This window comes from Dechloromonas denitrificans, assembly GCF_001551835.1.
Lineage (GTDB): Bacteria > Pseudomonadota > Gammaproteobacteria > Burkholderiales > Rhodocyclaceae > Azonexus > Azonexus denitrificans.
The window spans coordinates 64980-107679 of record NZ_LODL01000040.1; the positions used below are offsets into that span (position 1 = coordinate 64980).

The 42700-nt window shown below is 63.1% G+C and carries 39 protein-coding genes; 15 read left to right on the top strand and 24 right to left on the bottom strand.

The window, feature by feature from the left end; all coding sequences use genetic code 11:
* Positions 1 to 99: 99 nt before the first annotated feature.
* Positions 100 to 1737 (bottom strand): acyl-CoA synthetase, encoded by a 1638-nt coding sequence (locus AT959_RS19110; protein WP_066886957.1) that lies wholly within the window; start codon positions 1735 to 1737, stop codon positions 100 to 102.
* A 159-nt stretch (positions 1738 to 1896) separates the two neighbouring features.
* Here AT959_RS19110 and AT959_RS19115 point away from each other — a divergent pair, with 159 nt between their 5' ends.
* Both AT959_RS19115 and AT959_RS19120 read left to right on the top strand, forming a co-directional pair.
* Complete coding sequence (locus AT959_RS19115; RefSeq protein ID WP_066886959.1) at positions 1897 to 3921, top strand: PAS-domain containing protein; 2025 nt, start codon at positions 1897 to 1899, stop codon at positions 3919 to 3921.
* Entirely contained in the window at positions 3918 to 4649 is a 732-nt protein-coding gene (locus AT959_RS19120; protein WP_066886961.1) for a response regulator transcription factor, read from the top strand. The genes AT959_RS19115 and AT959_RS19120 overlap by 4 nt, the downstream gene beginning before the upstream one ends.
* Positions 4650 to 4678: 29 nt before the next feature.
* Here the strand turns inward: AT959_RS19120 and AT959_RS21305 are convergent, their stop codons facing one another.
* The 5 genes from AT959_RS21305 to AT959_RS19145 form a co-directional block, all read right to left on the bottom strand.
* Complete coding sequence (locus AT959_RS21305) at positions 4679 to 5119, bottom strand: hypothetical protein (RefSeq protein WP_157651365.1); 441 nt, start codon at positions 5117 to 5119, stop codon at positions 4679 to 4681.
* Positions 5120 to 5303: 184 nt separating this feature from the next.
* Positions 5304 to 6778 (bottom strand): IS1182 family transposase gene (locus AT959_RS19130; protein ID WP_240481704.1). Its coding sequence is split into 2 segments (ribosomal slippage): positions 5304 to 5630 and positions 5633 to 6778, totalling 1473 coding nucleotides; the frame shifts between segments, so codons are not numbered across the junction.
* 128 nt (positions 6779 to 6906) lie between these two features.
* Positions 6907 to 8748: a translational GTPase TypA gene (typA, locus tag AT959_RS19135; protein ID WP_066887506.1), complete on the bottom strand. Its 1842-nt coding sequence runs from the start codon at positions 8746 to 8748 to the stop codon at positions 6907 to 6909.
* Positions 8749 to 8825: 77 nt separating this feature from the next.
* Entirely contained in the window at positions 8826 to 9215 is a 390-nt protein-coding gene (locus AT959_RS19140) for a group II truncated hemoglobin (RefSeq protein ID WP_066886972.1), read from the bottom strand.
* A 24-nt stretch (positions 9216 to 9239) separates the two neighbouring features.
* Positions 9240 to 11408: a YgiQ family radical SAM protein gene (locus AT959_RS19145; protein WP_240481901.1), complete on the bottom strand. Its 2169-nt coding sequence runs from the start codon at positions 11406 to 11408 to the stop codon at positions 9240 to 9242.
* Positions 11409 to 11568: 160 nt separating this feature from the next.
* On the opposite strand from AT959_RS19145, the gene AT959_RS19150 reads away from it, so the two are divergent.
* From AT959_RS19150 to AT959_RS19160, 3 genes are read left to right on the top strand one after another with little or no spacing between them, the layout of a single operon-like run.
* Complete coding sequence (locus AT959_RS19150; RefSeq protein WP_088179018.1) at positions 11569 to 11916, top strand: STAS domain-containing protein; 348 nt, start codon at positions 11569 to 11571, stop codon at positions 11914 to 11916.
* A complete protein-coding gene (locus tag AT959_RS19155; RefSeq protein ID WP_066886979.1) occupies positions 11913 to 12875 on the top strand; it encodes an MBL fold metallo-hydrolase in 963 nt (320 codons plus the stop codon). Before AT959_RS19150 ends, AT959_RS19155 begins: the two co-directional genes overlap by 4 nt.
* Positions 12872 to 15010 carry a CHASE2 domain-containing protein gene (locus tag AT959_RS19160; protein WP_066886982.1) on the top strand — a complete coding sequence of 713 codons (2139 nt, stop codon included), beginning with the start codon at positions 12872 to 12874 and terminating at the stop codon, positions 15008 to 15010. Before AT959_RS19155 ends, AT959_RS19160 begins: the two co-directional genes overlap by 4 nt.
* Here the strand turns inward: AT959_RS19160 and AT959_RS19165 are convergent.
* Both AT959_RS19165 and AT959_RS19170 read right to left on the bottom strand, forming a co-directional pair.
* Positions 15007 to 15597 carry an OmpA family protein gene (locus tag AT959_RS19165; RefSeq protein ID WP_083518509.1) on the bottom strand — a complete coding sequence of 197 codons (591 nt, stop codon included), beginning with the start codon at positions 15595 to 15597 and terminating at the stop codon, positions 15007 to 15009. The two genes, AT959_RS19160 and AT959_RS19165, sit on opposite strands and share 4 nt — an antisense overlap.
* Entirely contained in the window at positions 15587 to 16045 is a 459-nt protein-coding gene (locus tag AT959_RS19170; RefSeq protein WP_240481894.1) for a FecR family protein, read from the bottom strand. Before AT959_RS19170 ends, AT959_RS19165 begins: the two co-directional genes overlap by 11 nt.
* 18 nt (positions 16046 to 16063) lie before the next feature.
* Between AT959_RS19170 and AT959_RS19175 the strand changes: the two genes are divergently transcribed.
* Positions 16064 to 16462: an ATP-binding protein gene (locus AT959_RS19175; protein ID WP_066886987.1), complete on the top strand. Its 399-nt coding sequence runs from the start codon at positions 16064 to 16066 to the stop codon at positions 16460 to 16462.
* Here AT959_RS19175 and AT959_RS19180 read toward each other — a convergent pair.
* Genes AT959_RS19180 through AT959_RS19200 form a run of 5 tightly spaced genes read right to left on the bottom strand, consistent with a single transcriptional unit; the run spans position 16459 to position 24413 of the window.
* The gene (locus AT959_RS19180) at positions 16459 to 18945 is read right to left on the bottom strand and encodes an ABC transporter permease (RefSeq protein WP_066886989.1); all 2487 of its coding nucleotides are present in this window, start codon (positions 18943 to 18945) and stop codon (positions 16459 to 16461) included. The genes AT959_RS19175 and AT959_RS19180 overlap by 4 nt on opposite strands.
* Complete coding sequence (locus tag AT959_RS19185; RefSeq protein WP_066886992.1) at positions 18942 to 21029, bottom strand: putative bifunctional diguanylate cyclase/phosphodiesterase; 2088 nt, start codon at positions 21027 to 21029, stop codon at positions 18942 to 18944. The genes AT959_RS19180 and AT959_RS19185 overlap by 4 nt, the downstream gene beginning before the upstream one ends.
* Before the next feature lie 28 nt (positions 21030 to 21057).
* Positions 21058 to 22419 (bottom strand): DNA repair protein RadA, encoded by a 1362-nt coding sequence (radA, locus tag AT959_RS19190; RefSeq protein WP_066886995.1) that lies wholly within the window; start codon positions 22417 to 22419, stop codon positions 21058 to 21060.
* A complete protein-coding gene (gene alr, locus AT959_RS19195) occupies positions 22420 to 23514 on the bottom strand; it encodes an alanine racemase (RefSeq protein WP_066886999.1) in 1095 nt (364 codons plus the stop codon).
* Entirely contained in the window at positions 23511 to 24413 is a 903-nt protein-coding gene (locus tag AT959_RS19200; RefSeq protein WP_066887009.1) for a LysR family transcriptional regulator, read from the bottom strand. The genes alr and AT959_RS19200 overlap by 4 nt, the downstream gene beginning before the upstream one ends.
* Before the next feature lie 329 nt (positions 24414 to 24742).
* Between AT959_RS19200 and AT959_RS19205 the strand changes: the two genes are divergently transcribed.
* Both AT959_RS19205 and lplT read left to right on the top strand, forming a co-directional pair.
* Complete coding sequence (locus AT959_RS19205) at positions 24743 to 25258, top strand: PEP-CTERM sorting domain-containing protein (protein WP_066887012.1); 516 nt, start codon at positions 24743 to 24745, stop codon at positions 25256 to 25258.
* A 218-nt stretch (positions 25259 to 25476) separates the two neighbouring features.
* On the top strand, positions 25477 to 26742 hold the full coding sequence (gene lplT / locus AT959_RS19210) for a lysophospholipid transporter LplT (protein WP_066887015.1): 1266 nt from the start codon (positions 25477 to 25479) through the stop codon (positions 26740 to 26742).
* A gap of 36 nt (positions 26743 to 26778) precedes the next feature.
* On the opposite strand, the gene AT959_RS19215 is transcribed toward lplT, so the two are convergent.
* The 4 genes from AT959_RS19215 to AT959_RS21310 all read right to left on the bottom strand — a co-directional run bounded on the left by AT959_RS19215 (position 26779) and on the right by AT959_RS21310 (position 28996).
* Positions 26779 to 27585, bottom strand: a complete 807-nt coding sequence (locus tag AT959_RS19215; protein WP_066887018.1) for a uracil-DNA glycosylase — start codon at positions 27583 to 27585, stop codon at positions 26779 to 26781.
* A complete protein-coding gene (rimI, locus tag AT959_RS19220) occupies positions 27582 to 28043 on the bottom strand; it encodes a ribosomal protein S18-alanine N-acetyltransferase (protein ID WP_240481895.1) in 462 nt (153 codons plus the stop codon). Before rimI ends, AT959_RS19215 begins: the two co-directional genes overlap by 4 nt.
* The gene (tsaB, locus tag AT959_RS19225; protein ID WP_066887021.1) at positions 28040 to 28729 is read right to left on the bottom strand and encodes a tRNA (adenosine(37)-N6)-threonylcarbamoyltransferase complex dimerization subunit type 1 TsaB; all 690 of its coding nucleotides are present in this window, start codon (positions 28727 to 28729) and stop codon (positions 28040 to 28042) included. The genes rimI and tsaB overlap by 4 nt, the downstream gene beginning before the upstream one ends.
* A gap of 90 nt (positions 28730 to 28819) precedes the next feature.
* Positions 28820 to 28996, bottom strand: coding sequence for a hypothetical protein (locus tag AT959_RS21310; protein ID WP_157651366.1), 177 nt, complete (start codon positions 28994 to 28996; stop codon positions 28820 to 28822).
* Positions 28997 to 29270: 274 nt separating this feature from the next.
* Here AT959_RS21310 and ompR point away from each other — a divergent pair, with 274 nt between their 5' ends.
* Together ompR and AT959_RS19240 are read left to right on the top strand one after the other, a co-directional pair.
* Positions 29271 to 29999, top strand: coding sequence for an osmolarity response regulator transcription factor OmpR (gene ompR, locus AT959_RS19235; RefSeq protein WP_066887026.1), 729 nt, complete (start codon positions 29271 to 29273; stop codon positions 29997 to 29999).
* Positions 29996 to 31300, top strand: a complete 1305-nt coding sequence (locus AT959_RS19240; protein ID WP_240481896.1) for an ATP-binding protein — start codon at positions 29996 to 29998, stop codon at positions 31298 to 31300. Before ompR ends, AT959_RS19240 begins: the two co-directional genes overlap by 4 nt.
* Here AT959_RS19240 and AT959_RS19245 read toward each other — a convergent pair.
* The 7 genes from AT959_RS19245 to ispD form a co-directional block, all read right to left on the bottom strand.
* Positions 31290 to 32132, bottom strand: coding sequence for an HDOD domain-containing protein (locus AT959_RS19245; RefSeq protein WP_066887028.1), 843 nt, complete (start codon positions 32130 to 32132; stop codon positions 31290 to 31292). The genes AT959_RS19240 and AT959_RS19245 overlap by 11 nt on opposite strands.
* Positions 32129 to 32449 (bottom strand): hypothetical protein, encoded by a 321-nt coding sequence (locus tag AT959_RS19250; protein WP_066887031.1) that lies wholly within the window; start codon positions 32447 to 32449, stop codon positions 32129 to 32131. The genes AT959_RS19245 and AT959_RS19250 overlap by 4 nt, the downstream gene beginning before the upstream one ends.
* Positions 32446 to 35331 carry an EAL domain-containing protein gene (locus AT959_RS19255; protein ID WP_157651367.1) on the bottom strand — a complete coding sequence of 962 codons (2886 nt, stop codon included), beginning with the start codon at positions 35329 to 35331 and terminating at the stop codon, positions 32446 to 32448. Before AT959_RS19255 ends, AT959_RS19250 begins: the two co-directional genes overlap by 4 nt.
* Positions 35332 to 35398: 67 nt before the next feature.
* A complete protein-coding gene (locus tag AT959_RS19260; RefSeq protein WP_066887036.1) occupies positions 35399 to 36625 on the bottom strand; it encodes an HD-GYP domain-containing protein in 1227 nt (408 codons plus the stop codon).
* The gene (gene thpR, locus AT959_RS19265) at positions 36622 to 37197 is read right to left on the bottom strand and encodes an RNA 2',3'-cyclic phosphodiesterase (protein ID WP_066887039.1); all 576 of its coding nucleotides are present in this window, start codon (positions 37195 to 37197) and stop codon (positions 36622 to 36624) included. Before thpR ends, AT959_RS19260 begins: the two co-directional genes overlap by 4 nt.
* Complete coding sequence (gene ispF, locus AT959_RS19270; RefSeq protein ID WP_066887042.1) at positions 37187 to 37669, bottom strand: 2-C-methyl-D-erythritol 2,4-cyclodiphosphate synthase; 483 nt, start codon at positions 37667 to 37669, stop codon at positions 37187 to 37189. The genes thpR and ispF overlap by 11 nt, the downstream gene beginning before the upstream one ends.
* Positions 37666 to 38352: a 2-C-methyl-D-erythritol 4-phosphate cytidylyltransferase gene (ispD, locus tag AT959_RS19275; RefSeq protein WP_066887044.1), complete on the bottom strand. Its 687-nt coding sequence runs from the start codon at positions 38350 to 38352 to the stop codon at positions 37666 to 37668. The genes ispF and ispD overlap by 4 nt, the downstream gene beginning before the upstream one ends.
* Before the next feature lie 41 nt (positions 38353 to 38393).
* Between ispD and AT959_RS19280 the strand changes: the two genes are divergently transcribed.
* From AT959_RS19280 to AT959_RS21315, 5 genes are read left to right on the top strand one after another with little or no spacing between them, the layout of a single operon-like run.
* Positions 38394 to 39650 carry an MgtC/SapB family protein gene (locus AT959_RS19280; protein WP_066887045.1) on the top strand — a complete coding sequence of 419 codons (1257 nt, stop codon included), beginning with the start codon at positions 38394 to 38396 and terminating at the stop codon, positions 39648 to 39650.
* Positions 39651 to 39660: 10 nt separating this feature from the next.
* Positions 39661 to 40467 (top strand): AmmeMemoRadiSam system protein B, encoded by an 807-nt coding sequence (gene amrB, locus AT959_RS19285; RefSeq protein WP_066887047.1) that lies wholly within the window; start codon positions 39661 to 39663, stop codon positions 40465 to 40467.
* Entirely contained in the window at positions 40460 to 41008 is a 549-nt protein-coding gene (amrA, locus tag AT959_RS19290) for an AmmeMemoRadiSam system protein A (protein ID WP_066887049.1), read from the top strand. The genes amrB and amrA overlap by 8 nt, the downstream gene beginning before the upstream one ends.
* On the top strand, positions 41005 to 42099 hold the full coding sequence (amrS, locus tag AT959_RS19295) for an AmmeMemoRadiSam system radical SAM enzyme (protein ID WP_066887051.1): 1095 nt from the start codon (positions 41005 to 41007) through the stop codon (positions 42097 to 42099). The genes amrA and amrS overlap by 4 nt, the downstream gene beginning before the upstream one ends.
* The gene (locus AT959_RS21315; protein WP_066887054.1) at positions 42096 to 42689 is read left to right on the top strand and encodes a dienelactone hydrolase family protein; all 594 of its coding nucleotides are present in this window, start codon (positions 42096 to 42098) and stop codon (positions 42687 to 42689) included. The genes amrS and AT959_RS21315 overlap by 4 nt, the downstream gene beginning before the upstream one ends.
* The last annotated feature ends 11 nt before the right edge of the window (positions 42690 to 42700 follow it).

Sequence of the window (42700 nt, forward strand, 5' to 3'; positions counted from 1 at the left end):
TGGGAATTCCTTTTCCGGTGGCACGTCATTCCGGGCTTGCCCCGGAATCCAGTCGCATTGCCTCTGGATTCCCGCCTACGCGGGAATGACGGAGAGGGATTACTCGATGGCGAGCGCGGAGTTGGCGTGCTGGCGCAGGACGTATTTCTGGATCTTGCCGGTCGACGTCTTCGGCAATTCGCCGAACACCACCTGCTTCGGTACCTTGAAGCGGGCCAGGTGGGCGCGGCAATGCTCGATGATCTCGGCCTCCGTGGTCGGCACGCCGTCCTTCAGCTCGATGAAGGCGGCCGGCACTTCGCCCCACTTGTCGTCGGGCTTGGCGACCACCGCGGCGGCGATCACCGACGGATGGCGATAGAGCACATCCTCGACTTCGAGCGAGGAGATGTTCTCGCCGCCGGAAATGATGATGTCCTTGGAACGATCCTTGATCTTGACGTAGCCGTCGCTATGCACCACCGCCAGGTCGCCGGTGTGGAACCAGCCGCCGGCGAAGGCTTCCTCGGTCGCCTTCGGGTTCTTCAGGTAACCCTTCATCACCAGGTTGCCGCGGAACATGATCTCGCCCATCGTTTCGCCATCCCAGGGCACCGGTTCGAGACTGACCGGATCGCGCACTTCGATCGCTTCCTGCATGTGATAACGCACACCCTGGCGGCCGTTACGGGCAGCCCGCAGGTCGATCGGCAGCTTGTCCCATTCCGGATGCTTGGCGCAGACCGCGGCCGGGCCGTAGGTTTCGGTCAGGCCGTAGACATGGGTGATGTTGAAGCCCATCTGCTCGGCACCTTCGATGATCGCGGCCGGGGGCGCCGCGCCGGCGATCAGGCCGTTGACCTGATGCTCGATGCCTTCCTTCAGCGCGGTCGGGGCGTTGATCATCATGCCGTACACAATCGGCGCGCCGCACATGTGGCTGACCTTGTGTTCCTTGATCAGGCCGAAGATCAGGGCCGGATCGACCTTGCGCAGGCAGACGCTGGTCCCGGCATTGGCCGCCAGCGTCCACGGGAAGCACCAGCCGTTGCAATGGAACATCGGCAGCGTCCACAGATAGACCGAATGCGGTGGCATGCCCCAGGAAATGATGTTGGAGGCCGCATTCAGGTAGGCGCCGCGATGGTGATAGACGACGCCCTTCGGATTGCCGGTGGTGCCCGAGGTGTAGTTCAGGGCGATGGCATCCCACTCATTGTCCGGCAGTTGCCAGGCGAAATCGGGCTCGCCTTCGTTCAGCAAGGCCTCGTAATCCTTTTCGCCGAGCGCTTCGCCGCCGGTGAATTCCGGATCGAGGGTATCGATGACGATCGGCTGCGGCCCGTCGAGCAGCGCCAGCGCGCCTTTGACGATGGCGGAGAATTCCGGATCGGTGATCAGTACCTTGGCTTCGCCATGGGCCAGCATGAAGGCGATGGCTTCGGCGTCGAGGCGGGTGTTCAGGGTATTGAGCACGGCGCCGATCATCGGCACGCCGAAATGGCACTCGAACATCGGCGCCGAGTTGGGCAGCATCACGGCGACCGTGTCGCCCTTGCCGATACCGCGATTTTTCAGGGCGGAAGCCAGCTGACGACAACGGTCGTAGCTTTCCTTCCAGGTGTATTGACGGGCCCCCTGGATGACGGAAATACGCTTCGGATAGATAAACGCCGAGCGCTCGATAAAGCTCAGCGGGGAAAGCGGAACATAATTGGCCGGGTTCTGTTCGAGCCCGACGGTATACGGGTTGGCCACAAATATCTCCTCACGATTCTTGCGAAAACGCTGTTCTCTTTTTTGGGGCTTTTTTTATAGCTGGCGAGGATGGCAAAACACTCTTGCTGAACTATTGGCAGAATGTAACGAATGGTTACACCCACCGAGTCAGCCAACCGAGTGCTCTAGAATCGCCCCATGGAAACTGCCCCGCCCGCCCCCGACATTGCCCAGCGCTACGAGATGCTGCAGGCCGGGCTCGACCTGCTCGACCAGGGCATCACCGTCTTCGACGGCAATCTGCGCCTGGTTGCCTGGAACCAGCCCTTTCTCCGGCTGCTCGATTTCCCGGATGATCTGGCCGAGGTCGGCACGCCGTTCGAGACTTTCATCCGCCACAATGCGCTGCGCGGCGAATACGGCCCGGGCGACCCGGAAAGCCAGATTGCCGAGCGCGTCGCCGCCGCCGCCAATTTCGCCGCCCATGTCACCGAGCGTCAGCGGCCGAACGGCCGGGTCCTGCTGCTGCGAGGCGAACCCTTGCCGCACAAGGGCTTCGTCACGCTGTACAGCGACATTACCGAACAGCGCTACATCGAGAACCTGACCGAGCATCAGAACATCCAGCTCGAAGAACGCGTCCGCCGGCGGACGGCACAGCTGGAAAACGCCAACGCCAACCTGACCCGGGCCAATACCGAAAACACCCGCATCACCGCCGCGCTGCGCCGCAGCGAGGAACGGCTGCGCCTGATCAACGACACCATTCCCATCCTGATCGGCTACGTCGACAAGCACGAGGTCTATCAGTACGCCAACAAGGGCTACTCGGACTGGTACGGCGATCCGGAAAATGGCGTCATTGGCCGGGCGGTACGCGACGTCGTCGGCGATCACGTCTACGGCCAGGTCCGCGACCCGGTGCGCAAGGCGCTAGGCGGCCAGCAGATGACCTACGAATACCAGATGGAGCGTCAGGGGCAGACCGTCTTCGCGCGCAGCACGCTGGTCCCGGAAACGACGCCGGAAGGCGAGACGCTCGGCTTCTTCGTCTTCTCGCACGAAATCACCGAACAGAAGCGGATGCAGGCGGCGCTGGTCCAGGCCCAGAAAATGGAGGCCATCGGGCAGTTGACCGGCGGACTCGCCCACGACTTCAACAACCTGCTCACCGTCGTCATCGGCAACCTGGCCGCCTTGCAGGATCACCGGCCGAACGATGCCGAGGTCAATGAATTCGTCGAGCCGGCGCTGCAATCGGCCCGCCGCGGCGTACAGCTGATCAAGCGGCTGCTCACTTTCTCGCGGCAGCAGCCACTGGAGCCGCAGGCGGTCGATATCGGCCGGCTGATCAGCGGCCTGTCGAAACTGGTTCGCCGCTCGCTGCCGGAGTCGATCGCCGTGTCCACCGACCTGGCCGGCGCCTCGCTGCATGCGCTGGTCGACCCGGGGCAACTGGAAAGCGCCCTGCTCAACTTCGCGCTGAACTCGCGCGATGCGATGCCGGAGGGCGGCCGCCTGCATGTCGCGGCGCGCGCCGTCGAATTGACCAGCGATGCCGGCGCCTTCGACGTGCCGGCCGGCAGCTACGCGATGATCGAAGTCGCCGACAACGGCTGCGGCATGGACGCGGCAACCCTGTCCCGCGTCTTCGAGCCCTTCTTCACCACCAAGCGCTTCGGCCTGGGCAGCGGCCTCGGGCTGTCGATGGCCTACGGTTTCGTCAAGCAGTCGGGCGGCGGCATTTCGATCCAGAGCCAGCCCGGCCAGGGCACCACCGTGCTGATGGTGCTGCCGCTGACCACGCCGGAACTGGACGTCGATCTGCCAGAGGACGACATCCAACTCGCGCACGGCGGCGAACTGGTCCTGCTCGTCGAGGACGAACCGAACGTCCGCCGCGTCGTCCGCCAGTTGCTGATCGATCTCGGCTACCCGGTGATCGAGGCGGAAAATGGCGCCCAGGCGCTGGAAATGATCGAACATATCCCGGACATCGCCATCGTCGTCAGCGACGTCATCATGCCCGGCGGCATCAACGGCCGGCAACTGGCAGATGCCGTGCTGTCCGGCCACCCGCAGATGCGCATCGTGCTGATGAGCGGTTATACCGACGAAGGCGATGAAGCGGGCGTGGTCAGCGACCTGCCCATCCTGGCCAAGCCCTTCGTCCGCCAGGACCTGGTGCGGGCCTTGCAACGAGCCAACAAAGAGAAACCATGAGCGAAGCGGATGCCCACAAACTGATCATCATCGTCGAGGACGACCCCGATGTCGCCCGCATCATCGAACAGGTGCTCAGCGACTTTTCCTTCCGCACCGTCTGGTGCCGCAGCGCCGGCGACCTGCTGCGCCGCCTGCGCTCGCTGACCCCCGACCTGTGCATCATCGACCTCGGCCTGCCCGACATGGACGGCCTCGAAGTCATGCAGCGGGTGCGCAGCCAGTCGGGCTGCGGCATCGTCATCCTGACCGGGCGCGCCCATGTCAGCGACCGCGTCATGGGTCTCGAACTAGGGGCCGATGATTACGTGCTGAAGCCTTTCGAGCCGCGCGAGCTGGTCGCCCGCGTCCGCAGCATCCTGCGCCGCCGGGAAACGGCGAGCAACAGCGGCGCCCGCCAGGTCGCCGAATTCTCCGGCTGGCGCTTCAATCTCGGCAACAATGCGCTGCATGCACCGAACGGCGAGGAACACCTGCTCAGCACCTCGGAAGCCGACTTGCTCAAGGTATTCGTCAACAACCCGAACCGTATCCTGCAGCGCGAGCAACTGATGGGCACCCGCGACCTGGCGCCAACCGACCGCAGCATCGACGTCCGCATCTCCCGACTACGCCGCAAGCTGGAACCGGATCCGCAAAGCCCGGCCTTCATCAAGACCGTCTATGGCGCCGGCTATCTCTTTCTGGCGACGGTCAACTGGCCGACGGAGAATCAGGCGGGGGGTTGAGTCGTAAGCCCCCTTCGTGCCCGATGCAGTCAGTCAGGCTTTGCTTTACCGACGATGGATTCAATACTTTGTGGGGTTAAAGAAAGCGTAAGAACTTCGTCCCCCATTAATACGCTGCATCCGGGGCATTTATCCCAATACTCCATAACTTCGGAATGAGGAACCCCTCGTCCTTCTTTGATTTCCCAGCTATAGCCACATTTTGGACATCGAGCCAATGCTGCGATATATCGGCTCTCAAAAAAACGTAGAAATACGAAAGCGGCGCCAGGGCCAACAATCATTCCTAAGAAAACCTTGTCTCCCGGGTTAGGGGGCGAGTTTGGCGCAACAAAATTCCAGATGATTGCGCCACCAACTCCAAGCAAATATCCAATCAAAACAATCACGTTTCGCTTTGAACGGTTGCTGCGTGCCAGGGCCTTTGCCTCACGAATTTTAGATGCAACATCTGGCGCGATGTACGGCATGGAGAAACCCAAACATGTTCAAGCAATAGAGATAATTAATCATACAGCATAACAGTTGGCTACTATTGGCCGACAGCTGGCGCATAAAAAGGGGGCTGAAAATCAGCCCCCTCAGACTGCTGACGAACCCCCGATTTTTCGGGGGTTTTGTTTTTCTGTTTGGAAATCAGGCTGATTTCCGGATTCAAGACGAAACGAGGCGGATTGTGAAGTTTGCCTGGAGAAACCCGACCTGCCAGCGATAGCGGGCGGATTGGGCGGAAAACTGGGTTCGGGCAAGGATTTTGAGCAGTAAGGCGGCGGCCTTCCTGGCCAGCAACAGGGCCATCTTCTTCATGTTCTGACAGGCAGCCGAGAGCAGGCACTGCGCCTGCACCTTGGCCAGCCCCCGGAAACGGGCGTAACGGTGGCCGTGCAACTCCTTGGCATCGGCAAAGCTGCGCTCCACGGTTTCCTTGCGTCGGGCGTACAGCCGTTTGCCCAGGTCGGTCAGGCGATTGGCGTTGATCGCGCTTCCTTGCACGCTTCCCAGAGATGCCGGGTGACGAGCTTCTGGTGACTCCTGCTCTGCGTACATTGCGCTCGTTGGGCACAATCGGCGCAATGTTTGGGATTTGAGGCATATTCCCGATAGCCCAGCCGGTTGGTCGTCCGGTACGGCAGGACTTCACCGGTCGGGCAGCGGTAGCAATCCTGTACCGCATCGTAGAGATAGTCCCGCTTGTAGAAATAGCCATCGCGGTGGCTCGGTCGCTTGTAGCCCATCACCCCGAACAGTTCCCGGTCAAGGATGCCCTTGCAGACTTGGGGAGTGAAATACCCGGCATCCAGACCGACGGCACCCACAGCCAACTCAAAGCGTTCCTTGGCCCGATCCAGGCGGGCAAGGTACGGTTGGCTGTCGTGGACATTGCCCGGCGTGACATGGGTATCGACGATCAGGGCATGCACGCCATCGACGGTGCGGTGATCCAGATAGAAGAAGCCGGTCGGCTTGTTGTCGCGGGCCATGAAGCCTGCGTCGGGATCGACCGTACTGACCTTAATTTCCTTGGTCGGCGGGGCCGAGTCATCGTCATCGCGCTTGAGCGGCTTCTTGCCGGCAGCGACCCGATCAGCCTCGATCGCCGCATCGAGTTCGGCCAGGTAGGCCGCCGGGGTTTGTTCAAGCTGATGGATTTCAAAGTGCCGTTTGTTGGCGTTGGCCTTCAGGTGGGTGCTGTCGGTGTAGAGCACACGCCCACCAATCAGCTTGTGCTCGATGGCTTGCTCGACAATACCGTCGAAGATGCGTTGCTCGATGTCCGTGCCGACAAACCGGCGACGACGGTTCTGCGACAGCGTTGAGGCATCCGGGACCTTGTCCGTCAGGCGAAAGCCGAGAAACCAGCGGTAGGCAACATTGACTTCGATTTCCTTGACCAGTCGCCGCTCGGAGCGAATCCCGAACAGATAGCCGATGAATAGCATTTTGAACAACACCACCGGATCAACGGCCGGTCGGCCATTGTTCTCGCAGTAAAGGTGCTGGGTCGCTTCGCGGATGAAATCAAACCGGATGTGCTGGTCGAGCAGTCGGAGCAAGTGGTCTTTCGGGACCAGTTGCTCCAACGTCACCATCTCCAGTTCCGTCTGGGCAGGGGAGGCAGGCTTGAGCATGCCAACATTATAAAAAAACAAAGCCCCCAAACGATTGGAGGCTTTGTCAGCAATCTGAAGGCGCCCCATTGGGTCGCCTTTTTGCACTGCGCCACCAGCAGCTTGGCCGGCAGCAGAATCAGCGCTGCTTACAGACCGCGCACGGCGCGCTTGCGCTCGATTTCGGTCAGGTAACGCTTGCGCAGACGAATCGACTTCGGCGTCAGTTCGACCAGTTCATCTTCCTCGATGAACTCGACGGCGGCTTCCAGGCTCAACTGAACGGCGGGCACCAGGCGGACGGCTTCGTCGGTACCGGAGGCACGGACGTTGGTCAGCTGCTTGCCCTTGATCGGGTTAACCACCAGGTCGTTTTCACGGCTGTGGATACCGATGATCATGCCTTCGTACAGCTTGTCGCCCGGCACCACGAACATGCGGCCGCGATCCTGCAGCTTCCACAGCGCGTAGGCGACTGCTTCGCCGTTGTCCTGGGAGATCAGCACGCCATTGCGGCGCTCAGCAACATTGCCATCCTTGACCGGGGCGTATTCGTCGAAGACGTGGCTCATCAGGCCGTTGCCGCGGGTCAGGTTCATGAACTCGCCCTGGAAGCCGATCAGGCCACGGGCCGGGATGCGGTATTCGATACGGACGCGACCGCGACCATCCGGCACCATGTCCGTCAGGTCGCCCTTGCGCATACCCAGGCTTTCCATGACGCCACCCTGGGTGTCTTCTTCGACGTCAACCGTCAGCAGTTCATACGGTTCGCATTCGACGCCGTTGATCGTCTTCTTGACGACGCGCGGGCGACCGACGGCCAGCTCATAGCCTTCGCGACGCATGTTTTCGAGCAGGATGCCGAGGTGCAATTCGCCACGACCGGAAACATCGAACACATCGCCGTTACCGGTGTCATGCACGCGCAGCGCCATATTGGTCAGCAGTTCTTTATGCAGACGATCGCGGATCTGGCGGCTGGTGACGAACTTGCCTTCGGTGCCGGCCAGCGGGCTGGTGTTGACCATGAACTGCATGGACAGCGTCGGCTCATCGATCTTCAGCAGCGGCAGGGATTCCGGTTGTTCCGGATCGGTCACGGTACAGCCGAGCACCAGGTCTTCGATACCGGTGATCTGGACGATATCGCCAGCGTGGCCTTCTTCCAGCTCAACCTTGTTCAGGCCCTTGTAACCGAACACCTGGCCAATCTTGGCCTTGATCGGGGTGCGTTCGTGTTCGATGGCTTCTTCTTCGGTACCGAACATGACCAGCACGTTCTGGCCGGTCTTGACCTTGCCGCGATTGATCTTGCCAACGCCGATCCGGCCGACGTAGGAGGAGTAATCGAGGGCGGTGATCTGCAGTTGCAGCGGTGCTTCGATATCGGTATCCGGGGCCGGCACATGGCGCAGGATGGTATCGAACAGCGGCTTCATGTTTTCGCGCGGCTGATCGAGTTCCATGGCCGCCCAACCGTTGAGGCCGGAAGCGTAAACGATGGGGAAGTCGAGCTGCTCGTCAGTGGCGCCCAGCTTGTCGAACAGGTCGAAAGTCAGATTGACCGCCTGATCAGGATCGGCACCGTCGCGGTCAACCTTGTTGACCAGAACGATCGGGCGCAGGCCAAGCGCCAGAGCCTTCTTGGTGACGAAACGGGTCTGCGGCATCGGGCCTTCAGCGGCATCGACCAGCAGCACCACGCCATCAACCATGCCCAGCACGCGCTCGACTTCACCGCCGAAGTCGGCGTGGCCCGGGGTGTCAACGATGTTGATGTGAACGCCTTCGTACTCGACCGCGGTGTTCTTGGAAAGAATCGTGATGCCACGCTCTTTTTCCAGGTCGTTGGAGTCCATGACGCACTCGACCAACTGTTGGTGAGCAGCGAAAGTACCGGACTGGCGGAGCAGCTGGTCGACCAGGGTGGTTTTACCGTGGTCAACGTGGGCGATGATGGCGATGTTGCGAATCGGACGAGCGGACATGGGATTGGGAATGGCCTGAAAAATCAAAGGCGTGATTCTACCACCCCATGCTGCGACGCAACATCCCCGATCCGCTTTTATCCTTCTTTATTACGCATGAAGTCGGCGGTATTGAAGAAATTATTCAGCAGTACCTTGCGAATATCTTCCTCGATACCAACGTCGCCCATCGCCAGCACCATGCAGGCGACCCACTGATCGCGCTCCTGGGTGCCGATGGTAAAGGGCATGTGGCGCGCCCGCAGACGCGGATGACCGAACTTTTCAACGAACAGGTCCGGCCCGCCGAACCAGCCGGACAGGAACATGTAGAGCTTGTCGCGCGAGCCTTGCAGGCTCTCCGGGTGCATGGCACGCAATTCGCTGAACTGCGGCGTGGTGTCCATCAGTGCGTAAAAGCGGTCGCAGAGCTTGCCGACGACAGCGTCGCCGCCGATTTTTTCGTAAATGGTGCTGGTGTTTTCCATGACTATTTCAGCAGAAAATAAAGTTTATGCCTTACGGGCCGGCCCACGCGCCCGTTGCGGCGTTGTTGGCTTGCCAAAAGCAGGACGCCCGGCCGCAGCACCGGGCTGGCGCAGCGGCTTTTGCTCGCCGCGCGGCTTGCCCGCTGCCTTTTGGTTTTGCCCCGTTCTAGCCGGTTGACCGCAGGACTTGCCCGGAACGCCGGCCGGCTGCCAGGCCGGAATCAGTTGCTTCTTGCCATTGCCGATCAGGTCGGCCCGGCCCATTTCCTTCAGGGCTTCGCGCAGCAGCGGCCAATTGACCGGGTCGTGGTAGCGCAGGAAAGCCTTTTGCAGCTTGCGCTGACGGCCGTTGCGGACGGCGCTGACCACTTCGCCACCGTTGCGCTGCAGCTTTTTCAGCGGATTGCGCTCGGTATGGTACATCGTCGTCGCCAGCGCCATCGGCGTCGGCACGAAAGCCTGCACCTGATCGAGACGGAAGTTGTTCTTCTTCAGCCACAGGGCCAGATTTAGCATGTCCTCATCGGTACTGCCCGGGTGGGCGGCGATGAAATACGGGATCAGGTACTGCTCCTTGCCGGCCTCGCGCGAGAAACGGTCGAACAACTGCTTGAAGCGGTCGTAAGAACCGATGCCGGGTTTCATCATCTTCGACAGCGTGCCCTCTTCGGTGTGCTCGGGCGCGATCTTCAGGTAACCGCCGACGTGGTGGGTGACCAGTTCCTTGATGTATTCGGGCGAACGGACGGCGAGGTCGTAACGCAGGCCGGAGCCGATCTGAACCTTCTTGACTCCCTTGATCGAACGCGCCCGGCGATACAGCGAAATCAGCTGCGAGTGGTCGGTATTCATGTTCTCGCAGATGTCCGGATAGACGCAGGACAGCCGGCGACAGGCCGATTCAATCTTCTCGTCCTTGCACTTCAGGTGGAACATGTTGGCGGTCGGCCCGCCCAAGTCGGAGACGACGCCGGTGAAGCCCGGCGTCTTGTCGCGCATTTCCTCGATTTCGCGGATCACCGAATCCTCGGAACGGCTCTGGATGATGCGCCCTTCGTGCTCGGTGATCGAACAGAAGGTGCAACCACCGAAACAGCCGCGCATGATATTGACCGAGAAGCGGATCATCTCCCAGGCCGGGATCTTGGCCTCGCCGTAGCTCGGATGCGCCCGGCGGGCGTAAGGCAGTTCGTAGACCTGGTCGAGCTCTTCGGTGCTGAGCGGGAACGGCGGCGGGTTGAGCCAGACATCGCGTTCGCCGTGCGCCTGGACCAGCGCCCGCGCATTGCCGGGGTTGGATTCGAGGTGCAAGGTACGCGAGGCATGGGCGTAGAGTACCGGATCGTCCTTGACCTGCTCGTAGGACGGCAGACGGACGACGGTATGGGCGCGGCGTTCCTTGCGGGCGGCCAGGCGCTCGGCGCGCGAAACGATACGCACCGGATGCTCGCCCGGCGGCGGTGCTGCGGTCGACGCGGAATTCTGGCCATTATTCGGCCCGCTTTCCATCGCATAGGGGTCGGCATGCTTGGGCAGCGGCCCCGGGGTATCGACCTCGGTCGAGTCCATCACATCCCAATCGTCCGATGGCAGCCAGCCGCGGGAGGCCATGAAAGCGGTGCCGCGCAGATCGCGGATTTCCGAAATTTTTTCACCCCTGGCCAGACGGTGCGCCACTTCGACGACGGCGCGCTCGGCATTGCCGAAGATCAGCAGATCGGCCTTGGAGTCGGGCAACACCGAACGGCGCACCTTGTCCGACCAGTAGTCGTAATGGGCGATGCGGCGCAGGCTGGCCTCGATCGAGCCGACGATGATCGGCGTTCCCGGGAAGGCTTCGCGGCAGCGCTGGGCATAGACGGTGACCGCACGATCCGGCCGCTTGTTGGGCTCGGCGTTGGGCGTGTAGGCGTCGTCGGAGCGGATCTTGCGGTCCGCCGTGTAGCGATTGATCATCGAATCCATGTTGCCGGCGGTGACGCCGAAAAACAGGTTGGGCTTGCCGAGCTTCTTGAAGTCGGCCGCGGAATTCCAGTCCGGCTGGACCAGGATGCCGACGCGGAAGCCCTGCGCCTCGAGCAGGCGGCCAATCAGCGCCATGCCGAAACTGGGGTGATCGATATAGGCGTCACCGGTGACCAGAATGATGTCGCAGGAATCCCAGCCCAAGGCATCCATTTCCGCACGGGACATGGGCAGGAAGGGGGCGGGACCGAAGCGGTGGGCCCAGAACTTACGGTGACCGAAGAGCGGCCGAACGACTTGCATATTTGAATCCATACAATATTTTACCTGAGCCCTTTGGGTGGCATGGCATACTCTTTATTTTCTGTGGCTGTGTTTTCAGGCGATGATGCATCTTCCTACCCGCGAACAGTCCGGCGTTCTGATCGTTTCCGTCAGCGGCCGCATAGACCACATTGCGAGCGAAGAGTTCACTAAAGCACTCGACCCGTTGCTTGCCAGCTGCGTTCCGGGCAAGCCGCCCCTCCTGCTCGACTTCTCCGGCGTCGACTACATCAGCAGTGCCGGCCTGCGCGTGCTGATGATCGCTTCGCGGCGCGCCAAGGGCCAGCGCGGCGTTTTTGCCATCGCCGCCTTGCAGCCACTGGTCCAGGAAGTTTTTGCGATCAGCCGCTTCAATCTGATCATGCCCTGCTACGTCAGCCTGGATGCTGCCTGCAAGGTGCTCGGCGCATGAAGAAGGTCTGCTTCTGGGGGACCCGCGGCTCGCTGCCGGTTTCCCTGACCGCCCGCGATGTCCGCGAAAAGATCATCTCGGCGCTGAGCGCCGCCAACGGCAAGTCCTTCAAGACGCCCGCCGCCCTCAACGAATTCGTCGCCACGCTGCCGTTCAGCACCGCCGGCACCTTTGGCGGCAACTCGTCATGTGTCGAAATCATCAACGGCGGCACCGAGCATTTCATCTGCGACATGGGCAGCGGCGCCCGACCGCTCGGCCAGGCCAAGATCGCCACCTACGGCGTGCCCAACCCGCAGACTTACCACATCTTCATTTCGCACCTGCACTGGGATCACCTGATGGGCTTTCCGTACTTCGCGCCCATGTACATCCCCGGCAACCGCATCGTCATTCACGGCTGCCACGCCCGGCTCGAAGAAGCAATCCGCCTGCAGATGCGCTCGCCCTGCTTTCCGGTCGATTATTCCCAGGCCGGCGCCCGCATCGAATTCGACCTGATGACGCCGGACCAGGCGCATTACATTGCCGGCATCAATGTCACCCCCAAGCTGCAACTGCACGCCGGCGACTCCTACGGCTACCGCTTCGAAAGCATCGAGCAGACAGTGGTTTATTCGACCGACTGCGAGCACCAACTGGACGATCTCGTCGAACGCGAAGCCTGCGTCAAATTCTTCGCCGGGGCCGACCTGGTCATTTTCGACGCCATGTATTCGCTGGCCGAAGCCGTCTCGGTCAAGGCCGACTGGGGCCATTCCAGCAACGTCGTCGGCGTCGAACTGTGCCAGGCCGCCGGCGCCCGTCGGCTGGCGCTGTTTCACCACGAGCCGGCGCATGACGACATCCAGTTGAATCGTTTGCTGGCCGAAACCCGGCGCCTCGAACAGATCACCCGGGGCGATCAACCGGCGCTGGAAATCATTTCCGCCTACGACGGCCTGACCGTCACCCTGTGAAACGCCTGCCCGGCACCGCCCTGCTTCGGGCCGGCCGTGGCCTGGCCTTGCCGATCCTGCTGCTGCTTGGCGCGGCGCTGGCCCTGGAGAATATCGAGGCCACCCCGCTGGCCAGCCTGCGCAACGCCCAGTTCGACCGCTATCAGCGGCAGATGCCCCGAGCCCGCGACAACGAACCGGTCATCGTCGTCGGCATCGACAGCCAGAGCCTGGCCGCACACGGTCAATGGCCGTGGTCGCGCGAACTGCTCGCCGAACTGACGCATAAAATTCTCGCCGGGCAACCGCTGGCACTGGGCATCGACATCGTCTTTGCCGAACCTGATCGCTACAGCCCAGGCGTCCTCGGCGAAAAGCTGGCCGGACTGCCGCGCAACATTCTGGCCAAACTCCCCGAACCAGACAGTGTGTTCGCCGAAGCGCTGGGTGACGGCCCAACCGTGTTGGCCGTGGTCGGCCTGGCCAACGCCCTGCCCGGCTCGCGCCCGCCGCACAAACCCTTGCCACTGCTGGCCGGCGGCGACCTGGCCCGGCAACCGATCGCCCGCTTTCCCTCAGCTGTGGTCAGCCGCCCCGTGCTGGAAAAGGCAGCCAACGGCGAAGGCTTCATCAATGCCAGCCCGGATGCCTTGCGCTCCAGCAGCGAGCGCGGAGTGCTGCGCCGCGTTCCGACCCTGGCCTTCATCGACCACCAACCATTCCTGCCGCTTTCGCTGGAAATGCTCCGCCTGGCGCTGGGCAGCGCAGGGCAAACCGTGCCCGAATTCGGCCAACACGGCATGACCGGCCTCCGCATCGGCGACTATCGGTTACCAACGCAAGGCAACGGCGACTTGCTGATTCATTACGGCAAGGCCAGTTCGCATTACTACCTGTCGGCGGCCGATGTGCTGGCCGGGGTGCACGCACCCGAAATCTTCCAGTCGCGCTTCGTCATTCTCGGCTTCAACAGCACCGGCCTGCAAGACAGCATCGTCACGCCGCTCGGCGAGATCGTCCCCGGCGTCGATATCCACGTCCAGGTCATCGAAAGCATGCTGACCGGTGCCGCGCTGCAACGACCGTACTGGCTGCCCTGGCTCGAACTCGCCACCCTGCTGCTCGGCGGCCTGCTGCTGATCGTCGCCGTACCGGCCTTGCGGCCGCGCCTGGCGGTACTCAGCTACAGCGGCCTGGCCGCCCTGCTGATCGGCGGCGGCTACCTTGCCTTCTATTCCGGACAGTGGCTGTTCGATGGCCCGTCGCTCAGCCTGCTGCTCAGCCCGGTCTTTGTTTCGCTGCTCGGCAGCACCCTGATCGAGGCCGACGCCAAACGCCGGCAGGCCGAACACGAACTCCAGGACAGCCGCGAAGCCGCCGCCCGCACCGCCGGCGAACTGGACGTGGCGCGCCGCATCCAGATGGGTCTGCTGCCCGACCCGCAGGCCCTCTTTGCCGAGGAAAAACGCTTTGCTGTCGCCGCCCTGCTCGAGCCGGCTCTCGCCGTCGGCGGCGACTATTACGATTGCTTCATGCTCGACGAGCGGCGGCTTTGCCTGGTGATCGGTGATGTCTCCGGCAAGGGCATTCCGGCCAGCCTGTTCATGGCCATCTCCAAAACGCTGACCGGCACCCTGACCCGACTCGAAAGCAATCTCGGCCAGGCCATCCGCGATGTCGAGCGGGAACTCAACCGGGAGAATCCGGAATATCTTTTCGTCACCGCCTTCGTCGCCATTCTCGATACCGATAGCGGACAACTGGATTTCGTCTGCGCCGGGCACGATGCACCGTTGCTGATGCGGCGCGGGACGATTGCAAAAGTCGACACGCTGACGCATGCCGGCCCGCCGCTCTGCGCGACCGACAGCTACCCCTACCAGGCCGATCAGATGCAACTGGAGGCTGGCGACCTGCTGTGCCTGTTTACCGATGGCGTCACCGAAGCCAGCGACGGCCAGTCGATGTTTGGCGGCGAACGCCTGGCCGCAGCGCTGCTCCGCCACCGGGAAAAGGCCCCGCCCGACCTGCTTGCCGCCTTGCGCGATGAAGTACGCGCTTTCGAGGCAGGCCATCCGGCGGCGGATGACCTGACCCTGCTCCTGCTCAATTACTGCGGTCAACCGGCTCCAACAGCCAAAAATGGCGCGCTTTAACGCAGGTTGATTTCAACCCGCCGGTTCGCCGGTTCATCGACCTCGTCAGCCGTCGGGACCAGCAGTTCGCGCTCGCCGCGGCCAACCGCCTCCATCTTCTCGCCCGCGACACCGGCCTCGACCAACAAGTCGCGCACCGACTCGGCCCGCTTCAGCGACAAGGCATCGTTGCCCAGGGCATTACCGACCGTGTCGGTGTGGCCAATGACCATGACTTCGACGGCCGCCCGTTGGCCGACTTCGGCACGCAGCTTGGCAAATTCGGCCTGCGATTCGGCGGTCAGTTGATTGCTGCCGGCCTCGAAATACAGGACATAACTTTTCGGCCGCATCGGCTGGGCCGCCAGCGCGGCACCGAAGCGCTCCTCGACATGTTCCGGACTGGCCTGATAGGTCTCGTTGGCACCGACCCGGCGGGCCGTCGCCGCATAGGGGCGGTCGAGACGGATCTCGCCGCCGGCATCGCGGACGACCACGGCGCCTGGACGACCGTCAGCCGATGGCAGCAGCACCACGCGCTCGCTGGCACAACCGGCCGCCAGCAGCACGGCCAGCGCCAACACGGGCAGTCGGAAATCAGTCCTCACGGCCGTCTCCCACTTCGATGACGAACTCCGTGCCGCGCACGCCGAGCACCGAAGTCGGCGTATGGAAATCGACGGATTCCGGCGTCTTCTTGGCGATCTTGCCGCTGGCCACCGACAGCGTGCCCTTGCGAATGCCGACCGACATCTGGCCGTCCGTCGTCGTGCTGTCGAAGGCAAACTTGTCGATGGTGATCAGCGAATTCGGCCCGGCCGACAACAGCGTGCTGTCCCGCAAGGTGACGCCGACCGCGCCGTCGCTGCCGGTGCGCAGCTTGTCGGCTACGAGCACCGGCGTACCGACCACCGCGATCAGCTTCTGCCCGTCGCGCTCCAGCGTCACCGACCCCTTGCTGGTCTTGATCATGCCTGCCGATTCCGCCGCCTGCGCCGTGCCGCAGATGCCCAGTACAAGCAGCATACAGGCGGCAAGCCGATGTGTTTTAATCATGCTGGATCCCAAAAAGATATGTCTGCCCATTTTACGGAATTTTCTGTCAGCGCGCGTTACGCCGAACTGCCTGGCCTGATGCGCGAAATCGCCCGCCAGACGGCCGAATTCGGCTGTCCGGCCGGTGCCTGCGAACGCCTGCAACTGGTCGTCGAAGAGCTGTTCACCAATAGCATTGCGCACGGTTACGGCGGCGAATGTGAAGCGCCCGTCCGGATCGGACTGAGTCGTGCCGGCGACCGCCTGACCCTGCGCTACATCGACCAGGCCGCCCCGTTCGACCCGGGCAAAATTGCCCCTGCAACAGCGTCGACCGCAGCAGTCGGCGGTCTCGGCCTCGGCCTGATCCAGGGCATGAGCAAAAGCATCCGCTACCAGCGCCTCGGCCCGCACAACGTGACCGAGCTGGACTTTTAGGCCCCGGCCCGCAGCGCCAGCAAGGGCGGCGTCTGCAGCAGGCGGCGCATGGCCAGCCAGCCGACCGCCACGCTCAGCACCGCGCCCCCCGCGGCCGAGTACAGCAGCAAGAGCGGATCGAAGGGCAGGCTCAACTCGAAGACCCGGCGGGCAATGACCTGGCCGAGCGCACTGGCACCCATGGCGGCGATCAGGCCGGCCGTCGCCCCGGTCACCGCCAGCTCGGTCAACATGGCCTGCCGCAACTGCCGGCGATGCGCCCCGAGGGCGCGCATGATCGCCAGTTCGTAACGCCGCTCGTCGAAAGCGCTGACCAGCGCCGAATAGAGCACGATGGCGCCGGCCGCCAGCGTGAACAAAAAGATGAACTGCACAGCACCGGCCACCTGGCCGACGACGCCCTGGAACTGGCGGAGCACGGCGCCGACATCGATGATGGTCAGGTTGGGAAACTGCATGATCAGTTGGCGCCCGAAGGCCTGTTGCGCCTCAGGCAGATGGAAGCTGGTGATGTAACTGGCCGGCGCGTCATCGATGACGCCGGGCGGGGTCAGCACGAAGAAATTGACGCGCATCGAATCCCAATCCAGCTTGCGCAAGCTACTGACGACAACCCGTTCTTCCTGGCCGGCGACCATGAAGACCAGTTCGTTGCCGAGCCCGATGCCCAGGGTTTGGGCCAGCCCTTCCTCGACCGAGGCCAGCCCCTGTCCGGCGTCGTTCGGCCCGAACCAGCGGCCGGCGACCAGCCGGTTGCCGGGCGGCGGATCGCTGCGCCAGGACAGGTTGAACTCGCGCTCGATCAGGCGCTGCGCCCGCTCGTCATCCGGGTAGCTGGCCGCACTGACCGGCCGCCCGCCGATCTCGATCAGCCGGGCGCGCACCATCGGCGACAGCTCGGCCTTGATGCCGGCCTGCGCCAGGCGCTCGCCCAGGCTGGGCAATTGATCGGGCTGGATGTTGATGACAAAACGATTCGGGGCATCGGTCGGCACTGCTTTTTGCCAGGTTTCGAGCAGTTGACCGCGGATCACGGTCAGCAACAGCATCGCCATCAGGCCGACGGCCAGTGCGACGATCTGCAGGGCGCTGGCCGAGCGATGCCGGGCCAGACTGGCCAGCCCCTGGCGCCAGCCGAAGCCGCCGCCACTGCGCAGGCCGGCAATCGCCCCAACCGCCAGCCGAGCGAGCGACCAGAAGACCAGCAGCGCCCCGGCAAAGCCGAGCACGGCCAGGCCACCGAGCCGGCGGTCGCCGGCGACCAGCACCATCAGGCCGGCCAGCAAAAGCAGGCCCAGCGCGTAACCGCCGAGCAGGAAAGGCGTCGGCGGCCCGAGCTCGCGGCGCAAGACGCGCAGGGTCGGCACCTTGCTCAGTTGCAACAGCGGCGGAAAGGCAAAACCGAACAACAGCACCGCTGCCACCGCGGCGCCCTGCCCGAGCGGCAGCCAGCCCGGCAGGGGCAGATCGATCGCCAGCAAGCTGCCGAGCCAGCGCAGCAGCACGAAATGGGTGGCAAAACCCAGCGCCGCACCCAGCCCTATGGCGAGCAGCGCCAGCCAGATGAACAAGGCGGCATGCAAGCGGATCAGGCCGAACTGGGTGATGCCGAAGCAGCGCATCACGGCACAGGCATCGAGGTGGCGCTGCATGTAGCGCCGGGCGGCCAGGGCGACGGAAACGGCGGACAGCACCACAGTCAGCAAGCTGGCCAAGCCAAGGAAACGCTGTGCCCGGTCGAGCGCGCTGCGAATCTCGGGCCGGGCATTTTGCGCATCTTCGAGGCGTTGACCGCGGGACAGACGCGCCTCCAGCCACTTCCGGAAGCCGGCCACCGCTTTCGGCTCACCGGTCAGCAAGCGGCGGTAGGTGACGCGCGAGCCGAACTGCACCAGCCCGCTCGACGCAATGTCATCGACGTGCATCAACAACCGCGGCGCCAGCGCAAACAGATTGAAGCTGCGATCCGGCTCCTGGGTCAGGATGGCGGCAACCTGCAACTGGCGCTGCCCCAAAGTCACCTGATCGCCCGGCGCCGCCTGCAGGGCGGTAGCCAGCCGTTCATCGAGCCAGACGCTGCCGGGCTGTGGCCCTTGCCCGACCGGCTGGCCCGGCTCGCCAATTTGCTGCGCCGCCGACAGGCGACCGCGCAGCGGGTAGCTGCTGCTCACCGCCTTGATGTCGGCCAGCTGGGCCTGGCCGTTGGCCAGCACCATGCTCGGGAATGTCAGCGTTTCGGCCAGCACCAGCCCACGCCGGCGCGCCTCGTCAATCACGACGCTCGGCCACGGCTGGTCGGCAATCAGCACCAGGTCGCCGCCCATCAGTTGTTGTGCTTCGCCGTCCAGCGCCAGGCGGACGCGGTCGGCAAAGAAACCGACTGCCGTTACCGCCGCCACCGCTACCACCAATGCGGCAAAGAGCAGACGCAACTCGCCGGAGCGAAGTTCGCGGCCGAGCATGCGCCGGGCCAACCCGATCATGCGACGACCGACCAGCGTGCCCGGAACTCGGCCGGTGCCACCGCCCGGCCATGCAGATAGCCCTGCAATTGGTGACAGCCCAGTGCAGCGAGGAAATCGGCCTGCTCGGCGGTTTCGACGCCCTCGGCCACCACTTCGAAGTCGAGGCTCCGGGCCAGCGCCATCACCGAGCGGATGATCGCTTCGTCGCCCGGATTGCTGCCGATGCCGACGACGAAGGACTGATCAATTTTCAGTTGCTGCACCGGCAGCATTTTCAGGTAGCTGAGCGACGAGTAGCCGGTGCCGAAATCGTCGAGCGCCAGCGTGATGCCAAGGCGGCGCAAACGCTCCAGCAACTCGAAGGCATCGCTCACCGCCATCACGACCGACTCGGTGATCTCCAGCTTGAGGCGGGCCGGGTCCATGCCGGTATCGACCAGGACCTGATCGAGGGTATCGATGAACTCCGGTCTTTCCAATTGCTTGACCGAGAGATTGACCGAGACCTGCGGCAGATCGAAGCCGCTGCCCTGCCACTGCATGACCTGCCGGCAGGTTTCGCGCAACACCCAGTTACCGAGGCTGACGATAATGCCGGAATCCTCGGCCAGCGGGATGAAACGCGATGGCGGAACGCTGCCCAGCTCCGGACTGTTCCAGCGAACCAGCGCCTCGGCGCCGACCAATACGCCGGTCTGCGTATCGACCTGCGGTTGCAGATGGACGGACATTTCGCCGTTTTCCAGCGCCCGGCGCAGCAGGTTTTCCATCCGGATGCGCGCCTGGGCATCGCGCGTCATTTCCGGGGTATAAAAGTGGAACTGGCCGCGCCCGATGGCCTTGGCGCGATACATCGCGGTATCGGCATTGCGCATCAGGTCGACCACGCTTTGCCCGTCGCCCGGGAAAAGGCTGATGCCGACCGAGGTCGACAGGAACAGTTCATGGCTGCCCAACTGGAAAGGCTGCTCGAAGACATCGACGATTTCCTCGGCCAGCGTCGCCACATCGCGCTCGTCGTGCACACCTTCCATCAGGCAGATGAACTCGTCGCCGCCGAGGCGGGCCAGCATGTCGATCAACTTGACGTTGTCACCGATGCGGGCGGCGACGGCAACGAGCAGTTCATCGCCAACGCTGTGCCCGAGCGAGTCGTTGACCTGCTTGAACTGGTCGAGATCGACGAAGAGTACGGCCAGACGCTGGTCATTCCTTTCAGCATCAAGCAGGCTTTGGTCGAGGCGCTCGATGAAGCAGCGGCGATTGGCCAGCCCGGTCAGCGGATCGTGGTAGGCCAGATAATTGAGCTTGCTTTCGGCTTGGCGACGCTCGGCGATCTCAGCTTCGAGCTGCTTGTTGGTCCGCTTCAGCTCGATCGTCCGCGCTTCGACCTGGATTTCCAGGGTGTCGCGCGCCGCCTTGATGCGCCCTTCCTGGTCGGTCAGGATTTTCTGGGCCCGGCGCACGACCAGGAACTGCATCAGGTAAAGCCCGCCAAAAATACAGGCAACGCCGCCCGTCACCCACCACAGGGTGCGGCTCAGCAACTGCATGAAGGGAGTCACATCCTGATAGAGCTCGAGTACGCCTTCGATCGCCGCATTTGTACCGCGCACCGGGATATAGCTGGCCAGCGTATCGGCTTCGGCCAATCCCCTATCCGTGCCGTAGGGCGAGTCGCGCAAAATTAGTTCGCTGCTCACGTTGCCATGCATGGCCGTGCGAAAACCGTTGTTATCGAAACGGTTCTCGCCTATCTGCTCCGGATCGGTCGAGAAGATGACCGTACCGAGGCGGTTATACAGCTTCACCTTGACCACTGCCGTATTCCGCATCAGGGCGGTAACGCTGGCCTGCATCTGCCGCTCCTCCCCGGATTGCCGCAGAAAGGCAGCATCCTTGCCGATCGAGGCCAGCATCAGCGCCTCCAGCGGGGTCGTCAGCGAATTCCTGAAGACCTGGGCCATCGCCACGTTGCGGTCCTCGGCCAGTTCGGTCATCTGCTGGATTGCCAACTGGCGGTAAAGCGGCCCGAGAATGCCGGCAGCCAGCACGATAAGGATGAAACTGACCGTCGAGAAGTAACGCGAGAGATTGAACATATATGCCGAAAGGGATGCTTCCGACAGCTTATTCCAACTCGCGTATGCGGGCTACCGCCTCCTCGACCCGTTTGACGCCAATCACCTCCATGCCGTCAATGCCTTGCTTCGGTCGATTGGCCTCGGGAATCAGTGCCCGGGTGAAGCCGAGCTTGGCCGCCTCCTTCAAACGCTCCTGGCCACGCGGCGCCGGGCGAATCTCGCCAGCCAGGCCGACTTCGCCAAAGACGACGAGTTTCGACGGCAAGGGCTTGTTTTTCAATGAAGAAGAAATCGACAACAAGACTGCCAGGTCGGCCGCCGGCTCAATAATCTTGACCCCCCCTACCGCATTGACGAAGACGTCCTGATCGAAGCAAACGATGCCGGCATGCCGGTGCAGCACGGCCAGCAGCATGGCCAGGCGCTGCGCATCCAGACCGACGGTTAGCCGCCGCGGATTGCCATGGGCGCTGTCGACCAGCGCCTGGATCTCGACCAGCAGCGGCCGCGTTCCTTCCTGCGTCACCATCACGCAGGAACCGGCGACGTCCTGCCCATGCTGCGACAGGAACAGGGCCGACGGGTTGTTGACGCCTTTCAGCCCCTTGTCAGTCATCGCAAAGACGCCGAGCTCGTTGACCGCACCAAAACGATTCTTGAAGGCGCGCACCAGCCGGAAACTGGAATGGGTATCGCCCTCGAAGTACAACACCGTATCGACGATGTGTTCGAGCACACGCGGCCCGGCCAGCGCTCCTTCCTTGGTGACGTGACCGACCAGGATGATGGTGATGCCCAGCTGTTTGGCCAGCCGCGTCAGTTGTGCAGAGCACTCGCGAACCTGTGCCACCGAACCGGGAGCACTGGAAAGCTCGTCGGACCACATGGTCTGGATCGAATCGACCACCGCCACTTCAGGGCGTTCTGCCTGCAGGGTGGCCAAAATACGCTCCAGATTGATCTCGGCCATCAGTTGCAGGCGTCGCGTATCGAGGCTGAGGCGACGGGCACGCAAGGCCACCTGTTCGCCCGACTCCTCGCCGCTGATATAGAGCACCTTGTGGCCGACCGACAGGTGTGACAGCGCCTGCAGCAGCAAGGTGCTCTTGCCGATGCCAGGATCGCCGCCAATCAGTACCACCCCGCCCGGCACCAGGCCGCCACCGAGCGCCCGATCGAATTCGCCGATGCTGGTCGCGATGCGCTCCGTCTCGCGCGCCTCGATTTCCGACAAATTCTGCAATTTGGCACTCGGCGCCAGCGACTCGAAACGATGATTGCTCGATGCCTTCTCGGCCACCGTTTCGACCAGCGTATTCCACTGGTTGCAGCCGGGGCACTGCCCCTGCCACTTCGGGCTGGTCGCACCGCATTCGGTGCAACTGTAGATCGATTTGATTTTTGCCATTTAAACCTCGTCGACCGCAAGCGGCACGCGGGGAGCCAGGGCACAGAACAGTTCATAAGCGATGGTCCCGGCGGCGCTCGCCACCTCGTCGGCCGGCACAGGACCGGCAATTCCCGCGCCCCACAAGGTGACCGGCGCGCCGATGCCAGCTTCGGGAATATCGGTCAGATCGCAGGCCAGCATGTCCATCGAAACCCGGCCGATGGTCCGCGTCCGCTTGCCCATCACGGCAATCGGCGTACCGCTCGGTGCATGGCGCGGGTAACCGTCGGCGTAACCGCAGGCAACGACACCAATCCGCATCGGCCGCTCGGCAGTGAAGGTGCCGCCGTAACCGACTCGCTCACCGGCCGCCAATTCCTGCACGCCGATGATCGCGCTCTCCAGTGTCATCGCCGGCTGCAGGCCGAGATCGGCCGCACTCTGGTCGGCAAACGGGCTGGCCCCGTAGAGCACGATGCCCGGCCGCACCCACTCGGTATGCGTCGCCGGGTAACGAATGATTGCCGCCGAATTGGCCAGGCAGCGCGGCCCGGACCAGTTGCCGGCCAGTTTGGAAAAGCGCGCCATTTGCCAGTCGATGCCGCGCTCGCCATCGGCTTCGGCAAAATGGGTCATCAGGCTGACCTCAAGCGTCGGCACTTGGCGCAGCATTTCGAGAGCCCGCGGCAGGTTGGCCGCAGTGAAGCCAAGGCGGTTCATGCCGGTATTCAATTTCAGGTAGATCGCCAACGGCGCTTCGAATTTGCCGGCCTGGAGCAGCAATTCCAACTGTTCCTGACAGTGAATCACCGTCGTCAGCCGATGCTCGACCACGGCCCGCACATCGCGCGCACTGAAGATGCCCTCCAGCAGCAGAATGGGCTGAGTAATCCCCGATTCACGCAAGGCCACCGCATTTTCACATTCCAGCATGGCGAAGCCGTCGGCCTCGTCGCGCAAGGCAGCCAGCGCCCGCCATTGACCGTGACCATAGGCATTGGCCTTGATCACCGCCCACGCCTTCGAGTTCGGCGCCAGTTTTTTGACCAGTCGATAGTTATGCCGGATGGCGGCGCCGGAAATACGGGCGCGGATCGGTCGTGAGGTTTTCATAAAGCCAGTTCTCGGAGCTTCTTCTTGGCAAAATCGATAAAGGTTGTCGTCAGGCGCGACTGGAAGCGATCCTGCGGATGCACCAGATAGAGGCTACGCGTCAGCGGCGGGTTCAGCGGCACCGAGGCCAAGGCGCCCAGTCGGGTTTCCTTGGCGACCACGGCCCGCGACACGATGGCGAAGCCGAGGCCGGTCGACACCACCCCTTTCAATGCCTCCGGGCTGCCCAGTTCCATCTGTGTTTTCAGGTTTTCAAGCGGCACCTGATTGGCGGCGAAATAGGCATCGCTGATTTCCCGGGTTCCCGAGCCCGGTTCGCGGGAGATGTATTCGTAATCGGCCAGCACCTTGGGAGTCACCGACTTCAGCGTGGCCAGCGGGTAGTCAGGGGCGCAGATGACCAGCAACTCGTCCTCGCAGCAGATCTGGCTGTTCAGGCCGGATAGCTTGGCCGGCGCCTCGATCAGGCCAACATCCAGCGTATGTTCGGCGACCCTGCTTTCAATGCTCTCGGAATTGGCGACAATCAGCCTGGCCCGGACCTGCGGATAGAGTGCGTTGAACTCGCCCAGCACGCGCGGCAGCATGAATTCGGCAATCGTCGTGCTGGCCCCGACCAGCAAGGGGCCGCGCATTTCGCCGGTCATTTCGGAAAGGCGGGTTTCCATTTCGTCCGACAAGGCCAGGATCCGCTCGGCGTAACCGAGGACCAGCTCCCCGGCCGGGGTCAGCGAGATGCTGCCGTGGCGCCGCTCGAACAAGCGGGTGCTGTATTGCTCTTCCAGCTGTTTGATCTGAAAGGTGACGGCCGGCTGCGTCATGAACAAGGCGTCGGCCGCCCGGGTGAAACTGAGGTGCTTGGCAACGGCATGAAAGACTTGCAAGCGCCGGTCAGCCATGATTTCTCTCCCTTGAGGTGTGTGGGCGATATTCAATCATAGTCGCCCCCCATTTTTGGGCATGAATCTGACACAAATCTAACAAACGGGTAGCTCGCAATCAATTTGAAGCTCAAGTACTAGATCAAGGCCAGCAACAATGGATCTGCAAATTTTCCACATAATTTTTCAAAAATGACAATCAACTTAACCCTTGGTTATACCGGTTTGCGATTACTGATTCTACCCGATCATCAGTAGTGTCGATTTTCTTTACAGTCAAATTATAAAACACTCTGAAATCAAAAAATTCACAATTAAAACAATGCTATTTTTGCATGGTGTAATTTATGCTTAAGATGGCCAAGCCAACCAAAAGCAAGGGGAAGTATATGAAGCTAATAACCTCAACCATCGCGGCTCTGATTTTGTCCACCGCCTCACTCACAGCGAATGCCACGACCGTCTCCTTCACTGTCAACACCGAGAGTGGCCAGTGGGGAACTGGGATATTTTCGGGCAGCGACGCCAATTCAGACGGAATCCTTAGCCTTAACGAACTTATCGCTTTTGATGGCTCGAACAATATTGAAGCAGAGACCGTGACCTTAGCCGGGCTATCTGGTTTCGGTACTTTCAATATTGCCGGCAACAAATGGAATAGTGACGGCCCGGGCTGGGGAGAGCTCGATTTCGCCTGGTTTAGCTGGAATGGCGACCAAAACTCAGTGAATAATAGCTGGTCCAAGGTATCAACCATTATTACCATCGATCAAAACAATAGCGTCCCCGAGCCAGGCACCTTGGCTCTTGCCGGACTGGGTTTGGCAATGGCCGCTTCGATGCGACGCCGCAAAGCAGTCTAATCAGACCCGCCCTCCCAAAGCGCTCTTCGGAGCGCTTTTTTGTTTACACCAAGTCGGAATAAAGGCTGTCACCTTCGCTTAACGATTGCGCCTTAGTGTGGCTTTCTCTCCAACGCCAAGCAGCCAACATGCACAACTCGAAAGGCGCCGCAAGCCTTGCGTCCCGCGCAAAGCGTGGTATAAACCTCGACCAAAGTTATATAAGAGACAAGACACTCGTGCCGTTTGGCTTCTACATCATCATGGCCGCGCAGTTTTTTTCCGCGCTGGCTGACAACGCCCTGCTGATTGCCGCCATCGCCGCGCTGCGTGAAATGCATGCGCCATCCGAGTATGAGCCGCTGCTGAAGACTTTTTTCACCGTCTCTTATGTGCTGCTGGCGGCCTTTGTCGGCGCCTTTGCCGACTCGATGCCGAAATGGCGGGTGATGTTCATCAGCAACACAATCAAGATCGCCGGCTGCTCCTTGATGTTCTTCGGCGCCCATCCACTGGTCGCCTATGCCGTGGTCGGCCTCGGTGCTGCCGCCTACTCGCCGGCCAAGTACGGCATCCTCACCGAATACCTGCCGCATCGCCTGCTGGTCGTCGCCAACGGCTGGATCGAAGGCCTGACGGTCGGCGCCATCATCCTCGGCGTCGTCATCGGCGGCACGCTGATCCGCCCGGAGGTTGCCCAAACCCTGCTCGCCTTCGACTTCCCGCTGATCACCACCGGCATCGACACGGTCGGCGAAATGGCACTGACCGTGGTTGCCGTGCTTTACGTCCTGGCCGCGATCTTCAATCTGTACGTGCCGGATACCGGGGTCGATCACAAGCCGCTGAAGAAAAACCCGATTTACCTGATCCACGAATTCAATCACTGCCTGGCGCTGCTCTGGCGCGACAAGCTGGGCCAGATTTCACTGGCCGTGACAACCCTGTTCTGGGGGGCTGGGGCAACGCTGCAATTCATCGTCATCAAGTGGTCCGAAGTGGCACTCAACCTCGACCTCTCCAAGTCATCGATGCTGCAGGGGGTTGTTGCCGTCGGCGTCGCGGTCGGCGCAATACTCGCCGCCAAGTTCATCACCTTGCGCAAGTCGGTGCGGGTCATTCCGCTCGGTATCGCAATGGGCCTGATCGTGCTGGTGATGAACTTTGTGCACCAGATGTGGATGGCCATTCCACTGTTGATCGTCATCGGCGCCCTGTCCGGCTTCTTCGTCGTGCCGATGAACGCCCTGCTCCAGCATCGCGGCCACATCCTAATGGGCGCCGGTCACTCGATCGCTGTCCAGAACTTCAACGAAAACCTGTCGATCCTGATCATGACTGGGCTCTACTACATGATGATCAAGATGGACCTGTCGATCTACTGGGTTGTCACGCTGTTCGGTCTGTTCGTCAGCGGCCTGATGTACATGATCCGTCAGCGCCACATCGCCAACCAGGCGGCACAGGACGACGTCCAGCACCTCGACGACAGCGCCCATCACTGACCCCCGGCTCGCCGCCAGGCGAACCGGGCGCAGCGTTCAGAAAGGCAGTTCGGGCACCGCCTGATCGCGCAGCAGACGCCGCGCAAACAGCAGATCTTCCCAGGCCTTCGCCTTTTCCGGCAGATTGCGCAGCAGATAGGCCGGATGATAGGTCACCACCACCGGTATTCCCGCATATTCGAAACGTTTGCCACGCATCGTTCCGAGCGCCTTATCGTCGTGCAGCAGCGAATGCACTGCGGCCTTACCGAGCAACACGATGATCTTCGGCTTGAGCAGCGCGATCTGGCGTTCGAGATAAGGTCGGCAGGCGGCCATCTCGGCCGCTTCCGGCGTACGGTTGCCGGGTGGCCGGCATTTCACCGCATTGCCGATGTAGACCTTGTTACCACGCGCAATATTGAGCGCGGCCAGCATGTTGTCGAGCAGCTTGCCGGCCTGGCCGACAAACGGCTCACCCTGCACATCCTCGTCGGCGCCCGGGCCTTCACCAATGAACAGCCAGTCGGGATTGAGATCGCCGACACCGAGCACGGCCTGCTTTCGTTGCTGACAGAGCGGGCAGGCCCGGCACTCGGCAACCGCCCGGGTCAATTCCGGCCAATTCATGGCGTCGACCGCAGCATTCGCCGCTTGGAGCGCAACAGCAGGCGGCGATGCCGGCGGTTGCGAGGCAGGTTTATCAAGCGGTGGCGGCGAAGGTCTTGCCTCGACAGATGGTGCCGCTTCGATGGGCATCTCTACCGGCGATTCCGCCGGCTCAACGGCTTGCGCCGTCTCGCGCAGCTTCCAGATTGGCGAAATGCCCATTTCGACGAGCATTTGTTCGCGGCTCAGACTCATGCCAGTTCCTTGTCAAAAACCAGCCCATCCTCGCGCCCGATGGCGGCCGGATAGTAGCCCTTGCGCAGGCCGATCTGGCGAAAGCCGAAATGGTGGTACAGATCGACCGCCCGCTCATTCGACGGCCGAACTTCGAGGAAGAGCTTGTTCGCGCCGCCGAGTCGCGCGCATTCCATGGCGTGCCGCAACAGCCGGGCGCCGTAGCCCAGCCCCTGGTAACGCTGGCAGACTCCGATATTGAGCAGGTGCGCTTCGTCAATGACCGACATGACGACCGAAAAACCGATCAGGTCACCGCCCAGCCGGCAAACCCAGACACTGTGACCAGCCGTCAGCGAATCGGCGAAATTGCCGCGCGACCACGGGAATGCCTGGAGCGATGCTTCGAGCGCTGCGACGCTGTCAAGGTCGCGCTCGTTCATCGGAAAAAATTCGGCGGCGATATTCGGTACGCTCACGCCCGCCCCCCCTCGCTCAGGCGCTCGGCCACGGTCTTGGCCACCTTGTCGCGAACATAGAGCGGCGCCGCCAGCGCGGCATCGATCCATTCGCCGCGCACCGCTTGCGACGCAGCAAGGCGGACCAGCGCCGCCGCGGTCGGCAGAATGCCGGCCTGCGTCGTAATGCCGGCCGCAATCAGGCGTTCCTGCAAGGCCGGATAAGCCGCTGCGGCATTGCCGCAGGCCAGCCAGCCGGCATCGGCAGGCAGCTCGATATCACCCGGTGCGGCCACCCGGATTTCGCCTTGCAATTGATAGGTATCGCCGTCGCGCCTGTAGGTACCGGCGTACACCTCGCCCATCCGCGCATCGAGCAAGGCCAGCACCCGCTCGGCGGCGCTCAGTTCAGCAATGGCGGCCAGACTGGTGATGGGAATCAGCGGAATATCGGCCGCCACCGCCAGGCCCTGGGCAGCACCGCAAGCCACCCGCAGGCCGGTAAAGGCGCCCGGGCCAACACCGAAGGCGATGGCATCGAGCAGGGCAATCTTCAGGCCCGCTTCGCCGAGCAGTTCGCGGACCAACGGCAACAGGGTTTCGGAATGCGAGCGACCGGCCGGGCAAAAGCGTTCGGTGATCTGGCCGTCGCGCCACAGCGCGCAGGAGCCAAGTTCGGTGGAGGTTTCGAGAGCAAGGATCAGCATGGGGCCGCATTTTACCGGAGCGGCAGCCTGGCCGGGGCAAGGCATTGCGCCAGGCGGCGCTAACAAATGCCGCGGCAGCCAGCGAACGCCTTAGTTATCCCGCCGTCCATCTCGCCCTTCCCGCTCCTGAACGGCACGCTGTTCGCGCATTTCCTCGCGCATGCGGCGCCGGTCTTCCGGCGGCACATCCTGCCAGCGTCGGGGCCCACCTTCTTCACGGCGGAACTCGCGATCCTGCTGCCAGTGTTCGCGCATCTGCTGCCGCATTTGCCGGCGCTCCTCGGGCGGCAAGTCCCGCCACTGCCCGTCGGCCCATACGCCACCCACCGGGCCGAGCAGACCCAGGAGCAACAAGGTGGGGAGGAGAATCCGGCGTTTCATGGCGATGACGAGCGTTTCGATGTGCAGGTGCGATCATTGTCCATCGCAGGCCGCCAGACAAGGCGAGCGAGATGTAAAAATATGTTTCCCGGAGCCGGTCCGACAATCCTTGTTACCATTTATTGCGCTTCATTCACCGTCTGCAATTATCCTTGCCTGCATGAGCGAACAAAACACCCACCTTCTCGTCGTCGACGACGACGCCCGCCTGCGCGACCTGCTGACCCGCTACCTCGGCGAGCAGGGCTTTGACGTCAAGGCGGTGGCCGACGGCCAGCAAATGGACAAGCTGCGCAGCCGCGAACATTTTCATCTGATCGTGCTCGACCTGATGATGCCGGGCGAAGATGGCCTGAGCATCTGTCGCCGCCTGCGCGGCACCGGCGACCTGACACCGATCATCATGCTGACCGCCAAAGGCGACGAAGTGGACCGCATTGTCGGGCTCGAAATGGGAGCCGACGACTACTTGCCGAAGCCCTTCAACCCGCGCGAATTGCTCGCCCGCATCCATGCCGTGCTGCGCCGCCAGGGCAACCGCCCCCCCGGTGCACCAGATGATGGAGCCGAAAATATCCGCTTCGGCAATCTCGAAGTCGACCTCGCCGCCCGGACATTGAAACGCGGCGACGAACTGCTCCCGCTGACCACCGGCGAGTTTGCCGTCCTCAAGGTGCTGCTTCACCACCCGCGCCAGCCGCTCTCCCGCGACAAGCTGATGACGCTGGCTCGCGGCCGCGAACAAGGGCCGTTCGACCGTGCCATCGACGTTCAGGTCTCCCGGCTGCGCAAGCTGATCGAAGTCGATCCGGCCCAGCCGCGCTACCTGCAGACGGTCTGGGGCTTCGGTTACGTTTTCGTCCCGGACGGCACCGCACGCGACGCATGATGCCGCGCTCGCTGCTGGCTCGCACCTTCCTGTTGCTGGCCATGCTGGTGCTGCTGACCACGGCTGCCTGGCTCAGCCTGTTCCGCTACATGGACGCCGAGCCGCGCGCCCGGGAAACGGCGCAACTGGCCGCCTCCGCGGTGAACCTGATCCGCGCCTCGCTATTCGCCGCCGCTCCGGAAAAGCGCCTCGGGCTGTTCAACGAATTTTCGACCCGCGAAGGCATCCGCCTGCTGCCGGCCGAGCCGGAAGATGAGATCGAGGCGATGCCCGACAGCCGCTTCCACCGCCTGCTGCAACGCGAACTGGCCAGCCGGCTCGGCGACCACACGCGGATCGCGGCCAGTGTCGATGGCGTGCGCGGCTTCTGGGTCAGCTTCCGGCTGGAAGAACACGATGACGAGGAATACTGGTTGATCCTGCCGCGCGAACGTGCGGCGCGCAGCTTTGCCAGCCACTGGCTGACCTGGGGCCTGCTCGCCACCCTGCTCGCCCTCGCCGTCGCCTGGCTGATCGCCTCAAGGATCAGCCGGCCGCTGAAAGCCATGGCCAAGTCGGCCGAAGCGGTCGGTCGGGGCCAGAGGCCGCCCCCCCTTCCGGAAGACGGGGCCGTCGAACTGCGCCGGCTGGCCACCGCCTTCAATGCGATGGCGGCCGATCTCGAACGCCATGACAAGGATCGCTCGGAAGTGCTTGCCGGCATATCGCACGACCTGCGCACGCCACTGACCCGGCTTCGCCTCGAAGCCGAGCTCAGCGTCAGCGACGACAGCGCCCGCCAGGCGGTGGTCGCCGACATCGAACAGATGGAAGCCGTGATCTCGCAGTTCATGGACTACGCCCGCGCCGAATCCGGCGAAGCCGCCGAGCCGACCGACCTCACCGCCCTGCTCGCGACGCTGGCCGAACGCCAGGGCTACATCGGCCGCCCGCTGGCGCTGGAGCTTGCCCCGCTGCCCGATATCAGACTGCGCCCGAAAGCCTTGACCCGGGCGCTGACCAATCTGCTCGACAATGCCTGGAAATACGGTGGCGGCGACGTCACGCTGAAGGCTGCTGCGGTGGACAATGAAATCCGGGTCGAAATCAGCGATCGCGGGCCGGGCATTCCGGCAGGCGAAGTGGAACGCCTGAAGCGCCCGTTCACCCGGCTCGACACGGCGCGCACCAACGCCAGCGGCACCGGCCTAGGCCTGGCCATCGTCGAGCGGGTGGCGCGCCTGCACGGCGGCCGTTTCGAGCTGCTGGCCAACCCGGATGGCGGCCTGCTCGCCCGCTTGAGTCTGCCGATCAGCCGCTAAGCGCCTGACAGGTTTCTTCCATGCTCCGCTCGATCTGCGGCAGCAGCGTGGCCAGCTTGGCCTGATCCATGCCGAGCCGGTTCCAGGCGGTGCGATCGAGCGGCATCAGCATTTCCTCCGGCTGGCGGGACAAGCCGAGGGCATGAGCCATGGCATCGGCCAGATGGATCAGGTCGGCCAATGAACTCGCCGGCGCCCCGGCTGGCGCATGGTGGTCGGCCACCGCCTCGTGCAGGGAATCGGGAAAACGCCAGGTTTCGGCCAGCAGGCCGCCGACCTCGGCGTGGTCCATGCCCAGCACGTCGCGCTCGGCCTCGACCAGGAAACAGTCATGCTGCTTGCGGTAAGCGAGCACTGCGACGTACTGCGGCGAAAAGTTGGAAGCCAGCACCAGTTCACCGATGTCGTGCAGGATACCGGCGGTGAAGGCGAGCTCGGCGTTATGCCCGGCCAGGGGCGCGATCGCCCGGGCCGCAAGGCCGACCGCGACGCAATGGCGCAGATAGGCAGGGGCATCGAAACCCGGGCACTGCTCTGGCCGAAAGGCACCGCTCATACCAACCGCCAGCACCATGCTGCGCACGGCCCGAAAACCGAGAACCACCACCGCCTCATTGATCGTCCCGACCCGGCTCTGCAAACCGTAGAACGAGGAGTTGGCAACGCGCAGGACGCGGGCGGTCAAACCCTGGTCGCAGGCAATCTGATGGGCGATCTGCGAAATATCGATGTCTTCCTTGCTGAAGGAAGCCAGCAATTCGGTCACGGCAGACGGCAAGGACGGCAACTGCTTGAGCCGGGCGACGACCTGATCACGGTTGAGCTGGTTCATGAACGATGCTCCATGCGGTAATCGAGCACAGCCTGATAGAGCGCCCGGGTCTCGTCACCGTCCCCCGCCTTGCGAAATATGTGGTCCAGCTGAGCGGCCAACTTGGCCCGATAGGCCGCCTGCGCCGCCGGATCTTCCTCGACGTCGTGCTCGACGGAAATTTCGGCGATCTCCCGCCGTTGCAGGCCCTGCAATATGCTTTCGCTGAGTTCCGCCCCGGCCGGCACCAGCACATGACCGGCTTCATCCAGCACGGCGGCGGCCAGCCGCAGGCCGACGACAGCATCGCTGAGCGGCAAAATTTCGACAACTTTCATTGGCCTCTCCCCTCAAGCAGCAGGAGCCAGCCGCCAGGCGAGGCTCCCGCGCCGATCTGCCGCCAGCGGCAGGCATAGTGTGCATGATTGATTCGGGCATCTGCATTGTCGCCAAGCAATGGCAACTCCGGCAACAAGTCTCGCAGCCGCTCACCGATCGCCAGCCGCCGTTCGGCGAAGGCCTTCAGCGCGGCATCGTTGACCAGCACCAGCATCCCCGCATCATCGACACCGAATACCGGCCCTGACATTTCCGCCAGCAGTTCCTGCAAGATGCCATAGCCCTGCGCTTCGGTGGTCTGCAAAAGCTGATTCTGCAGTTCAAGCCGGCGCCGCTCTTCTTCGGCATGGAGCAGCTTGCGCTCGGCCTGTTCGACCTCGTGCGACAGACGACTGTAGTCCTCGCTGATCCGGCGCTGTTCCAGGGCCTCCTCGACCGTATGCCGGAAGGCGGTCGCCTCGAAGGGCAGATGGATCACCCGATGGACCAGACCGGAGGCGCTCAGTTCGGTGACCAGCTTGCGGTTCCACTCCCGGCCGCCGGCCAGCAGGATGCGCTCGCAGAGCGGTTGCATCTGCGCTGCCAGGCGTATCACGCCGGCGGTATCAAACCCCTTGCGCGGCGAACCGCAGACCAGCACGTCGACCAGATTGGCGGCGAACCACTGCGTCACCGCCTCGATGTCATTCGCCGTGCACACCCGGTGCCCGTCGCGGTCGAGCATGGAAATGACCTCTTCACAGCCATCCACCGCAACGAACAGCGCCATCGGCTTGCGCGTGCCCGAACGCAGCAGGCTGGCCGGCAGGCACTTGTCGGCGGCCAGCAGCTCGCTCATCTCGGGCACCGCCAGCGGTCGCGAGAAGAAGTAGCCCTGAATGATGTCGCACTGGTGCGAAATGAGCAGCGCCAGTTGTTCCGGCGTTTCGACCCCTTCGGCGACGACCTTCAATTTCAGGTGGTGGGCCATGGTGATCACCGCCCGGGTAATCGAGGCATCGTCGGAATCGGCCGCGATATCCTGGACAAAGGAGCGATCGACCTTGACGGCATCGAGCGGGAACCGCTTCAAGTAAGCCAGGCTGGAATAACCGGTGCCAAAATCGTCGAGCGAAATGCTGACACCCGCTTCCTTGAGCGCAAAAAGCGTGCGGATTGCTGTATCGGCATTCTGCATCAGCATGCTCTCGGTAATTTCAAGATCCAGGCAGGCCGGCTTCAGGCCGCTCAGGGCCAGGGTTTCGCGAATGTCGCCGAGCAGCGTGTCGGACAGCAACTGGCGCGCCGACAAGTTGACCGAAATGCTCGGCATGTCGAGCCCGGCCTGCTGCCAGAGCACGGTCTGGCGACAGGCCTCCTGCAGCACCCAGCGCCCGACCGGGACGATCAGGCCGGTCTCTTCGAGCATCGGAATGAACTGATCGGGCGGCACGATGCCGCGCCGCGGATGATTCCAGCGCAGCAGTGCCTCGGCCCCGGTGATCCGACCGTTGGCGCAACTGACCTTGGGCTGGTAATGCAGCACGAACTCGTTGCGCAGCGAGGCATTGCGCAGTTCGCTTTCGAGGAATAGCCGATCGCGAATGTCGTCCCGCATCTGCCCGGAATAAAATTGGTAGGTGTTGCGCCCCTGGCTCTTGGCATGGCGGACCGCCACTTCGGCATGCGAGACCAGTTCATGTGCCGTGTCGCCATCAGCCGGGAAGAAGGCGATGCCGATGCTGGCGGTGGCGAAGACTTCCTGTCCTTCGACCCGCATCGGCAGGATCAGCGTATCGATGATGCGGCGCGCCACCGTGGCCGCGAACTGACTATCCGGCGCATCGGGCAGCAGGATGACAAAGACATCTCCTCCAATCCGCCCGATGCTGTCCGATTCGCGCAGCGAGCCGGACAGACGGGCGCCAATCTGGCGCAGCAGTTCATCGCCGGCGGTATGGCCCAGAGTCTGGTTAAGCTCGCGGAAATGATCGATATCGACCACCATGATGCCGACCGACAAGGCCGTGCGTCGGGCCAGCGCAATCAGGTGCCGGGCCTGATCGTAGAACATCAGTTGGTTGGGCAGCGCGGTCAACGCATCGAAATGGGCAAAAAACGGCAACTGACGCTGATCGGCCAGCAGACTGGTGACGTCGCTTGCCACCCCGCCGATGCTGACAACCGTACCGGCCTCGTCGCGGACCGGAAAGGTGCGCGCATGCAGCCAGCGCACGCCGCCATCCGGGCGCAGGATGCGAAAGCGCTCGTCGAGGCCGCCATGACGATGCTGCTGGAAAGCCTGCGTCAAACGCTGCTGATCATCGGTATGGACATGTTTCAGCCAGTCCATCGGATCGGCGTAGAGGGCTTCGACATAGCGCCCCCAGATTTGCGCGTAGCCCTTGCTGACGAAAGTGACGCGCCGGGTTTCGGCATCGGTCAGCCAGTAGCACTCAGGCACATTGCTGGCCAGTTGCAGGAAGCGCGCTGCGCATTCGTCGACCGGCACCTCGGGCATCGACGGCGCCTGGTTCTGGCGCAGCCGCAGCCGGGCGCATTCACGTTCGACGACCGGCAGCAGACGTGACGGGTTGCTTTTGAAAACGAAATCGCAAGCACCGTTTTCCAGCAACTCGACCGGAAACAGCTTTTGACCGCGCGCGATGGCGAGGACGACCGGCAAGCCGGGCGCCAGTTCGGCGACCAGATCGAGCGCCTCGACTGGCTCGATATCCGGCAAGGCGCAACTGAGCACGGCAATATCCCAGGCTTCGCCGTTCAGCGCCTCCCCGATTTCGCTGCGCAACGCGACTTGTCGCGAATAGACCGCGTGCCCGCCGCCTTTTAGTGCGTCGAGCAGACGTTGCGCATCCCGGGCATTGGCGTCAACCAAGAGCACCCGCAGGATTGCACTGCTTTCCGATTCCCCCTGCTCCGTCAAACAGCCCCCTGTGTATTATTTTCGGCTACTGCAGAAACCGCGAAATATCGATACCCATTTTTTCTGCCGACTCAAAACTGACGATCCGGTCGCCGCCCCCCGAACCGACCGGCCGCGACAGATCGACATCCTCGGGCGCGATGTAGTGCTGGCGCCGGCCGTCGTACATCACCCGTACCACCGGCGTCAGCAGGTGCGTCTCGGACTGCTCGACCACCACCCCCAGGCGCCCGCTCTCCAGCCGGACCAGCGTCCCGATCGGATAGATGCCGACACTCTTCAGGAAAACCTTAGTCATTTCCGGGTCGAAATGATGCTGGCTCCATTCGAACAGCTTCTGCACCGCCAGCGCCGGCGAGATGCCCTTGCGATAAACGCGGTTGGAGGTGATCGCATCGTAGACATCGACAATCGCCGCCATCCGTCCGACCGACGGGATTTCATCGCCTTTCAGGCCTTTCGGGTAGCCGCTGCCGTCGTAGCGTTCATGATGCAATTCGAGCGGCTGCATGGCCAGGACCGGGATGCCCGGCAACTGATGCATCAAATCGGAGCCGAGCACGACATGAGATTTGATGTGGCGCAGTTCCTCCTCGTTGAGCCGGGCCGGCTTATTGAGCACGGCCTGGGCCACCCGCATCTTGCCGATATCGTGAATCAGGCCGCCAAGCACGATATCGTGGATCGAATTGATTTCCATATCGACCACCTTGGCAAAGCTGGCCAGCATGGTGCAGACGCCGACCGAATGCAGGAAGGTGTAATCGTCCAGGCTTTTCAGGCGGCGCATGGTCATCATCGCCGAACTGTTGCGCATCACCGAGGCGACGATTTTTTCGATACTCGGCTTGGCGGTAACCACCTCGACCTGGCGACCGAGCCGGGCGTCTTCCATCAGGTTGCGGATGATCTTCACCGCCTCGCCGAACGCCAAGCGGGCCCGATTCATTTCCTCGGCCAGCGAAACGCGGGGTTCCGGCGTCAGCGGCCGCGCCGTCATCGCCATCTGCTCGATCTGCTGTCCAGTTTCCGCCGCCGCCTCCTGCGCGGTGGGCGCGCCGTCACCGACATCCCGGCCGCGCTCGGTATCGATGAACAACTCGCGAATCCCCGCTGCCAGCACGCGGGCGACATCGTCTTCGGACGAAATCATCAAGCTGTTAAAGGTGAACGGATGGTGCAACCAGCCGGCATTGAAGTCGCTGACATACATGCCGGGCTCAAGCAGATTGACCGGAATTTTCTTGATCATGGAACGAGCGGAAACTCCGCGAGTATCTTGTATTCAGGGCCACTGGCCGATAGCTGGGAGCGTACCAGAACAAAGCCGGTGCACGACCAGGCGAGCGGCACTATGGGCGGAAGTATTTTCGGCGGATGGGCGACGGGAATCTTGCGCAGCAGACTCAGGTGCGGCGCAAACGGTCGGCCGGCATCGGCCACGACAAAACCGGCCGCGGCCAGTTGCTGTTGCAAGGCCGCGGCCAGCCCGGGCAATTCAGATGGCGCCGCTGAGCAGCCGGCCCACAGCAGATGGTTGTGCGACCAATAGCCGAGGGTGTCGATTTGCAATTCAAACGGCGCGGCCCGGACGCTTGCTGCAGTCCGGGCCAGCAGCGGCAGACGGCTCTCGGCCACCTCGCCGAGAAAGGCCAGCGTCAGGTGGATGCTTTCCGGCCGGGTCGCCTTGCCACCCAACTGGCTGGCCGCCGAACGAGCAATGTCGGCCAGTTGTTCGACGATGGCCGCCGGCGGCCACAAGGCAAAAAAGACCCGCGCCGTGGCCGGCCGGGCTTGTGGTGCGGCTAGGCCGTCAGGTGGCACGTTCGACCAGGACGATGGCCTGCGCCTCGATCGCCTCTTCGCGGCCGAGGTAGCCCAGGCGCTCGTTGGTCTTGCCCTTGATATTGACGCACTCGGCCGCAATTCCAAGGTCGACCGCGACATTCGCCACCATCGCCGCGGCGTGCGGGGCCAGCTTCGGCTGCTGGGCGATCAGCGTCGCATCGACATTAACCGGGCGCCAACCCTTGTCTGCCAGCAAGGCGACGGCGGCCCGCAGCAGGACACGGCTGTCGGCCCCCTGGTAGCGCGGGTCGGTATCAGGAAAATGGCGGCCGATATCGCCGAGCGCCACAGCCCCGAGCAAGGCATCGGTAATCGCGTGCAACAGCGCATCGGCGTCGGAATGGCCGAGCAAGCCGGTGGCGTGCGGAATCTCGACACCGCCCAGAATCAGCTTGCGACCTTCGACCAGTTTATGGACGTCGTAACCCTGCCCGACCCGGAAATTCATTTGCGCCCCCTCAATATCATCGCGGCCAACGCCAGATCAGCCGGGTAAGTCACTTTCAGATTGGTCGTATCGCCCCGTACCAGCTTCGGCGGCAGGCCGAGGGCCTCGATGGCACCGGCCTCGTCGGTCACGGCGCTGCACTTTTCCAGTGCTTCGACCAGTCGACCGTAGCGGAACATCTGCGGCGTCTGCGCCTGCCACAGGCCATCGCGCGGCTCGGTGGCGGCGACGCGCTGGCTGGCATCGGCCCGCTTCAGGGTATCGGCGACCGGCACGGCGAGGATGCCGCCGACCGGGTCGTCGGCCAGTTCATGGAACAGCGCGGCCAGCATGTCGGCGCTCAGGCAGGGCCGGGCCGCGTCATGCACCAGCACCCAGTCATCCTCGGCGGCGACCATCGCCGCTGCCTGCAGGCCATTGGCGACGCTCTCGGCCCGGGTCGCGCCACCGCTGCGGACGGTTTCGAGCTTGGCGCCGAGTTCGGACCAGTCGTAACGGCCCCATTCGCTGTCGTCCGGCGCCAGCACGACCCAGACGCGGTCGATGTCGGGACAGGCGACCAGCGCCGCCAGGGTGTGGAAGATCAGTGGTCGGCCGAGCAGGCTCAGGTACTGTTTGGGTTTCTCGGCGCCGAAGCGGGAACCGCTGCCGGCAGCGGGAACGATTGCGAAATGACGTGGCATGGCTTAATTTTACTTAATAACGACCATAAAAGAGGAATCGCATGAGCTTCGTCGTTCCCGAACTGGCTGGCCCCGTCGAGGCTTTCTCAACGGCACTGGGGGTCGGCCTGCTGGTCGGTATGGAGCGCGAGCGGCGCCCGGATACCGCCGCCGGCCTGCGCACCTTCGCCCTGGTTGCCATGCTCGGCTGCCTGTTTGCCCTGCTCGGCGAAAAAGCCGGCGGTCCGTGGCTGCTGGTTGCCGGCCTGCTGGTCATTTCAGCCGCCATGGTCGCCTCCAACTTTTCCTCGCGGCAGGAAGAGCAGTATCGCGGCTTTACCTCGGAAGCCGCCGTCATCGTCACCTACGGGCTGGGCGCGGCAATCTGGTTCGGCTATTCGACGCTGGCCGTGATGCTCGCCATCACGACGACCATCCTGCTCTATTTCAAGGCCGAACTGCGCCAGTTCAGCGAACGGACCACGCCGAAGGACATCAATTCGATGCTGCAATTCGCGGTGCTGTCGCTGGTCATCCTGCCCATCCTGCCGAGCGAGGATTTCGGCCCATACAACGCCATCAACCCGCGCCAGATCTGGTGGATGGTGGTGCTGATCTCCGGCCTGGCGCTCGGCGGCTATCTCGCCTTGCGCATCATCGGCGCCCGGCACGGCGCCGCCCTGCTCGGCATTTTTGGCGGTCTGGCCTCGTCCACCGCGACGACCATGATGTTCTCGCGCCACGCCCGTGACCATGCCGACCTGACCCGGATGTCGGCGATCGTCATCCTGATCGCCAATGTCATGGTGATGATCCGCCTCGGCCTGATTTCCGGCGTCGTCGCGCCGGCGCTGGTGACGCCGATTGCCACCGTCTTTGCCTGCGGCATCGTGCCCGGCGTCGTGATGGCGCTCTACGGCTGGAAGATCCTCAGTGCCGGCGGCGCCTTGCCGATGCCTGAAGTCAAGAACCCGACCGAACTGAAGACCGCGATTTCCTTCGGCCTGCTCTACGCCGTCGTGCTGCTCGCCTCGGCCTGGCTGCAGGACATCGCCGGCAACAGCGGCCTTTACATCGTCGCGCTGGCCTCAGGGCTGACCGACGCCGACGCCAGCGTGCTGTCCACGCTGCGCATGTTCAACCTGGAAAAAATCTCCGGTGGCGAAGCGGTGATCGCCGTCACCCTGGCGTTGATGGCCAACCTGGTTTTCAAGATCGGGCTGGTCGTCAGCATCGGCGGCAGCCATCTCGCCCGTTACGCGCTGCCCGGCCTGATCGCCATCGGCAGCGGCATGGCCGCCGGATTGATGCTGTTGTAAGGAGACGATCATGAGCATCACCCGTCCTCCCGCCGTGGCCGGCACCTTTTATCCAGGCACCCCATCGGTGCTGGCTGCTACCGTCGATCAACTGCTCGCCGATGCCACGCCCACCGTCACCGCCCAACCCAAGGCGCTGATCGTGCCGCACGCCGGCTACATTTACTCCGGCTCGACCGCCGCCATGGCCTACGCCGCGCTGAAGCCATGGCGCGAGCAGATTCGCCGAGTGATCCTACTCGGCCCGACACATCGCGTCGCAGTCGACGGCCTGGCCCTGCCCAAGGTTGAGTTTTTCTCGACGCCGCTCGGCAATATTCGCCTTGATCTTGAGGCCATCGCCCGGCTGGCCGAACTGCCGCAGATCTCCTTCAGCGACACTGCCCACGCCTGGGAACATTCGCTGGAGGTGCATCTGCCCTTCCTGCAGCGGGTGCTGGCTGATTTTACGCTGGTCCCGCTCGCCGTCGGCCACGCCTCGCCGCGCGCCGTCGGCGAAGTGCTCGATCTGCTCTGGGGCGGCCCGGAAACCCTGATCGTCGTCAGCTCCGACCTCTCGCACTTCCTGCCCTACGCCAGCGCCCGACAGGTCGACCACGACACCTGCCAGCACATCCTGCAACTCGACACCCATATCCGCCCCGAACAGGCCTGCGGCGCCTACCCGGCCAACGGCCTGCTGCTCGCTGCCCGCCAGCGCGGGCTGGTGCCGCAACTGATCCACCTGTGCAACTCCGGCGATACGGCCGGCGACAAGGAACGGGTCGTCGGTTATGCCGCCTTTGCCTTTCACGAAACGGAAACTGGCCATGGATGAACTCGGCAAGACCCTGCTCAGCCTCGCCCGCCACGCCATCGCCGCCCATTTCGGCGAAACGGCAATGCCGGCGGTCGACCTCCCGGAATTGCACAAAATGGGCGCCTGCTTCGTCACGCTGACCCAGCAGGGCCACCTGCGCGGCTGCATCGGCACACTCGAAGCCTGGCGTCCACTCGGCGAGGATGTTCAGGAAAACGCCCGCAACGCCGCTTTCCGCGATCCGCGCTTCACGCCGCTGATTGCCGCCGAAGTCCCCATTACCCGGATCGAAGTCTCGCTGCTGACACCCGCCGTGCCAGTGGCGTTCCACGACGAAGCCGACGCCCTGGCCCAACTGCGCCCGGGGATCGACGGCGTCATCTTCACCGCCGGCCGGCACCGCGCCACCTTCCTGCCGCAAGTTTGGGAGGATCTGCCGGAGGCACGCAAATTCATGGCCCACCTCAAGCAGAAAGCCGGGCTACCCGCCGATTACTGGGGGCCGGATGTCCAGCTCGAACGCTACCAGGTGCAGAAATGGAAGGAGTCCACCCCATGAGCACCCACGAAACTCTTTACCCTGGCCGCTGGTGGCACGCCCTGCCCGACGGCCGTATCCAGTGCGATCTCTGCCCGCGCGACTGCCAGTTGCACGAAGGCCAGCGCGGCGCCTGCTTCGTTCGCCAGCGGGTCAACAACGCCATGCAGCTGACGACCTACGGTCGCTCGTCCGGCTTCTGCATCGACCCGATTGAAAAAAAGCCGCTCAACCATTTCTACCCGGGCAGCAGCATCCTGTCGTTTGGTACGGCTGGCTGCAATCTGGCCTGCCGCTTCTGCCAGAACTGGGACATTTCCAAGTCGAAGGACATGGACCGCCTGATGGACGAAGCCAGCCCACAGGCCATATCCAATGCCGCCCGGCGCTACGGGGCGGACAGCGTCGCCTACACCTACAACGACCCGGTGGTCTTTGCCGAATACGCCATCGACACCGCCCTCGCCTGCCGCGAACAGGGCATCCGCAATGTCGCTGTCACCGCCGGCTACATCCATCCGGCACCGGCCCGCGAATTCTTTGCCGTGATGGATGCGGCCAACGTCGATCTAAAGGCCTTCACCGAGAATTTCTATCACAAGCTCTGCGTCGCCCATTTGCAACCCGTGCTCGACACCCTGGCCTACCTCCACCACGAAACCGATTGTTGGGTGGAAATCACCACGCTGCTGATTCCCGGCAACAACGACAGCCCGGCCGAAATCAACGAACTGGCCAATTGGGTGATGCGCGAACTCGGCCCGGATGTGCCGCTGCATTTCACCGCCTTCCACCCCGACTGGAAGATGACCGACATCCCCGCCACGCCGCCCGAAACGCTGAGCCAGGCCCGCCGCATCGCGCTCGATACTGGCCTGCACCACGTCTACACCGGCAACGTCCATGATAGCGAAGGCGGCACCACCTTCTGCCCGAGCTGCCACGCCGCGCTGATCGTCCGCGACTGGTACGACATCCGACGTTACGATCTGACCGCCGAAGGGCATTGTCCGCATTGCCAGACCGCCCTTGCCGGCCGCTTCGGCGCCAGCCTCGGCCGCGACGGCAAGGCCTTCGGGGCGCATCGCATTGCGGTTCGCCTGGCCCCATGAAGCGCGACCTGCTGATCTCGACGCCGCATGGCCAGTTGCATGGCCAGCTCGAACTGCCCGATCAGCCGCGCGGCCTGATCCTGCTCGCCCGCGCCCACCATGCGCCGGTCGACGCCGTGATCGCGGCCAATCTGGCGGCACGCGGCTACGCCATCCTCAATATGGAACTGCTCTCGGCCCGCGAAGCGCAGTTTTCGGATGCCACGCAAAACGTGCCGCGCCTGAGCCAGCGCCTGCTCGACATCATCGACCTGATCCGCAACGACGGCGACATGCAGGACCTGTCGCTCGCCATCCTGGCCAGCGGCGATGCCACGCCGGCCGCCATCCGCACCGCCGCCCGGCGCGACACCCAGGTCAAGGTGATCGCCGGACACGGCGGCCTGATCGACCGGGCCGGGCTGCAGGCCCTTGAGCTGCTGGTCGCCCCATTGCTGATGCTGTTCGACCCCACTGACCGCCTCGGCGAAGCCGCTTTTCGGCGGGCCCTGATTCACCTGAAAGGCGTGCACGAAATGCATCTGCTGCACGCCGGCGAAAACCCGATGGCCCGGGTGGTGGCCTGGTTTTCGCAACATTTGCATGGTTGACCGCAGCAATC

Bases quoted from the DNA above. Each gene is read 5' to 3' on its own strand.
- AT959_RS19155 (WP_066886979.1), top strand. From the start codon at position 11,913: ATGAAGAAGGTCTGCTTCTGGGGGACCCGCGGCTCGCTGCCGGTTTCC.
- AT959_RS19180 (WP_066886989.1), bottom strand. From the start codon at position 18,945: ATGATCGGGTTGGCCCGGCGCATGCTCGGCCGCGAACTTCGCTCCGGC.
- AT959_RS19175 (WP_066886987.1), top strand. From the start codon at position 16,064: ATGTCTGCCCATTTTACGGAATTTTCTGTCAGCGCGCGTTACGCCGAA.
- AT959_RS19245 (WP_066887028.1), bottom strand. From the start codon at position 32,132: ATGAACCAGCTCAACCGTGATCAGGTCGTCGCCCGGCTCAAGCAGTTG.
- typA (WP_066887506.1), bottom strand. From the start codon at position 8,748: ATGTCCGCTCGTCCGATTCGCAACATCGCCATCATCGCCCACGTTGAC.
- ompR (WP_066887026.1), top strand. From the start codon at position 29,271: ATGAGCGAACAAAACACCCACCTTCTCGTCGTCGACGACGACGCCCGC.
- AT959_RS19215 (WP_066887018.1), bottom strand. From the start codon at position 27,585: ATGAGTCTGAGCCGCGAACAAATGCTCGTCGAAATGGGCATTTCGCCA.
- alr (WP_066886999.1), bottom strand. From the start codon at position 23,514: ATGAAAACCTCACGACCGATCCGCGCCCGTATTTCCGGCGCCGCCATC.
- AT959_RS19200 (WP_066887009.1), bottom strand. From the start codon at position 24,413: ATGGCTGACCGGCGCTTGCAAGTCTTTCATGCCGTTGCCAAGCACCTC.
- amrS (WP_066887051.1), top strand. From the start codon at position 41,005: ATGAGCACCCACGAAACTCTTTACCCTGGCCGCTGGTGGCACGCCCTG.
- AT959_RS19115 (WP_066886959.1), top strand. From the start codon at position 1,897: ATGGAAACTGCCCCGCCCGCCCCCGACATTGCCCAGCGCTACGAGATG.
- radA (WP_066886995.1), bottom strand. From the start codon at position 22,419: ATGGCAAAAATCAAATCGATCTACAGTTGCACCGAATGCGGTGCGACC.
- AT959_RS19145 (WP_240481901.1), bottom strand. From the start codon at position 11,408: ATGTCCCGTGCGGAAATGGATGCCTTGGGCTGGGATTCCTGCGACATC.
- AT959_RS19280 (WP_066887045.1), top strand. From the start codon at position 38,394: ATGAGCTTCGTCGTTCCCGAACTGGCTGGCCCCGTCGAGGCTTTCTCA.
- AT959_RS19185 (WP_066886992.1), bottom strand. From the start codon at position 21,029: ATGTTCAATCTCTCGCGTTACTTCTCGACGGTCAGTTTCATCCTTATC.
- AT959_RS19250 (WP_066887031.1), bottom strand. From the start codon at position 32,449: ATGAAAGTTGTCGAAATTTTGCCGCTCAGCGATGCTGTCGTCGGCCTG.
- tsaB (WP_066887021.1), bottom strand. From the start codon at position 28,729: ATGCTGATCCTTGCTCTCGAAACCTCCACCGAACTTGGCTCCTGCGCG.
- amrB (WP_066887047.1), top strand. From the start codon at position 39,661: ATGAGCATCACCCGTCCTCCCGCCGTGGCCGGCACCTTTTATCCAGGC.
- AT959_RS19260 (WP_066887036.1), bottom strand. From the start codon at position 36,625: ATGATCAAGAAAATTCCGGTCAATCTGCTTGAGCCCGGCATGTATGTC.
- AT959_RS19120 (WP_066886961.1), top strand. From the start codon at position 3,918: ATGAGCGAAGCGGATGCCCACAAACTGATCATCATCGTCGAGGACGAC.
- AT959_RS21315 (WP_066887054.1), top strand. From the start codon at position 42,096: ATGAAGCGCGACCTGCTGATCTCGACGCCGCATGGCCAGTTGCATGGC.
- AT959_RS21310 (WP_157651366.1), bottom strand. From the start codon at position 28,996: ATGCGGCAGCAGATGCGCGAACACTGGCAGCAGGATCGCGAGTTCCGC.
- AT959_RS19140 (WP_066886972.1), bottom strand. From the start codon at position 9,215: ATGGAAAACACCAGCACCATTTACGAAAAAATCGGCGGCGACGCTGTC.
- amrA (WP_066887049.1), top strand. From the start codon at position 40,460: ATGGATGAACTCGGCAAGACCCTGCTCAGCCTCGCCCGCCACGCCATC.
- AT959_RS21305 (WP_157651365.1), bottom strand. From the start codon at position 5,119: ATGCCGTACATCGCGCCAGATGTTGCATCTAAAATTCGTGAGGCAAAG.
- AT959_RS19150 (WP_088179018.1), top strand. From the start codon at position 11,569: ATGCATCTTCCTACCCGCGAACAGTCCGGCGTTCTGATCGTTTCCGTC.
- AT959_RS19205 (WP_066887012.1), top strand. From the start codon at position 24,743: ATGCTTAAGATGGCCAAGCCAACCAAAAGCAAGGGGAAGTATATGAAG.
- AT959_RS19240 (WP_240481896.1), top strand. From the start codon at position 29,996: ATGATGCCGCGCTCGCTGCTGGCTCGCACCTTCCTGTTGCTGGCCATG.
- AT959_RS19170 (WP_240481894.1), bottom strand. From the start codon at position 16,045: ATGATTAAAACACATCGGCTTGCCGCCTGTATGCTGCTTGTACTGGGC.
- ispF (WP_066887042.1), bottom strand. From the start codon at position 37,669: ATGAATTTCCGGGTCGGGCAGGGTTACGACGTCCATAAACTGGTCGAA.
- ispD (WP_066887044.1), bottom strand. From the start codon at position 38,352: ATGCCACGTCATTTCGCAATCGTTCCCGCTGCCGGCAGCGGTTCCCGC.